Source organism: Actinomycetospora succinea (genome assembly GCF_004363095.1).
In the GTDB taxonomy this organism is placed as follows: domain Bacteria; phylum Actinomycetota; class Actinomycetes; order Mycobacteriales; family Pseudonocardiaceae; genus Actinomycetospora; species Actinomycetospora succinea.
In genome coordinates this window covers 735731-793401 of sequence record NZ_SNYO01000003.1, presented here as the reverse complement: position 1 = coordinate 793401, position 57671 = coordinate 735731, and the positions used below count along the sequence as shown (strand labels likewise).

At 74.4% G+C, this 57671-nt stretch carries 45 protein-coding genes (1 of these 45 cut by a window edge); 25 read left to right on the top strand and 20 right to left on the bottom strand.

Annotated elements, in window-relative coordinates; genetic code table 11:
- The 10 genes from EV188_RS15005 to EV188_RS14960 all read left to right on the top strand — a co-directional run.
- A protein-coding gene (locus EV188_RS15005; protein ID WP_133827029.1) for a dynamin crosses the window boundary here: on the top strand, positions 1-1049 show its 3' portion. Its footprint begins 622 nt before the window's first position; only the last 1049 of its 1671 coding nucleotides appear in the window; its start codon lies off the left edge, out of view; it ends in the stop codon at positions 1047-1049.
- A gap of 10 nt (positions 1050-1059) precedes the next feature.
- Positions 1060-1377: a DUF6802 family protein gene (locus EV188_RS15000; RefSeq protein ID WP_133827028.1), complete on the top strand. Its 318-nt coding sequence runs from the start codon at positions 1060-1062 to the stop codon at positions 1375-1377.
- Positions 1378-1430: 53 nt separating this feature from the next.
- Positions 1431-2936, top strand: coding sequence for a TldD/PmbA family protein (locus tag EV188_RS14995; RefSeq protein ID WP_133827027.1), 1506 nt, complete (start codon positions 1431-1433; stop codon positions 2934-2936).
- The gene (locus EV188_RS14990) at positions 2933-4351 is read left to right on the top strand and encodes a metallopeptidase TldD-related protein (RefSeq protein ID WP_208114192.1); all 1419 of its coding nucleotides are present in this window, start codon (positions 2933-2935) and stop codon (positions 4349-4351) included. Before EV188_RS14995 ends, EV188_RS14990 begins: the two co-directional genes overlap by 4 nt.
- Before the next feature lie 96 nt (positions 4352-4447).
- Positions 4448-5332, top strand: a complete 885-nt coding sequence (locus EV188_RS14985; RefSeq protein ID WP_133827136.1) for an NAD-dependent protein deacetylase — start codon at positions 4448-4450, stop codon at positions 5330-5332.
- A gap of 205 nt (positions 5333-5537) precedes the next feature.
- Positions 5538-7367: a phosphoenolpyruvate carboxykinase (GTP) gene (locus EV188_RS14980; protein WP_133827026.1), complete on the top strand. Its 1830-nt coding sequence runs from the start codon at positions 5538-5540 to the stop codon at positions 7365-7367.
- 252 nt (positions 7368-7619) lie between these two features.
- Complete coding sequence (locus EV188_RS14975; RefSeq protein ID WP_133827025.1) at positions 7620-7895, top strand: DUF3311 domain-containing protein; 276 nt, start codon at positions 7620-7622, stop codon at positions 7893-7895.
- Entirely contained in the window at positions 7892-9550 is a 1659-nt protein-coding gene (gene mctP, locus EV188_RS14970) for a monocarboxylate uptake permease MctP (RefSeq protein WP_424922929.1), read from the top strand. Before EV188_RS14975 ends, mctP begins: the two co-directional genes overlap by 4 nt.
- Positions 9551-9571: 21 nt before the next feature.
- A complete protein-coding gene (locus EV188_RS14965) occupies positions 9572-10732 on the top strand; it encodes an alkaline phosphatase family protein (protein ID WP_243741699.1) in 1161 nt (386 codons plus the stop codon).
- A gap of 11 nt (positions 10733-10743) precedes the next feature.
- Positions 10744-11145: an ankyrin repeat domain-containing protein gene (locus tag EV188_RS14960; protein WP_133827023.1), complete on the top strand. Its 402-nt coding sequence runs from the start codon at positions 10744-10746 to the stop codon at positions 11143-11145.
- Here EV188_RS14960 and pntB read toward each other — a convergent pair.
- Both pntB and EV188_RS14950 read right to left on the bottom strand, forming a co-directional pair.
- Positions 11132-12538 carry a Re/Si-specific NAD(P)(+) transhydrogenase subunit beta gene (pntB, locus tag EV188_RS14955; protein ID WP_133827022.1) on the bottom strand — a complete coding sequence of 469 codons (1407 nt, stop codon included), beginning with the start codon at positions 12536-12538 and terminating at the stop codon, positions 11132-11134. The two genes, EV188_RS14960 and pntB, sit on opposite strands and share 14 nt — an antisense overlap.
- Positions 12535-14070: a Re/Si-specific NAD(P)(+) transhydrogenase subunit alpha gene (locus EV188_RS14950; protein ID WP_133827021.1), complete on the bottom strand. Its 1536-nt coding sequence runs from the start codon at positions 14068-14070 to the stop codon at positions 12535-12537. The genes pntB and EV188_RS14950 overlap by 4 nt, the downstream gene beginning before the upstream one ends.
- A 219-nt stretch (positions 14071-14289) precedes the next feature.
- Here EV188_RS14950 and EV188_RS14945 point away from each other — a divergent pair, with 219 nt between their 5' ends.
- From EV188_RS14945 to EV188_RS14925, 6 genes are read left to right on the top strand one after another with little or no spacing between them, the layout of a single operon-like run.
- Positions 14290-15339: an LLM class flavin-dependent oxidoreductase gene (locus tag EV188_RS14945; RefSeq protein WP_133827020.1), complete on the top strand. Its 1050-nt coding sequence runs from the start codon at positions 14290-14292 to the stop codon at positions 15337-15339.
- Between the two features lie 34 nt (positions 15340-15373).
- Positions 15374-17524 (top strand): molybdopterin oxidoreductase family protein, encoded by a 2151-nt coding sequence (locus tag EV188_RS14940; RefSeq protein WP_166659892.1) that lies wholly within the window; start codon positions 15374-15376, stop codon positions 17522-17524.
- Positions 17524-17868: a molybdopterin oxidoreductase gene (locus EV188_RS31595; protein WP_243741698.1), complete on the top strand. Its 345-nt coding sequence runs from the start codon at positions 17524-17526 to the stop codon at positions 17866-17868. The genes EV188_RS14940 and EV188_RS31595 overlap by 1 nt, the downstream gene beginning before the upstream one ends.
- On the top strand, positions 17868-20402 hold the full coding sequence (gene nirB, locus EV188_RS14935) for a nitrite reductase large subunit NirB (RefSeq protein WP_133827019.1): 2535 nt from the start codon (positions 17868-17870) through the stop codon (positions 20400-20402). The genes EV188_RS31595 and nirB overlap by 1 nt, the downstream gene beginning before the upstream one ends.
- On the top strand, positions 20399-20707 hold the full coding sequence (locus EV188_RS14930; protein ID WP_133827018.1) for a Rieske (2Fe-2S) protein: 309 nt from the start codon (positions 20399-20401) through the stop codon (positions 20705-20707). The genes nirB and EV188_RS14930 overlap by 4 nt, the downstream gene beginning before the upstream one ends.
- Positions 20708-20721: 14 nt before the next feature.
- Positions 20722-21486, top strand: a complete 765-nt coding sequence (locus EV188_RS14925) for a maleylpyruvate isomerase family mycothiol-dependent enzyme (protein ID WP_166659890.1) — start codon at positions 20722-20724, stop codon at positions 21484-21486.
- Here EV188_RS14925 and EV188_RS14920 read toward each other — a convergent pair whose 3' ends face one another.
- The 3 genes from EV188_RS14920 to EV188_RS14910 all read right to left on the bottom strand — a co-directional run bounded on the left by EV188_RS14920 (position 21487) and on the right by EV188_RS14910 (position 24285).
- Positions 21487-22437 carry a hypothetical protein gene (locus EV188_RS14920; RefSeq protein ID WP_133827016.1) on the bottom strand — a complete coding sequence of 317 codons (951 nt, stop codon included), beginning with the start codon at positions 22435-22437 and terminating at the stop codon, positions 21487-21489. It abuts the gene before it with no gap.
- Positions 22438-22526: 89 nt separating this feature from the next.
- A complete protein-coding gene (locus tag EV188_RS14915) occupies positions 22527-22979 on the bottom strand; it encodes a hypothetical protein (RefSeq protein ID WP_133827015.1) in 453 nt (150 codons plus the stop codon).
- A gap of 367 nt (positions 22980-23346) precedes the next feature.
- The gene (locus EV188_RS14910; RefSeq protein ID WP_133827014.1) at positions 23347-24285 is read right to left on the bottom strand and encodes an NADP-dependent oxidoreductase; all 939 of its coding nucleotides are present in this window, start codon (positions 24283-24285) and stop codon (positions 23347-23349) included.
- Positions 24286-24367: 82 nt separating this feature from the next.
- Here EV188_RS14910 and valS point away from each other — a divergent pair, with 82 nt between their 5' ends.
- Both valS and EV188_RS14900 read left to right on the top strand, forming a co-directional pair.
- Complete coding sequence (gene valS / locus EV188_RS14905) at positions 24368-26932, top strand: valine--tRNA ligase (RefSeq protein WP_133827013.1); 2565 nt, start codon at positions 24368-24370, stop codon at positions 26930-26932.
- Between the two features lie 4 nt (positions 26933-26936).
- A complete protein-coding gene (locus EV188_RS14900) occupies positions 26937-27917 on the top strand; it encodes a DUF6925 family protein (RefSeq protein WP_133827012.1) in 981 nt (326 codons plus the stop codon).
- 23 nt (positions 27918-27940) lie between these two features.
- Here the strand turns inward: EV188_RS14900 and EV188_RS14895 are convergent, their stop codons facing one another.
- Positions 27941-28258 (bottom strand): adhesin, encoded by a 318-nt coding sequence (locus tag EV188_RS14895; protein WP_133827011.1) that lies wholly within the window; start codon positions 28256-28258, stop codon positions 27941-27943.
- On the opposite strand from EV188_RS14895, the gene EV188_RS14890 reads away from it, so the two are divergent.
- On the top strand, positions 28224-29570 hold the full coding sequence (locus tag EV188_RS14890; RefSeq protein WP_133827010.1) for a hypothetical protein: 1347 nt from the start codon (positions 28224-28226) through the stop codon (positions 29568-29570). The two genes, EV188_RS14895 and EV188_RS14890, sit on opposite strands and share 35 nt — an antisense overlap.
- A 73-nt stretch (positions 29571-29643) precedes the next feature.
- Complete coding sequence (locus tag EV188_RS14885) at positions 29644-30153, top strand: hemerythrin domain-containing protein (protein ID WP_133827009.1); 510 nt, start codon at positions 29644-29646, stop codon at positions 30151-30153.
- A gap of 9 nt (positions 30154-30162) precedes the next feature.
- On the opposite strand, the gene EV188_RS14880 is transcribed toward EV188_RS14885, so the two are convergent.
- The 4 genes from EV188_RS14880 to EV188_RS14865 all read right to left on the bottom strand — a co-directional run bounded on the left by EV188_RS14880 (position 30163) and on the right by EV188_RS14865 (position 37040).
- On the bottom strand, positions 30163-31308 hold the full coding sequence (locus tag EV188_RS14880) for a hypothetical protein (protein WP_133827008.1): 1146 nt from the start codon (positions 31306-31308) through the stop codon (positions 30163-30165).
- A gap of 234 nt (positions 31309-31542) precedes the next feature.
- Positions 31543-32232: a hypothetical protein gene (locus EV188_RS14875; RefSeq protein ID WP_133827007.1), complete on the bottom strand. Its 690-nt coding sequence runs from the start codon at positions 32230-32232 to the stop codon at positions 31543-31545.
- A complete protein-coding gene (locus EV188_RS14870; protein WP_133827006.1) occupies positions 32233-36459 on the bottom strand; it encodes a putative T7SS-secreted protein in 4227 nt (1408 codons plus the stop codon). It abuts the gene before it with no gap.
- Positions 36456-37040: a hypothetical protein gene (locus EV188_RS14865; protein ID WP_133827005.1), complete on the bottom strand. Its 585-nt coding sequence runs from the start codon at positions 37038-37040 to the stop codon at positions 36456-36458. The genes EV188_RS14870 and EV188_RS14865 overlap by 4 nt, the downstream gene beginning before the upstream one ends.
- A 133-nt stretch (positions 37041-37173) precedes the next feature.
- Here EV188_RS14865 and macS point away from each other — a divergent pair, with 133 nt between their 5' ends.
- Genes macS through EV188_RS14850 form a run of 3 tightly spaced genes read left to right on the top strand, consistent with a single transcriptional unit; the run spans position 37174 to position 39712 of the window.
- Positions 37174-38343, top strand: coding sequence for a MacS family sensor histidine kinase (gene macS, locus EV188_RS14860; protein ID WP_243741697.1), 1170 nt, complete (start codon positions 37174-37176; stop codon positions 38341-38343).
- A complete protein-coding gene (locus EV188_RS14855) occupies positions 38343-38969 on the top strand; it encodes a response regulator (protein ID WP_133827134.1) in 627 nt (208 codons plus the stop codon). Before macS ends, EV188_RS14855 begins: the two co-directional genes overlap by 1 nt.
- 47 nt (positions 38970-39016) lie before the next feature.
- The gene (locus tag EV188_RS14850) at positions 39017-39712 is read left to right on the top strand and encodes a VC0807 family protein (protein WP_133827003.1); all 696 of its coding nucleotides are present in this window, start codon (positions 39017-39019) and stop codon (positions 39710-39712) included.
- Here the strand turns inward: EV188_RS14850 and EV188_RS14845 are convergent.
- A complete protein-coding gene (locus EV188_RS14845; protein WP_133827002.1) occupies positions 39709-40251 on the bottom strand; it encodes a PadR family transcriptional regulator in 543 nt (180 codons plus the stop codon). The two genes, EV188_RS14850 and EV188_RS14845, sit on opposite strands and share 4 nt — an antisense overlap.
- Before the next feature lie 73 nt (positions 40252-40324).
- On the opposite strand from EV188_RS14845, the gene EV188_RS14840 reads away from it, so the two are divergent.
- Positions 40325-41710, top strand: a complete 1386-nt coding sequence (locus EV188_RS14840; protein WP_133827001.1) for a carotenoid oxygenase family protein — start codon at positions 40325-40327, stop codon at positions 41708-41710.
- A 46-nt stretch (positions 41711-41756) separates the two neighbouring features.
- On the opposite strand, the gene EV188_RS14835 is transcribed toward EV188_RS14840, so the two are convergent.
- The 4 genes from EV188_RS14835 to EV188_RS14820 form a co-directional block, all read right to left on the bottom strand.
- Entirely contained in the window at positions 41757-42560 is an 804-nt protein-coding gene (locus tag EV188_RS14835) for a SirB1 family protein (RefSeq protein WP_166659888.1), read from the bottom strand.
- Positions 42561-42610: 50 nt separating this feature from the next.
- Positions 42611-44143, bottom strand: coding sequence for an N-acetylmuramoyl-L-alanine amidase (locus tag EV188_RS14830; protein WP_133826999.1), 1533 nt, complete (start codon positions 44141-44143; stop codon positions 42611-42613).
- A 181-nt stretch (positions 44144-44324) separates the two neighbouring features.
- Positions 44325-44927: a hypothetical protein gene (locus EV188_RS14825; protein ID WP_133826998.1), complete on the bottom strand. Its 603-nt coding sequence runs from the start codon at positions 44925-44927 to the stop codon at positions 44325-44327.
- 34 nt (positions 44928-44961) lie between these two features.
- Positions 44962-45609, bottom strand: a complete 648-nt coding sequence (locus EV188_RS14820; RefSeq protein WP_133826997.1) for a hypothetical protein — start codon at positions 45607-45609, stop codon at positions 44962-44964.
- A gap of 240 nt (positions 45610-45849) precedes the next feature.
- Between EV188_RS14820 and EV188_RS14815 the strand changes: the two genes are divergently transcribed.
- The gene (locus EV188_RS14815) at positions 45850-47361 is read left to right on the top strand and encodes a carboxylesterase/lipase family protein (protein ID WP_133826996.1); all 1512 of its coding nucleotides are present in this window, start codon (positions 45850-45852) and stop codon (positions 47359-47361) included.
- Here EV188_RS14815 and EV188_RS14810 read toward each other — a convergent pair.
- The 5 genes from EV188_RS14810 to recC all read right to left on the bottom strand — a co-directional run bounded on the left by EV188_RS14810 (position 47358) and on the right by recC (position 57506).
- Positions 47358-47615 carry a hypothetical protein gene (locus EV188_RS14810; RefSeq protein ID WP_133826995.1) on the bottom strand — a complete coding sequence of 86 codons (258 nt, stop codon included), beginning with the start codon at positions 47613-47615 and terminating at the stop codon, positions 47358-47360. The two genes, EV188_RS14815 and EV188_RS14810, sit on opposite strands and share 4 nt — an antisense overlap.
- 38 nt (positions 47616-47653) lie before the next feature.
- Positions 47654-48961 (bottom strand): SLC13 family permease, encoded by a 1308-nt coding sequence (locus EV188_RS14805; RefSeq protein WP_133826994.1) that lies wholly within the window; start codon positions 48959-48961, stop codon positions 47654-47656.
- Between the two features lie 87 nt (positions 48962-49048).
- The gene (gene recD / locus EV188_RS14800) at positions 49049-50896 is read right to left on the bottom strand and encodes an exodeoxyribonuclease V subunit alpha (protein WP_166659836.1); all 1848 of its coding nucleotides are present in this window, start codon (positions 50894-50896) and stop codon (positions 49049-49051) included.
- Complete coding sequence (locus EV188_RS14795; RefSeq protein ID WP_166659887.1) at positions 50893-54288, bottom strand: UvrD-helicase domain-containing protein; 3396 nt, start codon at positions 54286-54288, stop codon at positions 50893-50895. Before EV188_RS14795 ends, recD begins: the two co-directional genes overlap by 4 nt.
- The gene (gene recC / locus EV188_RS14790; RefSeq protein WP_133826992.1) at positions 54285-57506 is read right to left on the bottom strand and encodes an exodeoxyribonuclease V subunit gamma; all 3222 of its coding nucleotides are present in this window, start codon (positions 57504-57506) and stop codon (positions 54285-54287) included. The genes EV188_RS14795 and recC overlap by 4 nt, the downstream gene beginning before the upstream one ends.
- Positions 57507-57671 lie beyond the last annotated feature (165 nt).

The window sequence follows — 57671 nt, the reverse complement described above, 5'->3', positions numbered from 1 at the left end:
TGCAGCGCGAGCTGCACCGGCTGGTCGCGCGCCGCCGCCGGATGCTCGGCGAGGCCAACGCGCTGCGCCTGCTCGCCGGCGCGCTCGACGGGGTCGCCGCGCGGGCCGAGGCGACCCGGTCGGCGCTGCGCGCCCCGGCCGGCGGGGACCTCGCCCGCCGGCGCGACGAGCTGCTCGCCGCCCGGTCCTCGCTGCGCCGCGATCACCACACCCGCTGGCGCTCGGACCTCGCCGCCGCCCGGGTCGCGGCGACCGACGACCTCGCCGCCCGCGTGCGCGCGCTCGGCGTGGCGGTGCGCGCCCGGATCGACGATGCCGACCGGGCAGGGCTCGCGGCCGTGCCCCGGGAGCTCGCGGGCGAGGTCGAGGCGCTCGCCGCCGACGTCGTCACCGGGCTCGGCGCGCGGCTGCGGGAGCTGGTGGCGGCGACGCTCGCCGACCTCGTGCCCGCCGGCGAGCTGCCGTCGTTGCGGGTCGCGGAGCTCGGCGAGCCCGCGCTCGTGCCCGCGCCGCGGACCCGCCCGGCCGAGGACCGGCTGCTCGTGGTCGCCGGCGCGTCGGGCGGGCTCGGGCTCTCCCGCCTCGCGCTGCTGCCGTTGCTCGCCGTGCCGATCGCGCCGGCCGCGCTGGGCGCGGCGCTGGTGCCCGTGTCGGTGGGGCTCGGGCTGGGCGCGGCGGGCTGGGTGGCGCGCGCCCGCCGGCTGGCCGCCGACCGCGCGCACCTGCGCCAGTGGTCGGTCGAGGCGCTCGCCGAGGTGCGCGGCGACCTCGAGCGGGTGCTCGCCGACGCGCTGATCACCACCGAGCGGGAGGTCACGCTCGCCCTCGACGCCGCGCTCGAGGACCGGGCGCGCGACCTCGACGACGCGCTCGCCGCCGTGCGCCTCGCAGGCACCGACCGTGCCGAGGCCGACCGGGCCGCCGCGCGCACCGCCGCCGAGGCGCGCGAGGGCCGCGACCGGGCGGAGACGCTGCTGCGCCGGCTCGCCGAGCTGCGGGACAGGGTGGATGTGCCCGAACCGCACCCACGGGCCGCGCCGGCGACCTAGCCTCCGGGGCATGGTCGACGTGCCCGACGTCCACATCGATCCGCTGCCCGGCGAGCTGCTGGTCGGCGCGCCCGACGGTGCCCACGTGCTCGGCGCCGCCACCGTCGACAGCGACGCCGACGGCCGCCCCGACACCACCGTGGTGCCCGAGCCCGACGCGCTGGTGCTGGGCACCGACGTCGACGGTGACGCGCGGGTCGACGTGCTCACCCGCATCGGCGACGACGGCACGGCGACGACGCACGAGGTCCCCGACTGGGACGAGGGCCCGGTCCCGCCGGCGCCGATCATCGATCCGGCCACCGGTGGGTGGGTCCGCGGCGGCTGAATGCGCCGGTCGGGCGGTCGATCCGGGTAGGTTCGGCGCCTGTGCAGAGCCCCGTGACGCATGCGGTGGACGCGGACTTCCTCGCCCTGCCCCGTGCCGCGCTCGCCGACGCCGCCCTCGACGCCGCCCGCCGCGGCGGGGCCCAGCACGCGGACCTGCGCGTGCAGCGGCTGCGCAGCCAGCACCTCGAACTGCGCGACGGCCGGGTGGTGGTCGCCGCCGACCAGGAGAGCGTCGGCCTCGCCGTGCGGGTGCTGCGCGACGGGGTGTGGGGGTTCGCCGCGCACGTCGACCTCACGCCCGAGACGGCCGCGGCCACGGCCCGCCGGGCCCTCGAGGTCTCCGGCACCCTCGCCGCCCTGGCCACCGAGCGGGTGACCCTCGCCGACGAGCCGGTGCACGCCGGTGTCACCTGGGTCTCGCCGTACGACGTCGACCCGTGGGCGGTGGACGTCGCCGACAAGATCGGCCTGCTGACCGCCCGGTCGACGGCGCTGCTCGCCGCGCCCGGCGTCGACCACGTCGCCGCGAGCTGCGTGCAGGTCAAGGAGCAGACCTTCTACGCCGACACCGCCGGCACGACCACCACGCAGCAGCGCGTCCGCGTCGATCCCGACGTCACGATCACCACCGTCGACCGGGCCGCCGGCGGCTTCGAGACGCTGCGGACCCTGGCCCCGCCGACCGGGCGCGGCTGGGAGTACCTCACCGGCACGGGCTGGGACTGGGACGCCGAGCTCGCCGAGCTGCCCGACCTGCTGGCCGAGAAGGTGGCGGCGCCCAGCGTCGAGGCGGGCCCGACCGACCTCGTCATCGACCCGACCAACCTGTGGCTCGTCATCCACGAGTCGATCGGGCACGCCACCGAGTACGACCGCGCGATCGGCTACGAGGCGGCGTACGCCGGGACCAGCTTCGCCACCCCGGACAAGCTCGGGACGCTGCGCTACGGCAGCGACGTCCTCACCGTCACCGGCGACCGGACCGTGCCGCACGGGCTCGCGAGCGTCGGCTGGGACGACGACGGGGTGGCCACCGGCGAGTTCGACCTCGTCCGCGACGGGGTGCTCGTCGGCTACCAGGTCGACCGCTCGTTCGCGCCGCGCCTCGGGCTGGAGCGCTCCAACGGCTGCGCCTACGCCGACTCCGCGGAGCACGTCCCGCTGCAGCGGATGGCGAACGTGTCGCTGCGCGCCGACCCGGACACCGACCGGTCCACCGCGGCGCTCATCGACGGGGTGGAGGACGGCATCTACGTCGTGGGCGACCGCTCCTGGTCGATCGACATGCAGCGCTACAACTTCCAGTTCACCGGCCAGCGGTTCCACCGCATCCGCGGGGGCAAGCTCGTCGGGCAGGTCCGCGACGTCGGCTACCAGGCGACGACCACCGACTTCTGGGGCTCGCTCGAGGCCGTCGGCGGGCGCTCGACGTGGCGCCTGGGCGGGGCGTTCAACTGCGGCAAGGCCCAGCCCGGCCAGGTCGCGCCCGTGAGCCACGGGTGCCCGTCGGCGCTGCTGCGGCAGGTCACCGTCCTCAACACGGGGAGCGGATCGTGAGCGCGCCCGGATCGGCCCTCGTGGAGCGCACGCTCGCGATCGCGGCACGCCAGGCCCCCGACGCCGGCGCGGTCGCCACGGTCCGCGAGGTGTCCGAGGCGGTCGTGCGCTGGGCGAACTCCACGCTCACGACCAACGGGCAGACCGTCGAGCGGCGCCTCTCGGTGATCATGCTGGTGCCGCTGGACGGCGGCACGGGCGCCGGCGTGGCCACCGTGCCCGCGCCCACCGCGCTCGCGGCCGGGCCCGAGGGCGACGCAGTGATCGGCGAGGCGGTCGCCGGCGCGGTGCAGGCCGCCCGCCGGGCCGGACCCGCGCGCGACGCCGCCCCGCTGCCGGCGTCCACGGACGGCGACCCGGGCGACTGGCACGACGGCGCCGGCGAGACCTCGATGGCGGTGTTCGGGCGGCTCGCCGAGGAGCTGGGGGCGTCGTTCCGGCCCGACGAGGCGTCGTTCGGGTTCGCCGACCACCGCGTCACCACCACCTGGCTGGGCACGTCGGCCGGGGTGCGGCGGCGCTGGGTCGAGCCCGGCGGATCCGTCGAGATCAACCTCAAGGACCCCGCGACCGGCACGTCGGTGTGGGGCGGCGAGGGCGCCACCGACGTCGCGGACGTCGACGTCACCGCGCTGGTCGGGCGCCTGCGCGACCGGCTGCCGTGGGGCCGGCGCTGGATCGACCTGCCCGCGGGCCGCTACGAGACGATCCTGCCGCCGTCGGCGGTGTCCGACCTGATGATCTACATGGCCTGGTCGATGGGCGGGCGCCCGGCGCAGGAGGGCCGCTCGGCGTTCTCGCGGGCCGGCGGCACCCGCGTCGGCGAGCGCCTCGGCCCGCTGCCCCTGACGCTCGCCGGCGACCCGGCCGCGCCCGGCTTCCCCGACCTGGCCTACACCCCGGTGCTCGCGACGACGTACTCCGGCGACGAGGTCTCGGTGTTCGACAACGGGGCCACCACCGGACGCGTCGAGTGGGTCCGCGACGGCGAGGTGGCGACGCTGGCCTACCCGCGCGCCGCCGCGACCGAGTACGACGCCCCGTTCGCCGCGCCCACCGACAACCTCGTGCTCACCGGGGGCGAGGACGCGACGCTCGAGGAGATGGTGGCCTCGACCGAGCGCGGCCTGCTGCTGACCTGCCTCTGGTACATCCGCGAGGTCGACCCCTCGACGCTGCTGCTCACGGGGCTGACCCGCGACGGCGTGTACCTCGTCGAGCGCGGCGAGATCGTCGGGGAGGTCAACAACTTCCGCTTCAACGAGTCGCCGCTCGACCTCCTGCGCCGCGCCACCGAGGCGGGCACCACCGAGCGGACGCTGCCACGCGAGTGGAAGGACTGGTTCACCCGCGCCGCCATGCCCCCGCTGCGCGTCCCCGACTACCACATGACCTCGGTGTCCCCGGGCCGCTGAGGGGCTCCGCCCACGTGAGTGTTCCGGGTCGCCCCGACGACCCGGAACACTCACGTGCGCCGGAGGCGCATCATGGACGGCGTGGTCAGGTCGCTGATGCGGTACACCGCGCCGCAGGAGGCGTGGGAGGCCGACGTCCCGGTCCGCGGCGACGTGCCCGAGCTCGCGACGCTGCTCGCCGAGGGCGGCGCGCTGCTGCTCACCGGCGCCGGGATCTCCACCGACTCCGGCATCCCCGACTACCGCGGCCCGACGAGCGCCGCGCGCCGCCACGCCCCGATGACCTACGAGGCGTTCGTCGGCGATCCCGTCGCGCGCCACCGGTACTGGGCGCGCAGCCACGTCGGCTGGGCCCAGATGGCCGGCGCCCGCCCGAACGACGGGCACCGGGCCGTCGCGGCGCTCCAGCGCGCGGGCCTCGTCAACGGCGTGATCACCCAGAACGTCGACGGGCTGCACCAGGCGGCGGGCGCGCGCGACGTCGTCGAGCTGCACGGGGCGCTCGACCGCGTCGTCTGCCTCGGGTGCCGTGCGACGCCGGCCCGCACGGAGATCCAGCGGCGCCTCGAGGCCCTGAACCCCGGCTTCGACGCCCGCGCGGTCGCGATCAACCCCGACGGCGACGCCGAACTGCCCGACGCGGAGCTCGACCGCTTCACGATGACCGCCTGCCCCGGGTGCGGTGACGGACCGTTGAAGCCGGACGTGGTCTTCTTCGGTGAGTCGGTGCCCCGGCCGCGTGTCGACCTCTGTTTCTCGATGGTCGAGCGGGCAAGATCACTGGTGGTCCTCGGATCGTCGCTCACCGTGATGTCGGGCCTGCGCTTCGTGCACGCCGCGACGCGTCGTGGGCTGCCGGTCGCGGTCGTGACCAGCGGTCCGAGCCGTGCCGACGGGGTGGCGGCCGTTCGGCTGACCGGTGCCCTGGGCGAGGTCCTGCCGGCCGCTCTGGACACCCTGCGTTTGCCCGATCGGGCCTGAATCGTTCAGCTTGATCGTGGAAGTGAGGCCCCCGACAGCGCCCGGCGGTGTCGTTCTCACGAAGTCTCGTTAACGTCGAGCACCACCGACGGAGTATTCGACCGGGCACGGCGCCGTGCCCGGCGATGACTCCGTTCCCGAGGCGACCGGGGCCGCTTCGCGGTCCACGGCGTTCCGGCGAGCGAGCCAGCGACCGAGGAGACGCATGACTGCTGTTCCGACCATCCGAGGACTCGACAACCCGCCGATCCGACGCCGTGAGGTGATCGACTGGGTGGCCGAGGTCGCCGAGCTGACCACGCCGGACCAGGTCGTCTGGTGCGACGGGTCCCAGGACGAGTGGGACCGGCTGACCAAGGAGCTCGTCGCGGCCGGCACGTACACGCAGCTCGACCCGGACAAGAAGCCGAACTCGTTCTACGCCGCCTCCGACCCCGACGACGTCGCGCGCGTCGAGGAGCGCACCTTCATCTGCTCGGTCAACGAGGCCGACGCGGGGGTCACCAACAACTGGATGGACCCGGCCGAGATGAAGGCCGTGATGACCGAGCTGTACCGCGGGTGCATGGCCGGTCGCACGATGTACGTGATCCCGTTCTGCATGGGCCCGGTGAACGCCGAGCACCCCAAGCTGGGCGTCGAGATCTCCGACAGCGCCTACGTCGTCACCTCGATGCACATCATGACCCGCATGGGCCCCGAGGTGCAGAAGCGCCTCGACGAGGGCGACACGGAGTGGGTCCCGGCGCTGCACTCGGTCGGCGCGCCGCTCGAGCCCGGCCAGCAGGACGTGAAGTGGCCGTGCAACGACACGAAGTACATCAGCCACTTCCCCGACACCCGTGAGATCTGGAGCTTCGGGTCCGGGTACGGCGGCAACGCGCTGTTGGGCAAGAAGTGCTACTCGCTGCGCATCGCCTCGGCGATGGCGCGCGACGAGGGCTGGCTCGCCGAGCACATGCTCATCCTCAAGCTGATCAGCCCGGAGGAGAAGGCGTACTACATCGCGGCCGCCTTCCCGTCGGCCTGCGGCAAGACGAACCTCGCGATGCTCCAGCCCACGATCCCGGGCTGGCGCGCCGAGACCGTCGGCGACGACATCGCCTGGATGCGCTTCGGCGCCGACGGCCGCCTCTACGCGGTCAACCCCGAGTTCGGCTTCTTCGGCGTGGCGCCCGGGACGAACTGGAAGACCAACCCGAACGCGATGCGCACCATCGAGCACGGCAACGCCCTGTTCACCAACGTCGCGCTCACCGACGACGGCGACGTCTGGTGGGAGGGCCTCGAGGGCGACCCCGAGCACCTCACCGCCTGGACGGGCGACGACTGGACGCCCGGTACGGCGAAGCCGGCCGCGCACCCGAACTCGCGCTACACCGTGCCGATCTCGCAGTGCCCCGTCGTCGCGCCCGAGTGGGACGACCCGCAGGGCGTGCCGATCTCCGCGATCCTGTTCGGCGGCCGCCGCAAGACGACGATCCCGCTGGTCACCGAGTCGTTCGACTGGCAGCACGGCACCTTCATGGGCGCCACGATGTCGAGCGAGATGACGGCCGCGGCCAAGGGCGGCAAGGGCCAGGTCCGGCGCGACCCGATGGCGATGCTGCCCTTCCTCGGCTACAACGTCGGCGACTACTTCCAGCACTGGGTGGACGTGGGCAAGAGCGCGGACGCCACCAAGCTGCCGTCGATCTTCTACGTCAACTGGTTCCGCCGGGGCGAGGACAACCGCTTCCTGTGGCCCGGGTTCGGCGAGAACAGCCGTGTCCTCAAGTGGATCATCGAGCGGCTCGAGGGCAAGGCCGCCGCCACCGAGACGCCGATCGGCCACGTGCCGAGCGCCGACCAGATCGACGTCGAGGGCCTGTCCGAGCCGATGGAGGACATCGAGGCGTCGCTGCACTTCGACGCCGACGAGTGGCGCGAGGAGCTGCCGCTCATCGAGGAGTGGTTCGCCAAGATCGGCGAGAAGCTGCCGACCTCGATGCGCGACGAGCTCGAGGCCCTCAAGCAGCGCCTCGACGCGAGCTAGCCCGCTCCGCGACGAACGAACGGTGCCGTCGCTGCTCCCGAAGCAGCGACGGCGCCGTTCGTTCATCCGGGCTGCGCGCATCCGGCGCAGCGGGTACCGGCGGCCGGGCGCTCCGGGGCGCGGGACACCCGATCGCATGAACACTCGGCGCACGAATGCGCACAGAGCGCAGCATCAGCGCTTCACCTCGGCGTCACATCCGGCTTACCATCGCCCGGCTCTGCGTGAGCACGTCGATGAGGAGGCCTGACGATGACGACGTCCGCCCCACCGCCCGGGGAGTCCTCGAGCACCGCAGAGGAGTCGCCGCCCCGGGGCTGGACGGACGTCCGGTTCCGGTGGATCAACCTGCTGCTGCTGATCCCGCTCGTGTCGATCCTGCCGTTCCTGTTCAACAGCGAGGAGCCGACGCTCGCGGGGCTGCCGTTCTTCTACTGGTTCCAGCTGCTCGTCATCCCGGTCGGCATCCTCTGCACGGTCGCGGTCCACCGCCTGACCCGCCACGTCGACGAGGAGGGCGAGCAGTGAGCGGCACCCAGACCACCGAGCTGGTCATCTTCACGCTGCTCTTCCTCGGTGTCGCCGTCATGGGCTTCATGGCGAGCCGGTGGCGCCGGGCGACCGACCTCCAGCACCTCGACGAGTGGGGCCTCGGCGGGCGCAAGTTCGGCTCGTGGGTGACGTGGTTCCTGCTCGGCGGCGACCTCTACACCGCCTACACGTTCGTCGCGATCCCCGCGCTGCTGTTCTCCTCGGGCGCGCTCGGCTTCTACGCGGTGCCCTACACGATCATCGCGTTCCCGCTGGTCATGCTGCCGCTGCTGCGCCTGTGGTCGGTCTCGCGGGTGCACGGCTACGTCACCCCGGCCGACTTCGTCCGCGGCCGCTACGACTCCCCGGTCCTCGCGCTGCTCATCGCGATCACCGGGATCGTCGCGACGATGCCCTACATCGCCCTGCAGCTCGCCGGGCTCGAGGCCGTGCTGCGCACGATCGGGCTCAACGGCACCGGGTTCTGGGGCCACGCGCCGCTGTTCGTCGCCTTCGTCGTGCTCGCGGCCTACACCTACCAGTCGGGGCTGCGGGCGCCCGCGCTGATCGCGGTGGTCAAGGACATCCTGATCTACATCGTCATCCTCGTCGCGATCATCTACCTGCCGCTCAAGCTCGGCGGCTGGTCGGCGATCTTCGATGCGGGCCAGGCGAAGCTCTCGCAGCCGTCGCCCACCACCGGTCAGCCGGCGGGCTCGATCCTGCTCACGGCGAACAACCAGCTGCAGTACGCCACGCTGGCGCTGGGCAGCGCGCTCGCCCTGTTCCTCTACCCGCACTCGGTGACCGGCGTGCTCTCCAGCCAGAGCCGCGGCACGATCCGGCGGAACATGGCCGCGCTGCCGGCCTACTCGTTCCTGCTGGCCCTGCTCGCCCTGCTCGGGTACGTCGCGATCGCGGCCGGGGTGAAGCCGATCGTCAACGGCTCCACCGGGCGCGCGGACACCAACACGATCGTCCCCGTGCTCTTCGACAACCAGTTCCCGTCGTGGTTCGCCGGCATCGCGTTCGCGGCGATCGGCATCGGCGCGCTGGTGCCCGCCGCGATCATGTCGATCGCCGCGGCGAACCTGTGGACCCGCAACATCTACAAGGAGTTCCTCCACCGCAACGCGACCCCGCGCGAGGAGGCCCGCCAGGCCAAGCTCGCGTCGCTGGTGGTCAAGGTCGGCGCGGTGCTGTTCATCGTCCTCATCGACCCGCAGTTCTCGGTCGACCTCCAGCTCATCGGCGGCGTGATCATCCTGATGACGCTGCCGTCGGTGGCGATCGCGCTCTACACGCGCTGGTTCCACCGCTGGGCGCTCGTGGCCGGGTGGGTCGCCGGCCTGGCGTGGGGCATGTACCTGCTCTACGGCATCACCAACCCGAACACCGGCCGGCACTTCGGCGGCTCGGCGCTCGCGCTGGACAAGCTGTCGTTCTTCGGCTGGGCGCCCTGGGACGGGTCGAAGGTGCAGATCTACGTCGGGTTCGTGGCGCTGATCCTCAACCTCGTCGTGGCCGCCGTCGTGACGCTCGTGCTGCGCGCGGTGGGGACGCCCGAGGGCCGGGACCACACCACCGCCGCGGACTACCACGCGACCCGCGTGCCCGAGGAGACGAAGCCGGAGGCGGTGGCGAGCACGTAGGCCTGGTCCATACTCCGGCCCGTGACGGGAACCCTCGCCGACGTCTCGCCCTCGCTGGTCGCCGCCCTGGGGGTCGAGGGGTTCGACGACGTCCTGGGCGTCGGCGAGGCCCGCGGGGTCGCGCTGCTGCTCGTCGACGGGCTGGGCGCCGAGCTGCTCGACGCGCACGCCGACCGGGCGCCGGCCCTGGCCGAGCTCGCGGCGCGCGGCCGCCGGCTGGTCGCCGGATTCCCGGCGACCACCGCGGTCAGCGTCACGAGCCTCGGCACCGGGCTGTCCTCGGGCGAGCACGGGATCGTCGGCTACAGCATGGGCGTGCCGCCGCTCGACGACCCCGAGGCGCCTGCCGACGTCGTCCTCAACACGCTGCGCTGGTGCGCGCACGGCGCCATCGACCCGGTCGACCTGCGCCGCGAGCTCCCGCCCGAGCAGGTGCAGGCCGCGCCGACGGTGCTGGAGCGTGCGGCGCGGGCGGGCGTCGCCGTCACCACCGTCGCCCCGGAGATCCAGCGTCGCTCCGGGCTGACGCGCGCGGCGCTGCGCGGCGGGCGGTTCCACGGGGTGTCGGCGCTGGGCGACCTCGGCGCGGAGGTGCTCGACGCCCTGGCCACGGACGCCGCCGAGGAACGCACCTTCTGCTACGCCTACCATGGCGACCTCGACATGATCGGGCACACGCACGGCCCGGGGAGCCGGCCCTGGCGCCTCCAGCTCGCGGTCGTCGACCGCCTGGTCGCCGCGATCGCCGAGGATCTGCCGTCGGACACCGTCCTGGCCGTCGTCGCCGACCACGGCATGATCGGCACCGACCCCGGCTGGCGCATCGACATCGACACCACCCCGGCCCTGCTCGGCGGGGTGCGCCGCCTGGCCGGGGAGGCCCGGGTCCGGCACGTGTTCGTCGCCGACGGCGCCCTCGACGACGTGACCGCCGCGTGGCGCGAGGAGCTCGGCGAGGCGGCGTGGGTGCGGACCCGGGACGAGGCGATCGCCGAGGGCTGGTTCGGCCCCGAGGTCGCGGACACCGCGCGCGGGCGCATCGGCGACGTCGTGGCGGCCGCGCAGGGCAACTGGACATTGGTGCGCTCGCGCATCGAGCCGATGGAGACCGGGCTCGTCGGGCACCACGGCTCGCTCACCGACGCCGAGCAGCACGTCCCCTTCCTGCTCGCGCGCTCCTAGACTCGGGCCCGATGAGCGACGAACCGGGCGAGCCCGACGACGCCGTACGGGAGCTCGCGACGCGGGTGTTCGACCTCGCCCGTGCGGGCGATGCGGCATCGCTGGCGTCCTACGTCGACGCCGGCGTCCCCGCGAACCTGACGAACGAGAAGGGCGACACGCTCGTCATGCTCGCCGCGTACCACGGTCACGCCGACGCGGTGACCGCGCTCGTCGCCCGCGGCGCCGACGTCGACCGGCTCAACGACCGCGGGCAGTCGCCGCTCGCCGGGGCCGTGTTCAAGGGCGAGGACGCCGTGGTCCGCGCGCTGGTCGCCGGCGGCGCCGACCCGCAGGCCGGGCACCCGACCGCCATCGAGACGGCGCGGATGTTCGGCCGCGAGGACCTGCTGGAGGTACTCAGATCGCCTTGATGATGTCCTCCACGCGCACCCGCGCGTCGCCGAAGATCATCGAGGTGTTCTCGCGGAAGAACAGCGGGTTCTGCACGCCCGCGTAGCCCACGGCCATCGAGCGCTTGAAGACGACGACGTCCTTCGCCTCCCACACGCGCAGCACCGGCATCCCCGCGATCGGGCTGGCCGGGTCGTCCATCGCCGCCGGGTTGACGGTGTCGTTGGCGCCGATGACGAGGACGACGCTGGTGGACGCCAGGTCGTCGTTGATCTCGTCCATCTCGAGCACGATGTCGTAGGGGACCTTGGCCTCGGCGAGCAGCACGTTCATGTGCCCGGGCAGGCGCCCGGCCACCGGGTGGATGCCGAAGCGGACCTCGACGCCGCGCTCCTGGAGGCGGCGGGTGAGGTCGGCGACCGGGTACTGCGCCTGGGCCACCGCCATGCCGTAGCCGGGCACGATCACGACCGACGACGCGTCGGTGAGCATCGCGGCGACGTCGTCGGCCGAGACCTCGCGGTGCTCGCCCTCGACCGTGCTCGCCGACGTCCCCGACTCGACCCCGAACCCGCCGGCGATGACCGAGAGGAACGAGCGGTTCATCGCCTGGCACATCACGTACGACAGGTAGGCACCGGACGACCCGACGAGCGCGCCGGTGACGATCAGCAGGGTGTTGTCGAGCAGGAAGCCCGACGCGGCCGCCGCCCACCCCGAGTAGCTGTTGAGCATCGAGACGACGACGGGCATGTCGCCGCCGCCGATCGAGGCGACCAGGTGCCAGCCCAGCGCCAGCGCGACCGCGGTGATCGCGATCATCAGGCCGAGCGAGGGGGCCACGGTGAACCCGACGGTCAGCGCGGCGAAGGCCACCAGCGCGCCGAGGTTGAGGGCGTTCTTGCCCGGCAGCGTCAGCGGGCGCGACTTCATGCGCCCGGACAGCTTCCCGTAGGCGACGATCGAGCCGGTGAACGTCACGGCACCGATGAACACCCCGATGCCGACCTCGACGGAGTGGATGCCGAGCAGCTCCGGCGCCACGGTGGTCTGGGCCGGCCCGAGGGCCTCGACCTCGAGGTAGCCGTTCCACCCGACGAGCACCGCGGCGAGGCCGACGAAGCTGTGCAGCAGGGCGATGAGCTCGGGCATGCCGGTCATCTCGACGACGCGGGCACGCCAGAGCCCGATCCCGCCGCCGACCACCATCGCGACGGCGAGCAGCGCGACGGCACCGGCCGGGATCGACTCGGCCACCATCACCACGGTCGCGACCAGGGCGACCGCCATGCCGGCGATGCCGTAGGCGACGCCCGCCCGGGCCGTCTCGTGCTTGGACAGGCCCGCGAGGCTCATCACCGTGAGCAGGGCGGCGACGACGTAGGCCGCGGTCGCGGCGGCTCCGGCGCTCACTGGGCGGATCCCTTCGTGAACATGGCCAGCATCCGCCGCGTCACCGCGAACCCGCCGACGATGTTGATGCTGGCCAGCAGCACCGCGACGAACGCGAGCACCGAGACGACGACGCCGTGCTGGCCGAACTGCAGCAGCGCCCCGACCACGACCACCCCCGAGATCGCGTTGGTCACCGACATCAGCGGCGTGTGCAGGGCGTGGTGGACCTTGCCGATGACGTAGTAGCCGATGACGACGGCCAGCACGAACACCGTGAGGTTGGTGGCGAGCTCCGGGGGCGCGAACGCCGTCGCCACGAAGAGCAGCGCGAACGCCACCGCCACGAGCGCGTAGCGGCGCGCGGGGGACGCCGGGCGCTGCGGCTCGACAACGGGGGTCGAGGCCACCGGCTCGACCGGCACGCTTGGGGCGGCGGAGACCGGGATGGGCGGCGGCGGCCAGAGCACGTCGCCGTGGTGGGTCACGGTCATCGAGCGGATGACCACGTCCTCGAGGTCGAGGACGAGCCGGCCGTCCTTCTCGGGGACGAGCAGCTTGAGGAGGTTGAGCAGGTTGGTGCCGTAGAGCTGCGAGGCCTGGGTGGGCAGGCGGGCGGCGAGGTCGGTGTGCCCGACGATGGTCACGCCGTTCTCGGTGACGACGACCTGGTCGGCCACCGAGCCCTCGACGTTGCCGCCCTGGCTCGCGGCCATGTCGACGATGACGCTGCCGGGCTTCATGCTCGCGACGTCGGCGGCCGTGAGCAGGCGCGGCGCCGCGCGCCCGGGGATGAGGGCGGTGGTGACGACGACGTCGACGTCGGCGGCCTGCTCGCTGTAGATCTCCGCGGCGCGCGCGTCGTAGGCCTCGGAGGTGGCGCGGGCGTACCCGTCGGCGCTGGCCTCCTGCTCGACCTCGACGGCGAGGAACTCGCCACCCAGGGAGCGGACCTGCTCGGCGACCTCGGGGCGCGGGTCGGTGGCCCGCACGACGGCACCGAGGCTCGACGCCGCGCCGATGGCCGCGAGCCCGGCGACGCCGGCGCCCGCGACCAGCACCGTCGCCGGCGGGACCTTGCCCGCGGCGGTGACCTGGCCGGTGAAGAAGCGCCCGAAGCGGTGGGCGGCCTCGACGACCGCGCGGTAGCCCGCGATGTTCGCCATGGAGCTGAGGACGTCGAGCGACTGGGCGCGCGAGATGCGCGGCACCGCGTCGGTGGCCAGCACGGTGAGCCCGCGGGCGGCGAGGTCCTCGAGCACCGCCGGGTTGCGGGCGGGGCCGACCATCGCGACGAGCGTGGTCCCGGCGGCCATGCGGTCGAGGCGCTCGGCGTCGGGCGTGCGGAGCGCGAGCACCACGTCCGCCGTCCACGGGTCACCGAGCTCGGCGCCGGCGGCGACGTAGTCCGCGTCCGGGAAGCTCGCGTGCTCCCCCGCCCCCGGCTCGACGACGACCGTCGCCCCCAGGTTGGTCAGACCCACCACGGTGGCCGGGGTCGCGGCCACCCGGGTCTCGTGCTCCCCGGTCTCCCGGGGCACACCGATGCGCACGGTCGTGCTCCCTACTTCCCACCACCGGCGCCGTCGCCGGATGTTCACCGGATCATCGCCCCCACGACCATCCGTCAGGGGTGACCTTAGTCTCCTCACAGGAAACGACCGGGTGCGGGCTCGCTCACAACCGCGGACCTCCCGTGGTTCATCGCCGACGACCGTCACACCGCAACATCCGGCGGAACACGGCCGCGCCGCCGGGACGTTGCACCGGACATGCGCGATCTCGAGCTCTCGGTCCTGGACCTCTCGCCGGTGCCCTCCGGCTCGTCGACGTCGGCGGCCCTGCACGAGACCATCGAGCTCGGTCGCACCGTCGAACGCGCCGGCTACCGCCGCATGTGGCTGGCCGAGCACCACGGCATCCCGAGCGTCGCGAGCTCCAGCCCGGAGATCCTGATCCAGGCCGTCGCCGGGGCCACGAGCACCCTGCGCGTCGGGTCGGGCGGGATCATGCTGCCGAACCACTCGCCGCTGAAGGTCGCCGAGACGTTCCGGGCCCTCGCGGGCCTGCACCCGGATCGCATCGACCTCGGGATCGGGCGCGCCCCGGGCACCGACCCGCGCACCGCGATCGCGCTGCGCCGCAGCCGCGAGGCCCTCACCGCCGACGACTTCCCCGAGCAGTTCACCGAGCTGCGCGGCTACGTCGACGGCCTCCCCGCCGACCACCCCTTCGCCGGCATCGAGGCGATGCCGAACGACGTGCCGCTGCCGCCGGTGTGGATCCTCGCGTCGAGCTACTACGGCGGGCAGGCCGCGGCCGCGTTCGGCACGGGCTTCGCCTACGCCGGGCACTTCGGCGGCGCCGACCCGGGCGAGGCGACGCGCATCTACCGCCAGCAGTTCCGGCCCAGTGACGCCGCCGGCGCGCAGGACCCGCACGTCATCCTCGCCGCCGCCGTGATGTGCAGCGAGGACGCCGAGCGCGCCCGCGCGATGGGCCGCGCCCACTCGCTGTCGATGGCGCGCCTGCGCACCGGCAACCCGGGCCCGCTGCCCAGCCCCGAGGAGGCCGTCGCCCACGACTGGAGCGCCATCGAGCTCCAGGTCGAGCAGGGCATGGCCTCGAAGATGACCGCCGGCACCCCCGACGAGGTCCGCGCCGACCTCGAGCGACGCGCGCAGGAGGCGGACGCCGACGAGATCATGATCGTCAGCCCGATCCACGACGTCGCCGAGCGCCGCCGCTCCTACGAGCTGATCGCCGACGCCTTCGGCGTGACGGGCGCGACGGCGGATCGGGCAGCCGTAGCGTCCGTGTAACCGCCCGGAAACGCCCCGCCCGCAGCGTAGGGGCATGGCCGGGCCCCACCTGCCGATCTCCGGATCGGCGCCCGAGCAGGGCGTCAGCACCCACTGTCCGTACTGCTCGCTGCAGTGCGCGATGACGTTGACCCCGCGCGAGCACGGGGCGGGCCCAGTCCTCGAGGTGGCGGGCGCGCCCTTCCCGACCAACCGGGGCGGGCTGTGCGAGAAAGGTCAGTCCTCGGCCGAGCTGCTCGCGCACCCCGACCGCCTGACGACCCCGCTGGTCCGCGACGGTTCCGGCGCTCGCGACGAGCCGTTCCGCGCGGCGAGCTGGGACGAGGCCCTGCAGCGGATCGCCGACGCTCTGACCGTGGCCCAGGAGCGGTTCGGGCCGGACGCCGCGGGCCTCTTCGGCGGCGGCGGGATGACGAACGAGAAGGCCTACCAGGCCGGCAAGTTCGTCCGCGTCGCGCTGCGCAGCGCCTCGATCGACTACAACGGCCGGTTCTGCATGTCCTCGGCCGCCGCGGCGGCGACCAAGGCCTTCGGCGTCGACCGCGGGATGCCCTTCCCGCTCTCCGACATCGCGCGCGCCGACACCGTCCTGCTCGTCGGCTCGAACCCCGCCGACGTCATGCCCCCGGCCATGCGCTGGTTCGCCGCCGGACGCGAGCGCGGTGCCCGGCACCTCGTCGTCGACCCCCGCTACACCGCCACCGCCGCCGCGGCCGACGTCCACCTGCAGCCCGTGCCCGGGACGGACCTCGCGCTGGCCAACGGCCTGCTGCACCTCGCCGTGAAGCACCGCCTCGTCGACACGGCCTACATTGCCGAGCGCACCACCGGCTGGCCCGCCGTCAAGCGCGCGGTGCGCCAGTACTGGCCCGACCGCGTCGAGCGGATCACCGGCGTGCCGGTGCGCGTGATGGAGCGCGCGGTGCGGGTGCTCGCCGAGTCCCGCGCCACGATCATCCTGTCCGGCCGCGGCGCCGAGCAGCACGCCAAGGGCTCGGACACCGCGCTGGCCTGGATCAACCTCGCGCTCGCCCTGGGGCTGCCCGGCCGCCCCTTCTCCGGCTGGGCGACGATGACCGGCCAGGGCAACGGGCAGGGCGGGCGCGAGCACGGGCAGAAGGCCGACCAGCTGCCCGGCTACCGGATGCTCGCCGACCCCGCGGCCCGCGAGCACGTCGCGGGCGTCTGGGGCGTCGACCCCGACGAGCTCCCGCAGCCCGGCGTCTCGGCCTACGAGATGCTCGACCGCCTCGGCACCGACGGCGGTGTCCGCGCCCTGGTGGTGATGGCGTCCAACGTCGCCGTGTCCGCGCCGAACGCCGCCCACGTGCGCGAGCGCCTGCGCGCCCTGGACTTCCTCGCCGTCTCCGACATCTTCCTGTCCGAGACCGCCGAGCTCGCCGACGTCGTCCTGCCCACCACCCAGTGGGCCGAGGAGGACGGCACGATGACCAACGTCGAGGGCCGCGTACTGCGCCGCCGGCGCGCGGTGGACGCGCCCGAGGGCGCCCGCAGCGACCTCGCCGTCCTCGCCGACCTGGCCGGCCGCCTCGGACGCGGCGAGTACTTCGACGACGACCCCCGCACCGTCTTCGACGAACTGCGCCGCGCCAGCGCCGGCGGGAAGGCCGACTACGCCGGGATCACCTGGGAGCGGATCGAGGCCGAGCGCGGGGTGTTCTGGCCGTGTCCCTCCGAGGACCACGAGGGCACCCCACGGCTGTTCCGGGACGGCTTCCCGACGCCCGACGGGCGGGCGCGCTTCCACGTCGTGCACCACCGCGACGCCGCCGAGACGCCGGACGACGAGTTCCCGTACCGCCTGACCACCGGGCGCAGCCGCGCGCACTACCAGTCGGGCACGCAGACGCGGCGCACCAAGGCGCTGCTCGACGCCGAGCCGGAGCCCACGGTCGAGGTCCATCCCGACCTCGCCGCGCGTCTCGGCGTGGCCGACGGCGGTGACCTCCTGCTGCGCACCCGCCGCGGCAGCGCGCGCCTGCGGGTGCGCCTGACCAGCACGATCCGTCCCGACACCGTCTTCGCGCCCTTCCACTGGGCGGGCGAGCAGACGATCAACGACCTCACGAATCCCGCCCTGGACCCGGCGTCGCGGATGCCGGAGTTCAAGGTCTGCGCGGTCGAGCTCACGGCCGTCCCCACCACGACCCGGGAGGACGCATGATGACCACGCCACGGTTCCTGCAGGGCGCGTTCGCGTTCGAGGGGCAGGGCCTCGACAAGCCGGCTCCCCTGCACCCCACACTGACCTACACCGTGCCCGAGGGCGTGACCGGCCAGGTGCTCTACGTCCGCGCCGGCAACTCCTCCGACGAGCTGGCCTCGGTCGTCCTCGTGTTCGACGGCGCCCCGGCCCGCTGGTTGCCGGTCGGCGCCAGGGCCGACATGCACGTCTCCCTGCGCGTCGTCGAGGACCTCCTCGCCGGGACCACCGTCGAGGTGCACTACACCGCGCCGGCGGGCACCACCGGCACGCTCGTCGTCGACTGCGGCCTGGTGGAGGTCTGATGACGCAGATCGCGGAGCGTCCGGAGACCGAGCAGACCACCCCACCCCGCAGCCGGCTCGTCGTCGTCGGCAACGGCATGTCGGGAGCCCGCGCCCTCGAGGAGATCCTCGCGCGCGGCGGCGGCGACCGGTTCGCGATCACCGTCTTCGGCGACGAGCCCTACGGCAACTACAACCGCATCCTGCTCTCCGAGGTGCTGGCCAACGCCGCGGGAAGCGTCGTCGACAACGAGGACGCCGACGACGAGATCTACCTGAACCCGCTCGACTGGTACGCCGACAACGGGATCACGTTGCACGCGGGCGTGCGGATCGTGCGCATCGACCGGCACGCCAAGGTCGTCCTCGGCGACGACGGCTCGGTCACGCCCTACGACACGCTCGTGCTCGCCACCGGCAGCCGCTCGTTCTTCCCGCCCATGGAGGGCATGTGGGCGTCGAGGACGGCGCTCACGCGCGGCGTCTTCGGCTTCCGCTCGCTGGACGACGCGACGTCGATGCTGGCCCACGTCAAGGACCACCGGACCGCGGTGGTCATCGGCGGCGGGCTGCTCGGGCTCGAGGCCGCCGCGGGCCTGCAGGCGCACGGCGTCGCGGTGCACGTCGTGCACCCCACCGAGGTGCTGATGAACCAGCAGCTCGAGGCCGAGGCGTCCAAGGTCCTGCGCTCGAAGCTGCAGGACCGGGGCATGCACATGCACCTCGGGGTGAAGACGTCCGAGATCCTGACAGAGAACGGCAGTGTCTCGGGCGTCCGCTTCACCGACGGCTCCGACCTCGCGTGCGACATGGTCGTCGTGACCGCCGGCATCCGCCCCAACATCGGGCTCGCGATGGTCTCGGGCCTCGAGACCCAGCGCGCGATCGTCGTCGACGACAAGATGCGCTCGGTCGACGACGACGACATCTACGTGGTCGGCGAGTGCGCCCAGCACCGCGGCGAGGTCTACGGCGTCGTCGGGCCGCTCTGGGAGCAGGCGGCCGTGCTCGCCGACGTGGTGACGGGCGCGGACCCCGACGCCGAGTACCACGGCTCGCGGCTGGCGACGAAGCTCAAGGTCGCCGGCGTCGACGTCGCGCAGATGGGCGTCAAGACCCCCGAGCGGTCGTCGGACGAGTTCGTGCAGTTCTCCGAGACCGGGCGCGGCGTCTACCAGACCGTGGTCATCCGCGACGGCACGCTGATCGGGGCGACGCTGGTCGGGGACGTCAGCAAGGTCGCGGCGCTGACCCAGGCGTTCGACAGCCGCTCGGCCCTGCCCGAGGAGCGGATCCAGCTGCTCTTCGACCTCGGCAGCGCCGACGACTCCTCCGCGGTCGCCGACCTCCCCGACGACACGCAGATCTGCAACTGCAACGGCGTCTCCAAGGGCGACCTGATCGCGTGCGTCGAGCACGGCGCCGAGTCGGTCTCGGCGTGCACGGCGCAGACGCGCGCCGGCAAGGGGTGCGGGTCGTGCAAGGGCCTCGTGAAGGAGGTCGTCGAGGCGGCACTGGGCGGGGCCGGCGCCGAGGACCCGGCCGACTCGTACTACGTGCCGGGCATCCCGCTCGACAAGCCGACCCTGATGCGAGAGATCCGCGCCCGCGAGCTGAAGAGCGTGTCGGCGGTGTTCGCCGCGCTCGCCCCGGAGGGCCGCGAGCACGTCGGGTCGAAGATGGGGCTGACCGCGCTGCTGCGGATGATGTGGCCGGACGACGTCGTCGACGAGCGCGACGGCCGGTTCATCAACGACCGGGTGCACGCCAACATCCAGCGCGACGGGACGTTCTCCGTCGTCCCGCGGATGTCGGGCGGCGTCACGTCGCCGGAGCAGCTGCGGCGGATCGCCGACGTCGCCGAGAAGCACGAGATCCCCATGGTCAAGCTGACCGGGGGCCAGCGCATCGACCTGCTCGGCGTGCCCAAGGAGAAGCTGCAGGAGGTGTGGGCCGACCTCGACATGCCGTCGGGCTGGGCGTACGGCAAGAGCTTCCGCACCGTGAAGACCTGTGTCGGCACCGACTTCTGCCGCTTCGGTCTCGGCGACTCCACGCAGCTCGGCATCGACCTCGAGGAGCGCTACAAGGGCGTCGAGGGCCCGGCGAAGATGAAGCTCGCGGTCTCCGGCTGCCCGCGCAACTGCGCGGAGTCGATGGTCAAGGACGTGGGGCTGGTCGCCGTCGAAGGCGGCGAGTGGCAGATCTACGTGGGTGGCGCCGCGGGGGCGACGATCCGGAAGGGCGACATCCTCGCCACCGTCGACTCCCACGAGGAGGCCATCCGGCTCACGGGCCGGTTCCTGCAGTACTACCGGGAGCACGCCAACTGGCTGGAGCGCACGTACGACTTCGTGCCGCGGATGGGCCTGGAGTACCTGCAGGCGGTGATCGTCGACGACACCGAGGGCATCGCCGCCGAGCTCGACGCGCGCATGCAGGAGACGGTCGACCGCTACTCCGACCCGTGGGCCGCCGACCAGCAGGAACGCACGCCCGGCCAGTTCCACGACGCGCTGCCGCTCGTGCCGCTGCCGCAGGTGCCCGTGCGATGAGCGTCGAGGCGAAGCTCGGGCCCGTCGGCCAGATCCCCCTCGGTGAGGGGCGCGCGTTCCTCGTCGGCGACGAGCCGGTGGCGGTGTTCCGTCCGCGCTCCGGCGGGCTGTACGCGCTGCGGGCGATCTGCCCGCACCGCGGCGGGCCGCTCGCGGACGGTCTCACCGACGGCGAGGTGGTCATGTGCCCGCTCCACCACCACCAGTTCGCGCTCGCCGACGGGACCTGCCGCACCGGCGCCGACGACGTCGCGGCCTACCGGGCGACCGAGGAGGACGGTGAGCTGGTGGTCCGCCTGGGATGACCGAGAATGCCCGCATGCCCCCGGTGCCCCAGTACCTCGACGAGATCACCCGGCACACCAAGGCGTTCTCGGACGCCGTGCGTGCCGCCGGGCACGCCACGCCCGTGCCGTCCTGCCCGGACTGGACGGTGCGCGACCTCGCCGACCACCTCGGCGGCGTGCACCGCTGGTGCACGGTGACCGTCGGCAACCCGGGGACGAAGCTGAAGCGACGCGGGGCCACGGCCCCGCCGATGCCCGACGACGAGGCCGAGGTCTCGCTCTGGCTCCTCGAGGGCGCCGCCGCGCTGACCCAGGCGATCCGCGACGCCGGCGAGGACACGCTGGTCGGCGGCTTCGGGACCATGGTGCCGGTGTCGTTCTGGGCGCGGCGGCAGTGTCACGAGACGCTGGTGCACCGCGCCGACGCCGAGCGCGCGGCGGGCCGTCCGCTGCTCGCCGACGTCGACCCGGTGATCGCGGCGGACGCCGTCGACGAGCACCTCGCGATGGTCGCCATGGGGGCGTCGCGGCGCGAGGGGCTGCGCGCCGACGGCGCGACGCTGCACCTGCACGCCACCGACGAGGGGCTCGGCGACGCGGGCGAGTGGGTCGTGACGCTCGGCGCGGACGGCCCGACGATCGAGCGCGCGCACCGCAAGAGCGACACCGCCGTGCGCGGTCCCGCCCGGGCCCTGCTCACCGTGCTGACGAACCGCGAGAGCCCCGAGGTCGCCGGTGTCGACGTCCTCGGGGCTCCGGACCTGCTCACGCTGTGGCGCGAGCACGGCGGTGTCTAGCTACAGGTTGCCGGTGAAGACGGCCGGGTCGTGGCTGAACGACGGGGTGACGTCGACCTGGGCCTCGCCGGTGTTCGCGGCCGTGGAGAACGCCAGCTCATAGGTCAGGCTGCGGCCGGGCTGGAGCTGGTTCTGGGGGGGCGTGCCCGTCTCGGCGTCGAAGATCTGGGAGGCCGGCGCGCCGCCCGTCGACATCGCGGCGTGGAGCAGCACCGGGTCGAACGCGGCGCCGGTGTTGTTCGTGACGCGGATGGTGACGCTGTACGCGTAGGGGTTGGTGTTCCCGGCGGCGTAGCTCGAGGGGTCGTAGGAGGTCGGCTCGCTCACCGTGACGGCGAGGCCGTCGGCGTAGGTGAAGGTCTGACCGAAGGCGACGGCGGAGGTCGCCGGGGCCGGCGCGGAGGCGGGCGGGGTGCCGGCGCCGATCGAGGACAGGTCCTCGTTCAGCTGGGTCACGGCGTTCGCGACGATCACCAGGCCGGTGATCCCGAGCGCGATCGCGAGCACGCACGCGATGACGCCGGCGACGGCGGTCCTGATGTTGGTGGCGACGCGCTTGCGGGCCCGGGTGACGCCGACGAGGCCGAGCACGAGCCCGACCAGGCCCAGCAGGATCGCTCCGAAGCCGAGCAGCGGGATCATCCCGACGACCAGGCCGCAGAGGCCGAGCACCAGGCCGGTGATGCCGAGGCCGTTGCGCGGGGCCGGCATCGGGACCATCGGGCCCGCCGGGACCATCGGGGCCTGCGGCGCCATCGTCGCCGGCCGCATCCGGGCGGCGTCGAGCGCGGCCCGCGGGATGGGCGTGGTCGGGGCGTCGACGACCGACGCCTCGGCGGCACGGCGGGACGGGCGCGGAGTGACCGTGATCGGTCCCGACGGGTGCGGCTCGTGGCCGAAGCCCTGCGCTCCGGAGGGAGCGCGGTGGCGGGGCGGCTGGACGACGGTCATGGCTGGTATCCCCCGACGAGATGTGTGGTGACCGCCGTTCGGCGGTCTTGCCGCACATGTCGTCGGGGGACCCCGGCCGTTAGCACCCGTCACCGGAACGAGTGAGGGCCCTCCGCCGTCTCGGCCGTGCACGGCGTCACGAGCGGCCGGCTCCGGAGGCGCCGCGGGGCCGGAGGAGCCGGCTCCGGCTCCGGCTCCTCCAGCACCACCACGCGCAGCCAGCGCCCGGCGATGGGCTCGATCCGCACGCCACGGCCACCCACGGCCTCCGCCACCCGACGGGCCGGCGCGAGCAGGTCCGACGGGACCATGCCCGGCATCAGCTCGACGGTGAAGGTCACCGGCGGACCCATCACCACCCCGCCGATGCGCGGGGTCGTGATCGTGACGCCGGCCGCCACGTGGGTCTTCGTGCGCACGCCCGTGAACTCGGCCGCGGCCCGGAACTCGCGACGCACCTCGGACTCGAACGCCCGGGCGATCGCCTCCTGGCGTCGCGCTGCGGCGCCACCGCGGAAGGACGGCATCAGAGGAATGGACACGGTGCGGAAGATCCAACTCATGGTCGCCCCCTTTCGAGCGCAGAGGATCGACGCGCGAAGAATGGCGTCGACGACGGCAGAGAATTGCCGGGAGAATGGCGCAGACATGCGCGTCCGACCGCGGAGCGGGGACCATGAGCAGCAGGGACGTCCGGAGACGGACGTTCAGAAGCGTGCGCGGAGCGGGCGAGGCCTCAGCAGACCGCGGACACGGGTCGGACCTCGATGACGGTCGCGAAGCGATATCCGTCGGTCGTCGTCAACATCATCAGGTCCTCCTCTCCGTGTACGAGGAGGACATTAGAGCGCGCGAGGTGGCGCTGTCCACGATTTCCGCAGAATTCGCGGGACGATTCTTCGACAGATCTCAGAGCGTGAGCACGAGCTTGCCGAACGTGGATCCCTTCTCCAGTTCGCGGTGGGCCGACGCCGCCTCCTCGAGGGGGAACGTGCCGGCGACGCGCACGCTCAGCGCGCCCTCGGCGAGGAGCCGGGCGATGCCGGTGAGGGCGATGCCGTCGGGCTCGACCAGGAAGTCGGTGACCCGCTTGCCCTCGGCGTGCGCCTGCTCGGTGAGGCCCTCGGGCACGCCGGAGGGCACGCAGACGAGCAGCCCGCCGGGGCGCGTCACGGCGAGCGAGGAGGGGCCGTTGACCTCGGTGAGGTCGACCGCGACGTCGATGTCCCGGGTCGCCCGGGCCACGTCCTGCGTGTGGTGGTCGATCGCCTCGTCCAGACCGAGCGCGGCGAGCTCGGCGTGCTTGGACGCCGAGGCCGTCCCGACGACGTATGCCCCGCGCGTCTTCGCGATCTGCACCGCGAGGTGGCCGACGCCCCCGCCCGCGGCGTGCACGAGGACGCGCTGGTCGCACTGCACGTCGGCGGTGTCGACGACGATCTGCCAGGCGGTCAGCGCGGCGAGCGGGGTGGCCGCGGCGGTGACGTCGTCGACGCCGTCGGGGATGTGCGCGAACTGCCGGGACGGCGCGGTGACGTACTCGCCGTAGCCCCCGGCCTCGCGCGGGAACCACGGCATCCCGAACACCCGGTCGCCGACCGCGAACCGCGTCACGCCCATGCCCACGGCGTCGACCACCCCGGCGACGTCCCAGCCGACCGTGAAGGGCGGCGCGGTCATGTCGTCACCGAGCCCGGCGCCGCCCGCGCGGACCTTGGTGTCGACCGGGTTCACGCCGGCGGCCGTCACGCGCACCCGGATCTCGGTCGGGATCGGCTCCGGGACCGGGGCGTCGGTGACGTGCAGGACCTCGGGTCCGCCTGCCGTGTCCTGGGTGATGCGGCGCATGTCCCCGGCGTGCCCCGGACCCGTCGTGCGCACACCCTGAGCAGGCCGGAAGTCGCGTGAGGTCGATTAGTAAACTGGAGTGATGCAGTCCGACCCCGGCACACGCGTGCCCGAGAAGCCGACCCTCGATGGCCTCGAGGACCGGTGGGCGGACGTATGGGAGAACGAGGGCACCTACGCGTTCGACCGCTCCGCGACGCGCGAGCAGGTGTTCTCCGTCGACACCCCGCCGCCGACGGTGTCCGGGTCCCTGCACGTCGGGCACGTGTTCAGCTACACGCACACCGACATCGTCGCCCGCTTCCAGCGCATGCGCGGCAAGCAAGTCTTCTACCCCATGGGCTGGGACGACAACGGGCTGCCGACCGAGCGCCGCGTGCAGAACTTCTACGGCGTGCGCTGCGAGCCGAGCCTGCCCTACGACCCGGACTTCACCCCGCCCGAGAAGCCCGGCAAGCAGCAGATCCCGGTCTCGCGCAAGAACTTCGTCCAGCTGTGCGAGACGCTGACCGCCGACGACGAGAAGGCCTTCGAGGCGCTCTGGCGGCGCAACGGCCTGTCGGTCGACTGGTCGCACGGCTACCAGACCATCGATGCCCGGGCGCGCGCGATCAGCCAGCGCGCCTTCCTGCGGAACGTCGAGCGCGGCCAGGCGTACGTGTCGATGGCCCCGACGCTGTGGGACGTCACCTTCCGCACGGCGGTCGCGCAGGCCGAGCTCGAGGACCGCGAGCACACCGGCGCGTGGCACCGGATCGCGTACCACGGCGCCGACCAGGACGTCTTCATCGAGACGACGCGCCCTGAGCTGATCCCCGCGTGCGTCGCGCTGATCGCGCACCCCGACGACGAGCGCTATCAGGCGCTGTTCGGCACGACCGTGCGCTCGCCGCTGTTCGACGTCGAGGTCCCGGTGCTCGCGCACCCGGCCGCCGAGATGGACCGCGGCGCCGGCATCGCGATGTGCTGCACGTTCGGCGACCTCACCGACGTCCAGTGGTGGCGCGAGCTCGACCTGCCCAACCGCACGGTGATCAACCGCGACGGCCGCCTGCTGCGCGAGACCCCCGACTGGATCACCTCGGAGCAGGGCCGCGCCCGCTACGAGGAGATCGCGGGCGCCACGGTGTTCTCCGCCAAGGAGCGGATCGTCGCCATGCTCACCGACACCGGCGAGCTCAGCGGCGACGTCCGGCCCGTCACGCGCCCGGTGAAGTTCTACGAGAAGGGCGACAAGCCGCTCGAGATCGTCTCCAGCCGCCAGTGGTACATCCGCAACGGCGGCCGCGAGGACCGTGTCCGCGAGGAGATGCTCGAGCGCGGTCGCGAGCTGCAGTGGCACCCCGAGTACATGCGCCACCGCTACGAGGACTGGGTGCGCGGCCTCAACGGCGACTGGCTCGTCAGCCGCCAGCGCTTCTTCGGGGTGCCGGTGCCGGTCTGGTACCCGCTCGACGGCGAGGGCGAGGTCGTCCCCGACAAGCCGCTCGTCCCGGACGACGAGGCGCTGCCGATCGACCCGACCACCGATGTCCCGCCCGGGTACACCGCCGACCAGCGCGACGTCCCGGGCGGGTTCACCGGCGACCCGGACGTCCTCGACACCTGGGCCACCTCGTCGCTGACCCCGCAGATCGCGGGGCGGTGGAGCGTCGACGACGACCTGTTCGCGCGCGTCTTCCCGATGGACCTGCGCCCGCAGGGCCACGACATCATCCGCACCTGGCTGTTCTCGACGGTGCTGCGCAGCCACCTCGAGCACGACAGCCTGCCGTGGGCGCACGCGGCCCTGTCCGGCTGGATCCTCGACCCGGACCGCAAGAAGATGTCCAAGTCCAAGGGCAACGTCGTGACGCCCATGGACCTGCTCGTCGAGTTCGGCTCGGACGCGGTCCGGTACTGGGCGGCCGGCGGGCGGCCGGGCGTCGACACGGCGTTCGACCGCGGCCAGATGAAGGTCGGCCGACGGCTCGCGATGAAGCTGCTCAACGCCTCGAAGTTCATCCTCGGCGTCGGGGTCCCGGCCGGCGAGCCCGACGTGTCCGCGGTGTCGACACCGATCGACCGCGCGCTGCTGGCCCGCCTCACCGAGGTCGTGGAGAAGGCCACCGCGGCCCTCGAGAACTACGACTACGCGGTCGCCCTCGAGATCACCGAGCAGTTCTTCTGGTTCTTCTGCGACGACTACCTCGAGCTGGTCAAGTCCCGCGCCTACGGCGAGTTCGACGAGGCCGGGCGCGACTCGGCCCGCGCGACGCTCGCGGCCGCGCTGCGGGTGCTGCAGCGGCTGTTCGCGCCGGTGCTGCCGTTCGTGGCCGAGGAGGTCTGGTCGTGGTGGCAGGAGGGCTCGGTCCACCGCGCCGCCTGGCCGGACATCCACGAGCTCGCGACGTCCGCCGAGGTCGACCCGCAGGTCCTGACCATCGCCTCGGACGTCATCGGCGGCATCCGCCGCGCGAAGTCCGAGCAGAAGCTCTCGATCCGCACCGAGGTCGAGAGCCTCTCGGTCCAGGCCGCACCGGCCGCGCTCGAGGCGCTGCGCGAGGCCCTGTCCGACGTGCGCGCGGCGGGCCGGGTGCGTGACGTGGAGCTGGTCGTGTCACCGGACGGCGAGCTCGTCACCACCGTCGGCGGCCCGACGGCCTGAGCCGGTGGACGACCTCCTGGCGTGGGTCACCGACCCCGACGCCGGCTGGAGCGTCGGGACCTTCGGGGCGCTCGCCGAGTTCCTGCGGGATCCCGACGAGCCGGCATCCGTCTCGCGGACGCCCGGGCGGGCGACCGTCGTCACCACGCGCGGCGGCGTCGACGTCCACCCCACCGGCGACGTCGTGCCGCTGGCGTGGGAGCGCCGCGCCGGCGACAGCTGGAGCCAGGCCGTCGCGCTGTGTATGCCCGCGGACGGCGCCGGGCGTTCGGTGATCACCGAGCTGGGCCCGGATGTCGACGCCCTGCGCCCCGAGGACCGCGACGCCGTGCTCGTCGACCTCGGCGTCGGCGCGCCGCACCTGGCGGCCTGCGTGCGGACGAGCGATGCGGCATTGCTGGCATCGCTGCGCGCCGTGGAGGGGCGCCCGCTCGCCGAGGCGGGTGCGGTGGCCGGCCTGCTCGTCGAGGCCGGGCCGCACCGGGTGTTCCGGACGGCGGTCGCGCGGCTCGAGGTGTTCACGCCGATCCCGCCGCCCGACGGGACGAGCCCGGACGGGCCGCACACCCACCTGCTCCCGCGTCTGCTCGCGGCCGGGCGGACCCACGCGGCCACCGACCCGATCCCGGCCGGCCGCGCGCCCGGGGCGACGCTGCACCTGCCCCACCCGACGCGGACCGTCGAAGGCCGGCCGATCCCGCCGCGGCCCGAACATCACCGGCGCGCGCAGGAGACGCTCGTCCGGTACGGCGAGCCGTCGGCGGTCACGGCGAGGGCGGCGGTGGCCGAGGCGCTGGCGACGTCGGCCGAACCGCCACCGTGGGCGCTGTCGCGCGACCACCGGGCGACCGTGGAGCTGGCGCTACGACAGGCGGAGGAGCTGGAGCCCACGCACCCGCACCTCGGGGCGTGGCGAGCCCGGGTGCCGCGGGAGCGCTCGGAGAGCGAGGGTCAGCCGCTCACCCACGACCCGGCGCAGGGATGACGCGCGCCGAGCCGCGTGGCGGGTCAGTCCTGGAGCTCGGACTGCGGCGTGATCGCGAAGCGGAACTCGTCCCCTTCGCCGCGCTCGGCGTCGGGCACCCGCTCGACGTCGAGGACCTTGTCGTCGAGAGCCGACGCGGCCTGGGGCTCGAGGAAGATGACGGCGCCGCCGCCCTCGAGCACCGTGTCGTCCGCGGCGGGCGTCGGGGCCACCGAGAGCTCGAGGCCCTCCTCCGCCATGTTCGGGGTGGCCGCGATGCGCAGACCCGACCCCTCGGGCATCTCGTTGGACTCGAGGATGGACGAGATGGCCTCGGCCGCCGTCTCCGTCAGTGCCAGCATGCCTCGTTACCATACGGGTCACGGATTGGTCACGCACGCGGATGCGCGAGCCGTCACGCGACGGAAATCCCCAGCTCCACGCCCGAACACGGAGGGGAACGACAGGATGGCCCTCCCGGTGAGCCCTGATCCCACCGATCGGCGCGCTGCGGTGCTCCGAATGCTCGAGGAGTCACCAGACGGGCTGACCGACGCCGCCCTCGCCGGGCAACTCGGTGACGGTGTCCGTCCCCAGACCGTCAACCAGCTCTGCCGCCGCCTCGTCGCCGAGGGCGTGCTGGAACGCGTCGGTACCCGCCCGATCCTCAACCGCCTCCCCGCCCCGAAGCCGCGCCGCGGACGTCGTCCGGCGTCGTCGAAGAACGGGACGGCGGCGCCCGCCGTCTCCGAGCCGACGTCCGGAGCGACCGCGACGTCGCCGAAGCGCCGAACGCGCACGAAGACGGAGACGGACCCGGCCCCGGAGGTCGTCCTCTCCCCACCAGATGCTTCGGAAACCGGAGCATCTGCCGAGACCGAGCCGGCACCCGTGGCGGCCGCACCGCCGAAGCGCCGGACCCGCACGAAGACCGAGGCGCCGCCGGCACCCGAGGCTGTCCTCTCTCCGCAAGACGCTTCGGAAACCGAAGCATCCGTCGCCACCGACCCCCCTCCCGGAGCGGCGCCGAAGCGCCGTACGCGCAAGAAGGCCGAGGCGACACCGGACCCGGCACCGGAGGCCGTCCTCTCCCCACAGGACGCTTCGGAAGCCGAAGCATCCGTCGAGACCGGGCCGGCGGCGCCGGTCGAGCCCGTCACCATGCAGGAGGCGGCGCGCAGCGACGGCGGGGTGAGCGCGAACGGTCAGGGCTCGGCGCCGGTCGCGGACGAGCCGGTCGAGGGCTCGGCGTCGTTCGGCCCTCCGCCGTACGACGCGCTGCAGGCGTGGTCGCGGGTGGTCAACGTGCAATCCCTCGTGGCCGACTGGCTCGTGCGGCGGGGCGCGACGCTGCGGTGGGCGTCGGCCGACGGCAACGGCCCGGCGCGGGACCTCATCGCGTCACTCGACGGCGACGACGTCCACGTCGAGGTCACGGGCTGGCCGTCGGACGGGGCACGGACGCACCCGACGACCATCGCCGGCGACTGGTTCTCCGCCGCCGAGCACGCCGCCACCGAGCGGCGGCGAGCCCACCCGCGGGCGCGGATCGTCATCGCGCTGCCCGACACCCGGCGCTACCGCAGCCTCACCGAGCAGCGCGCGGCATCGCTGGACGGCGCGCGGGCCGAGGTCTGGTTCGTCGACCCGGCGGGGGCCGTGCACGCGAGGTGAGGCTTGCCTGCCGGTTGTCCCGGGCGAGGTCCGGGTACGACCGAGCACGCCACCATGCGAACGAGAGGTATCCATGTCCGCCGACATCACCGAGATGATCCTCGACGACCACGACTGGTTCCGGCGCCAGTTCCTGCACCTCGCCGACCTGCGGGAGCAGACCGAGGAGGCCGAGAAGGTCTGGAACTCGCTGGCCGTCCAGCTCGAGATCCACGCCTCCGCCGAGGAGCAGCACTTCTACCCGTCCATGGCCCGCCGCATCGACGACGAGGACGCGTCGGCCACCGAGGACGCGATCGGCGACCACGACGAGATCCGCGAGGGCACCGAGAAGGCGCGCAACGCCGAGGTCGGCAGCCAGGAGTGGTGGGACGCCATCGACGAGACCGACAAGGCGAACAACCACCACATGGCCGAGGAGGAGCGCGACGACCTCGCGCCCTTCCGTAAGGAGACGACGCTGGCGTTCCGCCAGGAGCTCGGGGCGAAGTTCGAGCAGTTCAAGGTCGAGCACGCCGAGGGCCGCGGGCTGTCGTTCGAGGAGAAGGACCCCGAGAAGTACGTGGAGGCCGTCACCTCCTGAGCACGGAGCTCAGCGGCCGCCCTCCCCGCCGAGCCGGTCGAAGCCGACCGGCACCACGGGCGAGAGCGTGCCCGCGTCCGCGGCCGGCACGACGGCGGGGTCGGGGGCGGTGGCCAGCACGGTCCCCGCCCCCGCCAGGCTCAGCAGGAGGAGGCCCGCGAGCGCCGGCACGGCCCAGATCGGCGTGCGGTCGCGCCCCGACGTCGCGCGCGGGACGGGGACCACCGCCGACTCGCGCGGCGGGACGGCCTCGCGGCCGGGGACGCGGATGCCGTCGGTCGGCGTCGGGTCGTCGACGAAGTGCGGGCGCGGCAGGACCAGCGCCGCCGCCCCCTCCAGCGAGGACGTCCCGACGGGTGCCGTGACGACCGAGCCGGCCGGGGTCGCGGCGAGCTGCTGCGCGATCGGCGTGACCTCGGGGGCGATCACGAGGATGTGGGCCGCGTCCTCGGCAGCGGTGCCCTCGACGGTGTCGCGCAGGGCGTGCCCGACGAGGCCGGTGAACTCGTCGCGGGTCACGTAGACCTCGGCGTCGCCCGCGGTGACGACGAGCTCCTCGCCGTCGGTCGCACACATCAGCCGGCGGGCCTCGTGCAGCTCGTGGCTGAGGTGGGCGGCGTCGCGCCGGCCGACGTCGTCGGTGCGCGTGCGCAGGGCTTCGGCGATCCCGGGCGCCACGACGGCGAGCTTCGCGTGGACGACCCCGGTGAGCAGGGCGTCGAGCCGACCGCCGAGGTCCCGCGGCGCGCCCTCGCCGATCTCGACCCCGTCGTCCGAGGTCCGGATCGGCCACACGGCAAGGTCGTCGCCGCGGGCGTCGACAACGGTCACGGGCGTCCCGGAGCCCCACCGCGCGAGGTGTCCGCCGACCCACGACACGGCGTCCGGCAACCACGACGGCTCGGGGAACCGCGCGAGCCGGACCGCCTCGGAGAGCGCGGTGAAGCGGTCCTCGTCGAGGTCGCCGGGGACGACGAGCACGAGGTGGTCCGGGCGGCCGTCCTCGGCCTCGACCAGCTTGAGGAGCGACGCGCTCAGCGTCCCGGCGTCGCCGTCGACGAGCTCGACGTCGATCGGGCGGTGGTCATCGTCGTCGACGCGGACGGCCCGCAGCGATCCCGGCACCGCTTCCAGCACCATCGTCCACCGGTCCACGTCTCCCCCTTCGGTGCGCGCCCGTCACCCGAACAAGTGTGTCGACACTCGTCTGTTCGGCGCAGCGTCGCGCCACGTTAGCCCTTCCCGGGATCTTGATCCACGATCGATACCTCGCGGTAGTCCGTTCGCCGATCAGTAGTGACGAGAAGATGCCGGCGCGCTGACGCGGAGGGGCGGGACGGCGGCGGTGTCGATCCGCCGGCGACCGCTCCGTGCGGGTTCTCCGCAGCGTCAGCCCGTCTGACGCCAGGGACCGGCGAACACGACGGTGAGCTCCGGGCCCGCCATCGTCGCGACGTCGTCCGGCAGGAGCTCCATGGTCAGGAGCACCGTGGCCGCCAAGTGGGTGTCGCGCTGCCAGAGCGTGTCCAGGCCCTGGACGACGGCGAGCACCGGGCCGCGAGCGATGCCGCCTGACCGTTCCGGGGAGACCCGCGGCCCAGGTGGCAACGAGACCTCCTCCTCGATGCGCCGCAGGAGGTCTGCATCGTCGAGGACGTCACCGACCTCCAGACGGGTCGCCGTCGCGCCGACCCCGAGGTAGAACTCGATCACCGTGCCGATCGATGCGTCCCCCACGAACCACGGTCGACCGTCGCGGACGGCGTACTCCGCGGGGAAGTCGATGGACACGGGGGACTCCACGCCCGTCGGGGGGTCGAGGAGCTCACCCCGCGAGCTGACGCGGACCTGGGCCGGATCCTCGGGATAGAACGCGGACCGGTCGAGAACGCGACCGGTGCCCTCGAGATCCTCGCTCTCCAGACCGACGGTCTCCCCGCCGTCGTCGACGCTGTAGTACCAGCGCCCGTCCTCCTCGGCCCGACCGATCACCGCGCTGACGCGACGAGCCACGCCGAGACGTCGGGTCCTCGGGTTGTCCTTGATCAGGACGACCTCGTAGAACTTCAGCGGCTCCATCTAGTGCGTGATCCTTCCTCGCAGCGACACGTTCAGGTGCCTCCCGTCGGGCGACAGGTGTCCGAAGTGTTCCCTGCCGATCGCGCTCAGCTGGACATCCCATTCGAAGGGTTCGCCCGCGGTGCGGGACGGGCCGGGCACCCACTCGTTGCCGTGTCTGTCGATGTACCCGTTGCTCGGCCCTCGCCGGAACGGCTGATCGCTCGTCCATCCCCGGTGCGGCACGAAGCGGAGCCCCTCGTCCGGCAACCCGACCTCCGTCCCGGGTCCCGCCTCTCGATATCGACCCCGGTAGGTGTGCTTCTTCCCCTCGCATCCCTGCAGCCCCAGCGGGTCGATCTCCGCGGTCGGGTTGGGGACGTAGTTGTACGGGTGCGGCGACGGGGCGAGGCCCAGCGGGTCCGGTGACGCGTACTGACCCGTGTCGGGGTCGTAGTAGCGGTGCAGGTTGTAGGCGAGACCGGACTCGTCGTCGTGGTACTGGCCCGGGAAGCGCAGCGGCGTCGACGCGCCCGTCCACACCGTGCGGCCCCACAGCGAGGCCCGGGCGGCACCGACGACCTCGCCGTCGGGCGCGACGAGCTCGGTGGGCGTGCCGACGATGTCGGTGACGATCGCGTGGAAGCGCTCGTCGACCTCGTCGTCGGTGAGGGTCCGGGTGAGCTGGGCGAGCGGCCGGTGCGTGCCGGGCTCCCACTCCCACACCGTGGTCCCCGCGGCGCCGGCGACCTCGGCGACGACGGTCCCGTCCCACGCGACGTGGACCTGCTCGAGCACCTGCCCGTCGTCGCCGAGCCGCTCCTTGGCCACGCGGCGCCCGAGCACGTCGTAGCGGTAGCGCCAGCGGGCGCCGTCGGGCGTGGTCACGCCGATCAGGCGGTCGAGGGCGTCCCACGTGAAGTGCCAGGTCAGCGGCCGTGCGCCGAGGCGGCGACGCTGGCGCAGGACCACGCGGCCGTCGGCGTCGCGGCGCACGACCAGCGAGCCGGCGCGACGGACCCGCGTGCCGTCGAGGACGTGCGGTTCGCCGATCCCGGACGCGACGAGGGTGCCGGCGGGGTCGTAGCGGTAGCGCTCGTCGCCCACGGCCGTCACGCGGCCGGCCGGGTCGAGCTCGTAGCGCCGGGAGCCGTCGGGGTCGTCGACGCCGACGAGGTGGTCGTCGGCGCGGTAGGTCCACGTGCGCCGGGGCCCGCCGCCGAGGCGCTGGTCGACGAGGCGACCGCGCTCGTCGAAGCTCCGGGTGATCGACGCCGCGCCGACGGCCCGCGCGGTCTCCCGGCCAGCGGCGTCGACGGCGAAGGTCATGCGCTGCCCGCCGATCTCCAGCGCGGCGGGCCGGCCGACGGCGTCGAGGGTCCACCGGCTCGCCGCCCCCGACGGCACCCGGCGTCCGACCACCCGACCCGCGGCGTCGCGCTCCAGACCGACCGTCCGGCCGTCGACGCTCTCCGCGACCACGCGCCCCGCGGCGTCCCGGTCGATCCGCAACGAGGCCCCGGGTGACGACGCCGAGACCAGGCGCCCGGCCGCGTCCCAGCCGAACCGCTCGGGCTCGCCGTCGAGCCACCGTGTCGTCACCCGCCCGCAGGCGTCGTACTCGTAGCGCACCTCCTGCCCGGACGCGTTGCGCCGGCGGACCACGCGGCCGAGGGCGTCGCGGTCGAGGGTGACCGCGCGCCCCTCGTAGTCGGTCTCGGCGACGACCCGGCCGGCCGGGTCGTACGTCGTGCGCCACGTCCGGCCGCCGGCGTCGCGGACCCCGACGACGCGGCGCAGCGGGTCCCGGACGATCTCGGTGCGCGCACCGTCGGCGGCGACCACGGCCGTGACCACGTCGAACGCGCCGTACTCGCGCCGGGTCTCGGCGCCCACCGGGTCGCGGACGGACACCTCGTTGCCCTCGCCGTCGTGCTCGTGGGCCCACGTCGCGCCGTCCGGGGCCGTCCGGCCGGCGCGCAGGCCCTCGACGGTCCAGGCGTAGGACGTGCGGGCGCCGAGCGGGTCGGTGCGCCCGACGACGCGCCCGAACACGTCGCGCTCGACGCGGGTCACCGCACCGGTCGGGTCGGTGACCGCGAGCGGGCGGCCCGCCGCGTCGTTCTCGACGACGGTCCGCGCCCCGAGCGGGTCGACGACCGCGACGACGTGCCCGGCGCCGTCGCGCTCCCAGCGCGTGGTGGCCCCGGTGGGGTCGGTGACGGCGACGAGCCGGGCGGCGTCGTCCCGCTCCCACCGGGTCGTCGCGCCGGCCCCGTCCACGACGGCGAGGACGTTGCCCACCGTGTCGCGCTCGACGTGCTCGGCCGACCCGTCCGGGTGCTGGACGCGCACCACCCGCCCGGTGTCGTCGTGGACCCACCGGGTGGTGCCGCCGAGCGCGTCGGTGCGCGCGAGGAGACGGTCGCCGTCGCCCCACACCGAGCGGGTCACGGCGCCGAGCTGGTCGACGGTGCGCACGATGCGGCCGCGCGCGTCGTGCTCGAAGCGCTCGGTGTGCCCGAGCGCGTCGGTCGACGCGGTGACGCCGCGGCCGTAGCGGAACGTCCAGGCCATCTCGCCACCGTCGGCCGACCCGGCGACGCAGCGCCCGCGCTCGTCGTAGCGCGAGCGGAAGACGACGCCGTTGCGGTCGGTCCACGACGTCATGCGCCCGCTCGCGTCGTAGCCGAAGCGCAGCGGGAGGCCCGAGGAGTTGACGACCTCGGCGAGCTGCCCGTCGACGTGGGCGAAGGTGACGACCGGGGAGCCCACGCGGAACGCCGTGACCAGGCCCGCCGGGTCGGTGGCGACCTCGACGTGGTGCCCGCCCGAGTGGCGCACGGCGGTCGGGCGCCCGGCGTCGTCGCGGTCGACGGCGACGTGGTCGCCGCCGGGCACCGACCACCCGGTGAGCGCCCCGCTCGCCGCGAACGTGTGCTCCAGGCCGGACGCGGGGTCGGTCAGCACCCAGCCCGGGCCGTCGCGGGCCAGGGCCCACCGCGGCGCGTGGTCGGGCGCGGCGGGGAGCACGGCCTCCTCCGCTGCGGGCGCGGGGTACACGACGACCACCGCGTCCTCGCGGACGAACCACACCGCGCCGCCCACGAACTCCAGGCGCTGGTCGAGCGTCGAGGCCCAGCGCGGCCCGAAGTGGCGGCCGAGTTCCCAGCTCGACACGTGGGTGCGCGTCAGCACGAGGGGCAGCGGCGCGTCGATCGCCAGGTCGACCTGGGTGAGGATCTGCGCGCCGCTGACCACGTCGACCGGATCGGCGCGCGTCGCGAGCCGTTCCAGCGGGCGGTTCTCGCTGCGCCCCGCCGCCCGGGCCAGCTTCCCCAGCCGTCCGGCGGCCCCGCCGCCGCCCGTTGCGGCGGTCAGCGCGGCGTTCGGGACGAGCTCGCCGAGCGCGCCCGCCGGGTCGCTGCCCCAGCCCGTGCCGACGGCGCCCTTGACCAGCTCGGTGGGGTGCGCGACGGCCCGGACCAGCCCGGCCCCGGTCGACGACAGGTTCGCGCCGGCCTGGGCGGGGTGGGTGAGGTTGTAGGGGTCGAGCGGGTTGATCGTGCGCCCGAACTGGACGAGCCCCTCTGCGCCGCGGCCGACCCCGGCGAGGAAGCGGTCCTCGACGGTGCCCGCGACGCCGAGCGTGTCGGCGACGTTCGCGCCCAGCTGGGCCACCGTCGACGGCGGGGGTGCGGTGAGCTCGCCGGCCCCACGCACCTCGCCCGCGACCCGCGCGGCGGCGTCGTCGCGGCCGCGGCGGGCGTCGGCGAGGAGCTGCTCGGCACGCGCGAGGTCGCCGGTGGCCGGGTCGGCGAACGGCTCCATCGCGGGCGGCGCCTGACCACCGGCGACGGCCACGTTGTGGACGTCGACGCGACGGCTGTAGTCGGCGCGGGCCGCCTCGGACGCCGCGAGGGCGCGGGCGTGCACGTCGATCGCCTCGCCCGCCCGCTGCTGGGCGAGGGTGACGGCGCCGGCGAAGTCGCCGAGGGCGCGCGAGGCCCGGTCGAACGCCGTGGCCGCGTCGCGCCAGCCCCGCGGGGTCTCCCCGAACCGCGCCCGGAACTGCTCGGCCGCCTGCCCCGTCCACTGGCGGAGGTCGATGCGCTCGAGGCCGTCGGCGGCCGCCCCGAGGTGGTCGGCGAACCGGCGCAACCGCCCGGCGCGCTCGGTCAGCGCCGCGGGATCGCCGCCGACCAGCTCCCGCGGGTCGGTGGTGGCGCCGAGCGCGGCCTCGGTCACTCCACGATCTCCCCGAGGCCCTCGAGGTCCGCCAGGTCGCCCGCGAACGGGTTCTCCCCGTCGAGCGCGCGGCCGATGCGCCCCGGCGCCGACTGCTCCCAGAGGTCCCGGCCGACCTCGCCCCACTGGTCGGCGGAGCCCTCGGCGGCCGCCTGCGCCGACTCGCCGGAGAAGTCGGGCGCCAGGTCGGCGCCGACCTCGCCCCAGGTGGCGTCCTGGGCCTCGTCGAGATCGGTCGCGGGGTTGCCGGCGGCCAGCGCGACCAGGCGCCGCAGCTCCCCCGACACCGAGGTGTCGACGCCGTCGTACTCGATGCCGGCCGCGTCGAGCGCGCCGGCGACCGCCTGCCCGTCCTGCACGAGCGTCCGCAGGCCCCACCCCCAGCGCTCGAGGAAGCCGTCGAAGGACTCGCCCACCAGGGGGTGCCCCGACTCCTCGCCGCCGAGGGCGAGGAACGACAGTCCGCGCCCCGACTCGGCGAGGTAGCCGTGGCCCACCTCGCCGAGGGTGTCGACGACGCCGCGGATGCCCTGCGCGGTCCGCGCGAGCATCGCCGGGTCGACCCCGAATCCCTCGGTCACGCCGGCGATGCTGCCCCGTCAGCGATTGCCGTGGGTGCCGTTCTGCGTAGTTCCCCGCATCCACCGACGGGCGACCCGCACCAGGCTGTCCGGTGTGCCGGATACGCTCGCGCCTCGCGCCCGGGGAGGTGACGTGACGACCGCCGACGTCTCCCTGCGCGCGCGGGCGCACCCCCACCTCGTCCCGCTCTGGCGTGGCCTCGTGGTCTACCGGGTGGTCGCGCTGGTCGCGGTGCTCGTGAACGCGGTGCGCTTCGGCGGCGCGTGGGCGCACCCGGCGCTCGGCATCGCGGTCGTCGTCGCGATGGCCGTCTGGACCGCGGTCTCCTCGGCGCGCTACCTGCGCGTCGGCGATCCGCTCACCGCGTGCCTCGACCTCGTGCTGACGGTCCTGGCCACCGCCTCGACGCTGCTCGTCGACACCCCGGAACGGGTCGCCGCCGGCGGATCGGTGATCACCACCGTCTGGTCGGCGGGGCCGGTGCTGGCGCTGGCGATCGCGCTCGGCTGGCGCGGCGGGCTCGGCGGCGCGCTCGTGACGATCACGGTCCTCTTCGGCGTGCGGCGGGCCCTCGACGCCGACCTGCTGTTCGACGCGCAGCTGCTCCTGGTCGCCGGGCTCGCCGTCGGGCTGGCCGCGGACACGATGCGCCGCTCGGTCGAGAAGCTGCGCGCCGCCACCGCGCTCGAGGCGGCCACCGCGGAGCGCGAGCGCCTCGCCCGCGACATCCACGACGGCGTGCTGCAGGTCCTCGCCCTCGTGCGCCGCCGGGGCGCCGAACTGGCGCGGGTCGACCAGGAAGCGCCCGCCCTCGAGCTCGCCCGCCTCGCCGGCGAGCAGGAGGTGGCGCTGCGTCGCCTGATCACCTCCGCGCCCGTCGCCGGCCCCGACGGCACCGTCGACCTCTCCTCACGCCTCGCCGGCGTCGTCCCGGCGCACGCGTCGCTCGCCGTCCCCGCGGAGCCGGTGATGCTGCCCGTCGCGGTGGTGGACGAGCTCGCGGCCGTCGTGCGCGAGGCCGCCACCAACGCCGCCGCGCACGCCGGGCCCGACGCCGGGCTGTGGGTGCTCGTCGAGGACGACCCCGCGCAGGTCACGGTGAGCCTGCGCGACGACGGCGTCGGCATCCCCGAGGGCCGCCTGGAGCAGGCGGCGGCCGAGGGCCACCTGGGGGTCGCCGGGTCGATGCGCGGACGCGTGCAGGGCCTCGGCGGCACCATCGACCTGCACACCGCGCCCGGTGAGGGCACCGAGTGGGAGATCGTCGTCCCCCGGAGGAGGAGATCGTCGTGGTCCGCGTGATGGTCGTCGACGACCACCCGATCTGGCGCGAGGGCGTCGCCCGCGATCTCGAGGAGCGCGGGGTGGAGGTCGTCGCGACGGCCCCCGACGGCGCCGCGGCCGTGCGGATCGCGCGGGCGGTGCGCCCCGACGTCGTCCTCATGGACCTGCAGCTCCCGGAGCTCTCCGGCGCCGAGGCGACCGCGCAGGTCCGCGAGGCGCTCCCGGACACCCAGGTGCTCGTGCTGTCGGCCAGCGCCGAGCAGGGCGACGTGCTGGGCGCGGTACGGGCCGGCGCGACGGGCTACCTGACCAAGTCGGCGGCGATGGAGGAGCTGGTCGACGCGATCGGGCGCACCGCCGAGGGGCAGGCGGTGTTCTCGCCCGGGCTGGCCGGGCTGGTGCTCGGCGAGTACCGGCGCCGCGAGACCGAGGCCCCCGACGAGCCGCAGCTGACCCCGCGCGAGACCGAGGTGCTGCGCCTCGTCGCCAAGGGACTGACGGCCCGGGCGATCGCGGCACGGCTGACGCTGTCGCACCGCACGGTGGAGAACCACGTCCAGAACTCCCTGCGCAAGCTGCAGCTCACCAACCGCGTGGAGCTGACGCGATATGCCATCGAGCGCGGTCTGGACGTCGACGAGTGACATGTCCTGATTGACATGTCGCATCGGACAGGTGGATGCTCTCGGGCATGGACCGAGAGACCGACACCGGTGAGCAGGAGGGGCGCGGCGGCGTCCTGCGGCACTTCTCCGGCCTCCTGTGGGACGTCGGCCTCCCGCTCGTCGGCTACTACGGGCTGCACGTCCTCGGCGCGTCCGACTGGGTCGCCCTGCTCGTCGCCACCCTCGCGGCCGGCGTCCGCCTGGTCTGGGTCGCGGTCCGCGCCCGGCAGGTGACGTGGTTCGCCGCGGTGATGCTCGGCGTGTTCGGCCTCGGCCTCGCGCTGGCGTTCGTCGGCGGCGACCCGCGGTTCCTGCTGCTCAAGGACTCGTTCGGCACGGCATTCGTCGGCATCGTGTTCCTCGCGAGCCTGTTCGCCGGCAAGCCCCTGACGCTCTCGGCGTTCCAGACGTGGCAGCCGCGCGGCGCCGCGGAGATGGAGGAGCTCTACCGGACCCTCCCGCCCATCCGGACGATGTTCCGCCGCAGCGCCGTGGTCTGGGGCGTCGGGCTGCTACTCGAGGCCACGCTGCGCATCCCGCTGATCTACCTGCTCCCGATCGACGTCATGGTCGGGCTGTCCACGGGGATGATGGTCGCGACGATCGTCGGGCTCTCGATCTGGAACGCCTGGTACGGCCGGCGCGCCGGCGCGAAGGCCAGGGCGTGGGCGGCCGAGCACCTGGACGAGTCGGAGGACGGCGAGCGTCCCGCCGTCGCCTAGGTGCCCGCGGGCGCCGCGGCCCCGAGCCGCTCCAGACTCCAGAGCGCCCAGCCGTGCACGGCCTCGTACTGGCGCAGCCCGTACTCGCCGGCCAGCCGGCCGAAGGGCAGCGGGTCGCCGGGGACGTGCTCGGCGTCGTCGGCCTCCATGATCGGGCGCAGGTTCTCGATCTCGGCGAGGCAGTGTGCGGCGATGCCCTCGAGCAGGCGGCGGGCGTCTTCGGCGTCGAGCGACTGCACGAGGAACATCCGCAGGACCGTCTCGTCGCGGACGTTCGCCTGCTCGGGCCAGTGCAGCATCCAGCGCCGCAGCTCGGTGCGGCCGTCGTCGGTGAGCGCGTAGGTCTTGCGCCCGCGCGGCCCCGTCTCGTCGACGACGACCTGCCCGGCCTCCGACATCTTCGCGAGCTCCGGGTAGATGCGGCTGTGGCCGGCCTGCCAGGCGTAGCGACCGATGCTGCCGTCGAAGGCGCGGGTGAGGTCGTAGCCGCTGGCCGGACCGTGGGCGAGCAGACCCAGGAGGGCGTGGCGCAGCGACATGGTCCGGACGCTACCAGTCCACCTGGACATGTCCAGGTTGACAGGTCGCTCGTCGGCGGGCGACGCTGGCGCGATGACCACCACGCCCTCGTCGCTCGGCCGCCGTCCGGAGCTGGGCGGGCGGTTCACGCCGGTGCCCGACGAGATCGACGCCGTCGACCTCCCCGTCGAGGGCACGTTGCCCCCGGAGCTGACCGGACGGTACGTGCGCAACGGTCCGAACCCGCTGCCGGGCGAGGAGTCGACGCACCTGTTCACCGGCCACGGGATGCTGCACGGCGTGCGGCTGCGCGACGGGCGCGCGGAGTGGTACCGCAACCGCTGGGTGCGCACCGGCGCGCTCGAGGGCCGCCCGTTCCTCTCCGAGGCCGGCGTCGACCTCACCGCCGTCCCCGCGAACACCCACGTGATCGAGCACGGCGGACGCCTGTTCGCGCTGGTCGAGAACGGTCTGCCCTACGAGGTCGACGGCGAGCTCGCCACGGTCGGGCCCTGCGACTTCGGCGGACGGCTCACGACGGCCATGACGGCGCACCCCAAGACCGACCCGGTCTCGGGCGATCTGCACTTCTTCGGCTACTCGCCCTTCCCGCCGTACCTGACCTACCACCGGCTCTCCGCCGCCGGGCAGGACCTCGTGAGCCGCGAGGTCGCCGTCGCCGGGCCGACGATGATGCACGACTTCGCGATCACCGCCGAGCACGTCGTGTGGCTGGACCTGCCGCTGACGTTCCAGTGGGAGCGGATGGCGACGGGCATGCCGTTCGGGTGGGACGACGCCTACGGCGCGCGGCTCGGCGTGATGCGCCAGGACGCCCCGGCGTGCGCGGTGACGTGGTTCGACGTCGACCCCTGCTACGTGTTCCACGTCGGCGGCGCGTGCACCGACGCCGACGGGCGGGTGGTGGTCGACGGGGCGCGCTACGCCCCGGCGGACGTCGCGCTCATGTGGGGCACGCCGGTGCCCGGCGACCCGGCCGCGCTCGCCGCGGCCACGGGCACCGCGCGGATGCACCGCTGGACGCTCGACCCGCGCGACGGCTCGGTCGCCGAGACCGCGCTGGAGGACCGGGGCGTCGAGTTCCCGACGATCGACGAGTCGCTGGTCGGGCGGCCCTCGCGCTGGCGCTACGCGATCGCCGACCGGGGCGTGCGGGGCGAGCGGGCCGGCGCGGTGGTCAAGGTCGACGCCGACGGGACGCTCGCGGCGCACGAGCTGGGGCCGGACGTCGTGGCCGGCGAGGCGGTGTTCGTGCCGTCCGCAGACGCCGGCCGGGCCGAGGACGACGGCTGGCTGATCACGATCACGACGACGCGCGACGGCGCCGCCTCGCAGCTGCTGGTGCTCGACGCGACCGAGGTCGCGGGCGCCCCGGTCGCCGCCGTCACCCTGCCCCGCGGCGTCCCCTCGGGCTTCCACGGGTCCTGGTTCCCGGATGGCCTGCGGCCACGTGAGTGATCTGGGTCGTCCTGACGACCCATATCACTCACGTGGGCGGAGCCCATCAGTTCAGGTGGGCCCGCCAGCCGCGGGCGTGGCGGCGCAGGGCGGCGGCGTCGTCGGGCAGCACCTCTGCCCACTCCTCGAGCAGCTCGCCGGCCTCGCGGAACGCCGCACGACGGCCACGGACCTCCGCCAGCTCGGCCACCTCGACCGCGCTGACCCCGGGCAGGCCGAGGCGCATGCGCAGCACCCAGCCCAGCTCGGCGAGGTCCCCGCGCGAGCGGTGGATGCCGCGCAGGTTGGTCAGCATGCGCACGAGCACCGCCTCGGCGCCGATCGGGGCGAGCAGGGCGTCGTCGAACGGCACCTCGGGCCCGAGCCCCGTCGACTCGCGGAAGCGCCGGATGCACTGCTCGCGGTCGAGCATCTCGCCGGTGAACGGGTCGAGGTGCTGGAGCGCGCCCGTCGGGTGCACGAGGAAGTGGCCCGGCATGCCGACCGGCTCGAGCCCCAGACCGGCGCGCCGCCCGACCTCGATGCACACCACCGCGAGGGTGATCGGGATGCCGGCGCGGCGGGCGAGGACCTGGGTCAGCGAGGAGTTGCGCGGGTCGTAGTAGTCCTCGCGGTCGCCGTGGAAGCCCTCCTCGACGTACAGGCGGCGCACCAGGTCGTCGTAGTCGCCCACCCCGGAGGCCAGCCGGTCGAGCTCGGCGCGGGCGCCGTCGACGTCGGCGTCCGGGTCGGCCGCGCGGGCGATCTCCAGGACGCCCTCGAGCAGGTCGGGGCGGCCGGTCCCCACCAGCGTCAGGAACCGCTTCACGGCGCCGTCGACGGCCGCGCGCCGGGCCGCGTCGTCGTCCACCCCGCGCATCCTGCCGTGCACGGCGGCAGAACGCCGGGGGAACGAGCTGCTCAGACCCCGTCACGCACCGTGTTGGCCGCCCGGTCCCAGGTCAGCGCGCCGTGCTGGAACGCCTGCGCGCGCCCGCCCGGGACGTCGTGCTCGGCGCCCGTGGGGTAGCCGAGCGCCGAGCCCTCGGCACCGGCCTGCCGCCAGTGCTCGGCGATCGCGCCGGTGAGCGGCCACGCGCCGGTGCTCGGCGACCAGATCACGGTGCCGTGCTCGAAGGTCGTGACGCGCCCCGCCCCGTCGGACGTCGGCGACTCGACGCGGGTCGGCTCGCCGAGCGACGCGCGCTGCGCCGACCAGGCCGTCCGCACGTCGCTCGCCGACTCGGTGATCAGCCGTTGGACCTGGTCGCGCAGCGGGTCCATCTGGGCGTAGCCCGCGTCCCCGGGGCAGGAGGTGTTCCCGACGTCGCGGTGGGCGAAGAGCGCGGGCACCGTCGTCGACTTGCCCTTCGGGAACCGCGACGTGCCGCCGCCCGCCGAGGTGAGCTGGACCTGCTCGCGCGGGTCGCGGTAGAGCCCGCCGAGCTTCCACGCCGCGATCGCCGCGACCGAGTTCAGGGCGGCCGGCGTCGGGGGCTCGGTCATGTAGTTGCCCATCATCGCGATGCCCCACGTCTCGCGGTTGAACCCGCCCGCGTGGGCCGCCACGACGGCCTTGTCCATCCCGCCGGCACGACCCTCGAAGATCGTTCCGTACTTGTCGACGAGGGCGTTGTAGCCGATGTCGCCCCAGCCCTGCTTCTGCGTGTGGTACGCGAAGATCGCGCGGACGATCGCCGGCGAGTCGGCCGGGCTGTAGTCGTTCGACTCGCTGGTGTGGTGGATGGTCACCGCGCGCACGGTCGGCGTGGTCTCGGGGCCCCACGTCGCCTTGGTCTCGTCGGCGCCCCACTGCGAGCGGCTGACGTACTGCGGCGCCGCCGGCCCGCGCGCGGACCCCAGGGCGCCGATCGCCCGGTCGTTGCTGCCGACCCCCGGGTCGATGCGCACGACCTGCACCTCGTCGGTGACCGGCGCACCGGCCCGCAGCGCGCGCACCTGCACCGCGGTGCGCTCGCCCACCCAGATCGGGTCGGTGCCGCCGGCCTGCGGCGCGCCCTCGGGCGGCGCGTCCTTCTCGCTGCCGGCCGGGTCGAGACCGGTCCAGGTGCCCCACTGCCCGGCGGCGTCGGTGGAGCGCACCTCCACCGAGTCGGGCGCGGGGCCGGTCCACGTCACGGCGACGAGGCGCAGCGGCTGGTCCCCGCGGACCTCGCGCGCCCCCGTCGCGTCCCGGGCGCCCGGCGTGAAGCCCATCGACGACACGCCCGACGCCACCGGGGCCGCGGGCGGCAGCGCGGCGGGGGGCATGACGGCGTGCGCGGGGTCGAGCTGGCGCACGCCCGCCGGCGCGGCCATGTCGATGCCGGCCGGGACCGCGGGGGCCCCGGGGTCCGGTGGCGCCGGCTGGGCCGTCGCCGGGGCGGGCAGCAGGAGCACCGCGGCCGCGGTCAGCGCGACCGTGCCCATCCGCGCCCGCGCCGCACGACGCACACGCCTCCTCGGAGCCCCGGACCCGGCCATCACGCACACACCCCCGCTCACTCGGCGGTATCCCCGTGATCCGCCGGGGCCCACCATGACCCCCACACGAGCACCATCCATCACACCACGCGCCAAAGGCGCCCAGTCGGGTGACTTTGCGTGACAATCTAGGTGCGGTGCGTCATACGGGTCACAGGTGCGCCTGGGCGAACATCGCCACCGTGCGCATCGCCATCGCGTCCGCCCCGGCGCCGATCGGCCCGGCGACGACGGGGATGAGCTTGGTGACGTTGAGGGCGCCGCGCCGCGTGAACCGCGAGGTGAGCCGGAAGCCGATCCGCGTGTCGAGCTGCGCGCGGACCTCCGGCGGCAGGCCGCGCAGCCCGTGGAGCAGCGAGGCGTTGACCAGGTCGATCCGGGTGCGCTCCGCGAGCTCGACACCGTCGCCGCCGAGCACGCAGATCAGCGCGGCGGTGCGTACGACCGGGTCGTCGAGGTCGCGGCCGCGCAGGTGGGCCACGGCCGCCGACAGCCGCGTACCGAGCAGGTAGAGCCCCGTGGTGCCGGCCGGGGCGGTGACGACGAGCGTCGCCGCGCCCCCGAGGCTCGTCAGCAGGCCCGAGCTCGCCGCCAGCCGCACGTGCGAGCCGACGACCCGGCGCACCGCGGCCTCGACGTCGTCGTCCACGGCCGCGAGCGCGTCGCCGGCCACCGACGCCGCCCCGGCGAACGGGCCGATCCCGCCGACCGCGCGCCGCCAGAGCTCGTCGACCAGGGTGTCGGGGAGAGGCACGCTCCCAGTGTCGCGCCTCCCGTGATCTCTCAGCTCACCCGGCGAGGTCGCACGCGGCGGTGAGGGTGCCGACCCAGGCCTGGCCGCGGTCGCGGTCCCGGGCGCGCTCGAGCCGGGCGCGCTGCACGTCCTCCCGCGTCCAGGTGAGGACCCGGGCATCGATGCGAGCGCCGTAGAAGGCGTCGACGACGAGCTCGGCGAGGTGGTGGTCCGCGCTCGCGATCTCCTTGTACTCCCAGATCGCGAGCAGCCGGTCCGGCGGCTCCCCGAGCGCGCCGATGCTGTCGAGCATCGCGACCGCCGTCGCGCCCTCCGGGTCGTCGGGGTGGGTGTCGAGCAGCGCCGACCAGACCGCGTCGACGACGTCGCGGACCGCGTCGCGCTCGAGGTCGCTCCAGCCCTCCCAGTTCTCGGCGATCCGGGTGAGGACGGTGCGCAGGTCCACGCGGTCGTCCGTGAGCGCCCGGCGCAGGAGCCACGGGGTGAGCGCCCGCAGGTCGTCGGCGGTGCCGAGGGTGTTGCCGAGGGCGAGCGCGAGCGTCAGCGGGTCGGCGTTCGCCACCCACACCTCGCCGTGGCAGTGGGGGCACCCGGCCAGCACGTCCGGGGGTGGGGTCGCCACGAAGGCGGCCTCCACTCCCCACAGCGCGGCGTCCACCCCCGCGTCGGTCTGCACGTCCATCGAGACAGATCCTCGGCACTCGCAACGCGACACGCTGGGCCGTTAGGGCGAATATCCATCTGTTGTGTGACCCTGCGTGGCACGACGTACCGCCGAGCGTGGCAGCACGCCCACTCGTCTTGTCGTCGAGGGCCTCCGCCAGCGGCCGCGACACGCCCGGGACGGGTGACGATCGGCCCCTTTCCGCTCCATCGATCACATCGGGCAGCGCGCCGGCCACCCGTCCCACAGACTCGGAGTATGCGTTCGCGGCACCAGATCACCGTCCCGGGTCCGGAGGTCAAGACCACCGGCGGCGTCGTCCGCGGCATCACCACCCACGGCGTGCACACCTGGCGCGGCGTCCCGTACGCGGCGCCGCCGGTCGAGGAGCTCCGGTTCCGCGCGCCGCAGCCGGTGGTGCCCTGGGAGGGCGTGCGCGACGGCTCGCGCTACGGGCCCGTGCCGGTCCAGGAGCGCATCGGCGAGTTCATCGGCGCCGGCAAGGAGACGCCGATGGGCGAGGACTGCCTGACGCTCAACGTCACCGCGCCGACCACCGTGTCCGACGAGCCGCGCCCGGTGATGGTGTGGTTCTACGGCGGGGCCTTCGTCGTCGGCGCGTCCTCCGCGCCGACCTACCGCGGCTACGACTTCGCCCGCCGCGGCGACGTCGTCTACGTCAGCGTGAACTACCGCCTCGGCGCCCTCGGGTACCTCGACTTCTCCGCCTACGGGACGCCGGAGCGGCCGATCGAGTCGAACCTCGGGCTGCGCGACCAGATCGCCGCGCTCGAGTGGGTCCGCGACAACATCGCGGCCTTCGGCGGCGACCCCGACCAGGTCACGATCTTCGGCGAGTCGGCCGGAGCGATCTCGGTGACGACGCTGATGGCCACGCCGTCCGCGCACGGGCTGTTCCACCGCGCGATCGCCGAGAGCTCCGCGCCGGGCATGGTGTTCGGCCAGCGGCGGGCCCGGGCCTGGGCCGCCGGCTTCGTCACCGCGCTCGGGGCGGACGACGACCCGCTCGCCGGGCTGACCGGCGCGACCCCGCGCCAGTTGCTGGGCGCCGCGCAGGTCCTGCGCGACCACCTCGGCGACCAGCCCGGCACCATCCCGACCGCGCCCGTCGTCGACGGCGACCTGCTGCCCGAGTCACCGCTCGACGCGTTCGAGGGCGGCCGCGCCGCGGACGTGCCGCTGATCATCGGCACGAACGACACCGAGGGTCGCCTGTTCGAGCTGCCCCGCATGCGCCTCGACGTGCTCGTCAGCGAGGAGCGGGCGCACACGATGTTCGCGCTGACTCAACCGGAGCTGCGCGACCAGGTGCTCGCCGCCTACGAGGACCAGCCGTTCCGCAAGGACCTCGGCGGCGACTACATGTTCTGGTACCCGTCGGTGCGGATCATGCAGGCGCACCGCGGGCCGGTGTGGGCCTACCGCTACGACCTCACCACGCCGGTCCTGAACCTCATGGGCGTGCGGGCCACCCACGGCATGGAGCTCTACCCCGTCTTCGGGCTCGCGGACTCGAGCGCCGGGAAGTGGCTCACCGCCCTCGGCGGGCGCCGGTCGCTGCGCGCGATGCAGGAGCGGGTGCAGGCCGACTGGATCCGCTTCGCGCGCGAGGGCGCCCCGGCGTCGCACTGGCCGCAGTACGACCCGGAGACCCGGCTGACGAAGATCCTCGACCGCACCGACCGCATCGAGTCCGACCCCCGCCGCGAGCGCCGCCTCGCGTGGGAGGGGTTCCGCGGGTACGACTAGGTCGAGCGCGCCTTCCGCTTGCGCTGCGCCGCGTAGAGCGTGATCGCCGCGGCGACGACCGCGACGACGACGAAGACGATCCCGAACAGGACGTCGTCGAGCACCAGGAAGAAGATCAGGGCGACGCCGATCGAGAGGATCGTCCCGATCGTGCCGATCCCGACGTTGAGCTTGAGCTCGCTCTGCTTCTCCGGCGTGTGGTCCGGGTCGGCGGCGGGGTTGCGGGCCCGGCGGGCAGCGCTGTCCTCGGTCATGGGACCGGACTACCCGGCTCCCCGCGCCGGTCGAACCCCTACAGCCAGCCGGGCAGGACGAGCAGCGCCCACGCCAGCAGCGGCCCCGTCGCGACGACGATCCCGCTGTAGACGAGCATCCGGCGGTAGAAGGCCTCCCGGTCGATGTCCTCCGGGGTCGACGCCAGCACGAGCGCGCCGTTGGTGGAGAACGGGCTGACGTCGACGATCGTGCTCGCCACGGCCAGCGCCGCGACCATCCCGATCGCGCTCACCGACCCCTGCTGCAGGAACGGCAGCGCCAGCGGGATCGCGACGCCGAGGATGCCCGCCGACGACGCGAACGCCGACAGCACGCCGCCGAGGTAGCAGAGCAGCAGCGCGGCGATCAGGGGCACGCCGAGCGCCACGATCCCGTTGCCGACGACGTCCACCGTGCCGGCCTCCTGGAGCACGCCGACGTACGTGATCACGCCGCAGACCAGTAGGACCGTCGACCAGGCGATGCCCTTGGCCGCCTCGCGGTGCCCGGCCGGGCAGAGGATCCCGAGGGTCACGGCGATCGCCAGCGACAGCACGCCGACGTCGAGGCCGAACGCGACCGTGCCGACGGCGAGGGTGAGGATGCCGATGAGCGTCAGGATCTGCGCCTTGCCGACGACCGGCGCCTGGTCCGCGTCCTGGTCCTCGTCCTCGGACTCGACCGCCGCGTCACCCCCTGCCGACGGCCGGCCCGCGCCCGTCGGCGCCGCGTGGACGACCTTCACGCCCGTCAGCGACCGGCCGCCGAGCACCACGAAGATCACGCCGGCGATCACCACGTTGATCACGAGCGGAGCGAGGAACAGCGTCGTCGCGCTGAACGGGATGCCGGTCGGCACGACGACGCCGGCCACGAAGGTCCCGTAGACGCTGATCGGCGAGAACGCCCCCGCCAGCGACCCGTGGATCACCATCATGCCCATGAGCAGCATGTTCACGCCGTAGCGGCGGGCGAACGGCATCGCCAGCGGCGCCACGATCGCCACCGCGAACAGCGCCCCGATCGCCGAGAACACCGCGGACAGCGTGAAGAAGATCCAGGGTGCGGCGACGAGGTGCCCGCGCACGAGCCGCATCGACCAGCGCACGAGCAGGTCGACCGTGCCGTTCTGGTGCGCGACGGCGAAGAGGTAGGTCAGCCCGACGAGGATGAGGAACAGGTCGCCCGGGAACTCGGCGAGGACGTCGTCGAGGCTCATCCCGGCGAGCAGCACGCCCACACCGGCGGCGGCGACGAAGCCGAGCGCGCCGAGGTTCACCGGCAGCACCGTCGCGATGACGAACATCGCCACCAGCACGACGATCGACACGATCACGGGCGTCATGCGCGCACCTCCCGCCGGCGGGCGTCCCCGCCCGCGAGGGGGACGATTCGCCCATACGGGTGGCGCTACGTCAAACCGGCGTGAACGTCACAGACCGCGCCGCAGCCCCGAGGCGCGACCGATCGGCCGGGCGATCGCCGCGCGGACGGCCTCCTCGCTGCCGACGAGCCGGACGCGGACCCGCGCGCGGGTGACCGCGGTGTAGAGCAGCTCGCGGGTCAGCAGCGGTGACTCGGCGGGCGGCAGGACCACCGACACCCGCGCGAACTGGCTGCCCTGCGCCCGGTGGACGGTCATCGCGTACACGGTGGCGATCCCGTCCAGCAGGCTCGGCGCGATCTCCACCGGCGCCCCGCCGCGCGCGAACGCCGCCCGTGGGCCGCGCGGCGTCCCGATGACCACGCCGGTGTCGCCGTTGTAGATGCCGCGGTCGTGGTCGTTGGCGGTGACGAGCAGCGGGCGGCCGGGGTACCACTCCTCGTCGCGGTCGGCGACGGGCCCGGCCTCGAGGAGCCAGCGCTCGACGTCGGCGGCCCACCGGGTCACGCCGTACGGCCCGCGCCGGTGCGCGCACAGCAGGCGGTGCTCGTCGAGGCGCGCCAGCGCGAGGGCCGCGTCGCCGTCGAGGGCGGCGAGCTCGGTCTCCGCGGCGCTGCCGACGACCTCCTCGCGCAGCTCCGCCAGCCCGCCGGGGTCGCGGGTGGTCAGGTCGCTGTCCTCGACGAACACGACGTCGTGCTCGCCGGCGCGCAGCGCCGCGACGGCCTCGTCGGCGTCGCCCTCGCGGATCGCGCCCGCCAGCCGGGCGATCGTGCCGTGGAAGCGCCAGGTCCGGTCGAGCACCGTGACCCCGCCGCGCACCGGCGGCCCGGGTGCAGCCACGCGCTCGAGGGCCCGGTCCAGCCCCGGCTCGGGGTCGGCCGGGGCGGCGACCAGGTCGCCGAGGACGGCGCCGGCCTCGACCGACGCGAGCTGGTCCGGGTCGCCGACGAGCACGAGGCGCGCGTCGGGCCGGACCGCCTCGAGCAGCCGCGCCATGAGCGTCAGCGACACCATCGAGGTCTCGTCGACGACGACCACGTCGAAGGGCAGGTGCCGGTGCCGGTCGTGGCGGAACCGCGAGGAGCCGCGGATCGGCCCGAGCAGCCGGTGGATGGTGGAGGCCGAGAGCCCGGCGATGCGCGCGCGGTCGGCGTCGGGCAGGTCGACCTCGGCGAGCGCCTCCTGCATCCGGGCCGCCGCCTTGCCGGTGGGCGCGGCGAGGGCGATCCGCAGGCTCGGGTCCTGGTCGCGCAGCACCGCGAGCAGCGTCGCGACGGTGGTGGTCTTGCCGGTGCCCGGGCCGCCCGCGAGCACGCTGGTCCAGCGCAGCGTGCAAACCGCGACCGCGCGGCGCTGGGCGTCGTCGGGCGCGTCGGGGTGCGCGGGGTAGAGCCGGTCGAGCGCGCCGCGCAGGCGGTCGGTGTCGACCGACGGCGAGGGCGCGGCGGCGCGCCGGGCGAGCGTGTCGCGGACCTGCTGCTCCTGGCGCCAGTAGCGGTCGAGGTAGAGCAGGCCGTCGACGAGGCGCAGCGGGCGCCCGGTCCCCGCCTGGTCGTCGCCGCCGACGAGCGGGGACGCCGCGCACGCCGCGGTCCACGGCGCCGGATCGGGCCAGGGCAGGTCGGAGGTGTCGACGACCTCGTCGCCCTCGGCCAGCACGGTGCGGTCGACGGCGGCGAGGTCGAGGCACACCGACCCGGCACGCAGGGCCCGGACGACCAGCGCGGCGGCCAGCAGGACCTGCTCGTCGCCCTCGCCGCCGAGCAGACCGAGACGGCGGGCGACGTGCACGTCGGTGGCGGCCAGGACGCCGCGCTCGTTGAACGCCGCGAGCAGCCCGGTGGCACGGGTGGCGAACCGGATGCCGTCCTCGGCGAGCAGGTCGGCCGTCACCGGGTGCTCCCGTCGAGCAGCGCGGACAGCTCGACGACCAGCGCCGGCGGCGGGTCCCACGCGAACACGCCGCACGTCGTGCCGTCGACGACCGGGGTCTCGGCGCCGCACATGCCGCGCAGGAACAGGTAGAGCACGCCGCCGAGGTGGGTCCGCGGGTCGTAGCCGCGCAGCCGCCAGCGCAGGAAGCGGTGCAGCGCGACCGCGTAGAGGATCGCCTGCAGGGGATAGTGCGCGGCGATCATCGCGGTGGCCATCGCCGTCGGCCCGTAGTGCGCGGCGGTGAGCGGGGACCGTCCCGTCGGCCCGATCGGCCCGAGCCAGTTGGTCTTGTAGTCGACGACGACGAAGCGGCCGTCGGGCCCGCGCAGCACGCCGTCGATGCTGCCCGTGAGGTAGCCGCGCAGGACCTGCTCGCCCAGCCCGTGGGCGCCGGGGTGGTCGAGGGCGTCGGGGTAGCCGACGAGCGGGTCGTCGGCGGCCAGGTGGCGGCGCAGCAGCGCGGCCACGTCGGCGAGCGTCACCGCCGCGGCGCCGGGGCGGGTGCGGTCGCCCCCGGCCAGGGGAAGCTCGAAGTCGAGCTCGGCGAGCCGGTCGCGCGGGGCGACGGCGGCGAGCGTGGCGGGCCCGCCGGCCGGCAGCGGCGTCGTCATGACCGGGAGCAGCGCGTCGGCGAGCGTCACGGCGTCGACCTCGGCGTGCGGCCGGTGGGCGAGCTCGGCTCCGGCGGCCTCGAGCAGCGCACGGTGGACGTCGCCGCTCCCGGTGTCGACGGTCTCGAGCACGGAGTGCACGAGCGTGCCGAACGCCGCGCCGACCGGGAGGTCCGCCATCGGCGAGGGCAGCGGGGCCACGTCGTCGGCGGGGGGCGGCGGCGCGTCGTCCTCGGGGTCGGCCTCGTCGGCGAGCCGGCGCTCCTCGGGCTCGCTGCCGACCGGCCCCGGCCCGTGGGCGCCGGCGGTGAGCGAGGAGTACGAGGAGCGGCGCCACGCGAGGTCGAGGGGGCGGTCGAACGGAGCGGCGGCGAGAGCGTGGGCGGCGGCCGCGGCCGGGACGAACGGGACGGGTCTGCGGGGCTCGACCCGCTCGACGGCGATGTCCCCGTCGGCGCTGTCCGCGAGCGCCTCGAGGTGGGCGAGGACCCGCACGTCCTCCCACACCGGGTAGGACCCGTCGGGGCTGGTGCCGGGCGCGGGCCGGCCGACGAACAGGCGGTGCACCGCAGAGGGCCGGGTGTTGGTCGACGGCGCCCACCAGCACACGACCTGCCCCTGCGCGCGGGTCAGCGCGACGTAGAGCAGCCGCAGGTCCTCGCCGTCGTCCTCCTCGCGGGCGGCCGCGACGTGGTCGCGCCAGGCGGGGTCGGTGTCGCCGCCGACCGCGCGCACCCGCTTCCCGGCCTGGTCGTGGTGGGTGACGACCTTCGGCTCGTCGGAGACCCACCGGTCCCACCCGAACGGCACGTAGACCACCGGGTACTCGAGGCCCTTGCACTTGTGGATCGTGAGCACCTGGACCGCGCTGGCGTCGGATTCGAGGCGCCTGCTGCGCTCGGGCCGCAGCTCGCCGGTGCCCGCGGCGGCCTCGGCCATGCGGGCCCGCAGCCACTCGACGAGCGCGACGACACCGAGCCGGGACTCGACCGCCGCGGCGTGCAGGACCTGGCCGATGTGGCGGACGTCGGTGATGCGGCGCTCGCCGTCGACGCGCGCGAGGACCCGCGCGGCGAGCCCCGTCTCCGCCGCGACCGCCTCGAGGAACGCCGCCACCCCGCGGTCGTGCAGCACCGCGCCCCAGCGCCGCAGCGACGCGCCGACCTCGGGCAGCACCGCGTCGGCGTGCGCGTCGAGGTCGGCGGCGGCGTGCCCGAGGAACACGGTGAGCGCGGCCGCCCGCACGCGCGCCGTGCGCCCGGGCTGCTCGACGGCCTCGAGCAGCGTCAGCCACTCCTCGGCGCTCTCGGTGGTGAACACGCTGGTGGCGCCCGCGAGGACGGACGGGACGCCGACCGCGGTGAGGGCCTCGCGGACGAGGTTGGCGTTGGCGTTGGTGCGCACGAGCACGGCGATGTCGCCAGGCCCGAGGGTCGGGTCGGCGCGCCCGGCCTCCTCCCAGCGCGAGTCGGCGGCGACCAGCTCGGCGATGTCGGCGGCGAGGTCGGTGGCGACCTTCTCGCGCACGCCGCCGACGATCGGCAGGCTGTTGCTGAACCGGCTCCGCAGCCCCTCGCGGGGCATGACCCGCAGCCGGAACGGCGCCGGCCGCGGCGCCCCCACCAGGCGGCGCTCCCGGTGGGCGGATGCCACCGGCGGCACGACGATCTTCTCATCGCCCAGCGCGGCGCCGTTGAAGATCGTGTCGAGGGCGCGGACCAGGGCCTCGTCACTGCGCCAGTTGGTCCCGAGCCCGGCCTTGGTGCCCGCCGAGTCGACGGCCTGGAGGTAGCTGACGACGTCGGCGCCGCGGAAGGCGTAGATCGCCTGCTTGGGGTCGCCGATGAAGGTCAGCGCGCTGTGCCCGTGGAACGCGACGCGCAGGATCTCCCACTGGATGGGGTCGGTGTCCTGGAACTCGTCGACCAGCACCACCGAGAAGCGCTCGCGCAGCCGCGCGCACGCCGCCTCGCCGAGCCGGGCGTTGGTGAGCGCGTTGCGCAGCCGCGTGAGCATGTCGTCGAACGTGAACAGCCGCCGCCGGCGCTTGCGCTTCTCGACCTCGGCGCGGACCGCGCGGGCGAACGACGCGCGCGCCCCGGCGGGCCCCGGGATGTCGTTCTCCGGCGCGATCCCGGCCGACGGGTCGTTGACGACGGAGCGCCCGATCTCGAGCGCGACGGCCCGGTCGAAGTCGGGCGCGGGCGCGCCGGGCACGGCGTACTTGCGCAGGTAGAAGTCGTCGACGACCTCGGTGACCACGTCGTCGATGCGCTCGACGAACGTGCCGTCGGGATCGGTGTCGCCGACGATGCCGAGCCCGGTGAGCATGTCCTGGCAGAACTGGTGGGTCGTCGCGATCGTCGCGGCGTCGAACCCGGCGAGCGCCGCGGTCAGGCGGGCGCGGCGGAGGGCGACCACGTCGTCGTCGGCGTCGGCGAGGAGCTGCGTGACGGGGTCGCCGTCGTCACGCCGCGCCGTCGCCGGGTCGGCCAGCCCCCGCTCGGTGCGGACGAAGCGCTCGCGGACGCGTTCGCGCAGCTCACGGGTGGCCTCGCGGCCGAAGGTCACGAGCATGACCTGGGGCAGCGTCGCGTGGCCCTCGGCGACGTAGCGGGCCGCGAGCGCGGCGATCGTGAACGTCTTGCCGGTGCCGGCGCTGGCCTCGAGCACCGTGGTGCCGGTGGGCAGCGGGCCGCAGAGGTCGAACGACGTGGGGGCGTCGACGGTCGCGGTCACCGGAAGCCCTCCGCGTCCCGGACCGGCGTCCACAGCCGCGTCGCGAGGCCCGCGAAACGGCTCGGGGCGTCGCCGGTCGCGGCGCCGACGAGGTCGTCGAGGGCACGCCGGCGCCCCCAGACCAGCACATGCGCGGGGTCGTCCTGCTCGGCGCCGAAGCGGTCGGTCCACTTGTCGCGGGCGCGGTTCATGGCGGCGATCTCGCCCTTCGTGGCGCGCGTCTGCGCGTAGACCTCCGACGTCCTGCACATCAGCGGCAGCGGTTCGACCATCCCGTCGGCGTGCAGGGCGAGCAGATCGGCGAGGACCTTCTGCGCGACCTCGGGCTCGATCGGCCCGAGCGTGGACACGAGCGCCGGGTCGTCCCGGCCGCCACGCCCGACGGTGACCGCGCGCCACGGCCGGTCGGGGTGCGCGGCGGTGAGCGCGAGCAGGCCGACCCACGCCCGGAGCCGGTGCTTCGGCGCGAGCCGCGAGTACGTCACCGCCACCAGCGTCGTGTCGTGCACCCCGCCGACCGAGCCGACGAGGGCGTCGGTGGTGATGTCGACGTCGACGGCGGCGACCTGCCGGAGCTCGGCCACGGCCTTCGCCAGCGGGTCGACCTGCCGGCCGATGTCGCGGACGAGCTTGTCGCCCAGCGGACCCGGCGGGAGGTCGCCCCGGCGACGCTCGCCCGCGATGCAGGCGGCGACGTCGCGGCCGGCCAGGCGGTCGCGCAGGACGCGCTCGCCGATCGCCCAGCGCGCCAGCCCGTCGGGCTCGACCGGCACCGCCTCGACGACCTGCTCCTCCTCGCCGCGCGCGAACACCCCGAGGCGCTGGCGCAGGAACGCGCGCACCGGGTGCTCGACGAACCGCGTCAGGTCCTCGAGGTCGAGCAGCCCGCGCGGGTGGGCGGGCAGCGGGCCGGGCAGGAACGGGTCGAGCGCGGTCCGCTCGCGACGCAGGGCGCGCGTGCCCGCCAGCGCCGCGCCGTCGAAGGAGAACGGCGCGGCGGCGTCGAAGTCGTCCTCGTCGAACGGCTGCAGCGGGTTGCGCCGGGTGAGGTGGTCGCGGGCGCGCAACTCGTCGCCGAAGTCGAAGCTGGCGTCGAGGGTGTCGAGCAGCTCGCCGATCGGGACCGCGGGCGGCCGGTCGGCCCCGGTGCGCTCGTCGGCGCCGGAGTGGACGACGACGAGGTGGTCGGTGGCGGCGACGATCGCGTCGAGCAGCAGCTGACGGTCCTCGGCGGCGGGGTCGCGCTCGCCGACGCGCGGGTCGCGGGCGAGGACGTCGTCGCCGTCCGCGCGGGTCTCGCGGGGGAAGACCTGGTCGTCCATGCCGAGCAGGCACACCACGCGGTGGGGCACCGAGCGCATCGGCATGAGCGTCGCGACGGTGAGCGTGCCGGTGCGGAAGTTGGCGCGCGTCGGGCGCCCGGCGAGGCGGTCGGCGAGCACCGCGCGGACGTCGTGCAGCGTCATGACGGGGTCGTGCGGGGCGCTCTCGAGCACCGCGGAGAGCTCGCCGCGGGCCTGCGCGAGCTGCCAGGCGTCGGCGGGAACCGTCGCCGTCAGGCCGTCGAGGCCCAGGCGGAGCGCGTCGATCCACGCGGTGAGGGGCTTCTCGCCGCGCAGGCCCTCGATCACCGCGCCGACCCTGTCGGCCAGCTCGCCGAGGCGCCCGACCCGCTCGACGTCGCCGGAGTCGACCTCGTCCAGCGGCAGCGCGTCGCCCAGCCAGTCGCCGCCGTCGGCGGACATGGCAACGCCGACCAGGAGCCGGTCGAGCCCCTGTGACCAGGTGTTCTCGGGGAAGCGGCCGAGGGAGAACGCGGCGCGGTGCGGCGCGTCGAGCCCCCAGCGAACCCCGGAGCTCTCCGCGAGCTCGCGCAGGCGCGGCAGGTCCTCGTCGTCGAAGCGGAAGCGCCGGCGCACCGGGTCGGACTCGGCGAGGTCGAGCAGCTGGGACGCGGTGACGCGCGCGTCGGCGAGGTCGAGCAGCGTCGCGAGCGTGCCGAAGAGCGGGTTGACCTCGCGCAGCGAGCGGTCGGCGAGCCGGACCCGCAGCCGGTGGCCGGGGTGCGCGCCCTCCTCGCCGTCGCCGGGCCCGAAGCTCGCCGTGACGAGCGGCGCGAACGTCTCGATGTCCGGGCACAGGACGATGACGTCGCGCGGCTCGAGCGTCGGGTCGGCGCGCAACAGACCGAGGATGGTCTCGCGCAGCACCTCGACCTGGCGGTCCGGCCCGTGGCAGCGGTGGACGCGGATGCTGCCGTCGTCGGTGGCCTGCTGCGCGGTCGGCGCGCGGTCGTGGCGGAGGTCGTCCTGGAGGCGGGCGAGCAGGGTCTTTCCGGGCGCGTCGAGCGCGTGGTGGTGGTCGGTGTGCGCGAGGCGGGAGAGGCGCAGCTGCAGCTCGCGCACGTCGCGGCCGAGGCTCGCGAGCAGGGGGTGGGCCACGGCCTGGGCGCTCGTGTCGTCGCCGCGCCGGTCGGCGGTACGCCCGTCGAGCTGCGTCCACAGCGTCGGCGAGGGGTGCGGCAGCCAGAGGTGGACCTCGTGGTCGGCGGCGAGGGCGTCGAGGACGCTGAGCTCGGTGTCGGAGAGGCGGGTGGCACCGAAGAGGCTCAGGCGCATCGGGAACCCCGTCGGCGGCGCGATGTCCGCGACGGTCTCGGCGGGGCTGCTCGCGCCGAGGCGTGTCCGCAGCCTGCGCCACAGCTCGGGCTGCCAGCGGAGGTCGTCGGGCGTGCCGGCGTCGTCGCCCGCCGCCCAGGCCCGGACGAGGGCGGGCCGGTGGTCGGCGTAGCGGGTGAAGAGGCGCGCGAGGTGCCGGGCCGCCGCGAACCGTCGCCCGCGACGCGTACCGGTCGTGTCGCCGACGACGCCGAGGAACGTGCCGAGCGGGGCGCACCAGGGCTCCTCGGCGCACTCGTCGATGGTCTCGAGCAGCGGCCACACCAGCCGCTCGGGGCGCCAGGGATCGTCGTCGGGGATCGCGAGCACCCGGGCCACGACCTCGGCGGGCGAGGGGAAGACGACGTTGGCGCACACGCCGTCGTCGCCGCCCGTGACACCCAGCCGGTGGGCGAGGCGCTGGGCCAGCCAGCGCTCGATGCCGCGCGTGGGCACGGCGACCAGCTCGGGCTCGAAAGGATCGTCCAGCGGGTCCGCGAGCACGTCGGCCAGGGCCTCGACGAGCCGGTCGGCCCGCTCGGCCCGGTGCACGTGGAGCACGCCCGCACCTCCCCCTCTGCCGGTGCCGCCGACGCTAGACGAGGAGTCCGACGACGCTGCTCGCCGGGCACCCGTGTCGCTTGACCTCGACCGTTGTTCAGCGTCGAGCCTCGAGGTCATGGATGTCGTGCGAGTGGAGAGATTCGGCGGGCCGGAGGTTATGCG

Bases quoted from the DNA above. Each gene is read 5' to 3' on its own strand.
- EV188_RS14925 (WP_166659890.1), top strand. From the start codon at position 20,722: ATGCCCCCGGTGCCCCAGTACCTCGACGAGATCACCCGGCACACCAAG.
- EV188_RS14945 (WP_133827020.1), top strand. From the start codon at position 14,290: ATGCGCGATCTCGAGCTCTCGGTCCTGGACCTCTCGCCGGTGCCCTCC.
- EV188_RS14855 (WP_133827134.1), top strand. From the start codon at position 38,343: ATGGTCGTCGACGACCACCCGATCTGGCGCGAGGGCGTCGCCCGCGAT.
- EV188_RS31595 (WP_243741698.1), top strand. From the start codon at position 17,524: ATGACCACGCCACGGTTCCTGCAGGGCGCGTTCGCGTTCGAGGGGCAG.
- EV188_RS14895 (WP_133827011.1), bottom strand. From the start codon at position 28,258: ATGCTGGCACTGACGGAGACGGCGGCCGAGGCCATCTCGTCCATCCTC.
- EV188_RS14930 (WP_133827018.1), top strand. From the start codon at position 20,399: ATGAGCGTCGAGGCGAAGCTCGGGCCCGTCGGCCAGATCCCCCTCGGT.
- nirB (WP_133827019.1), top strand. From the start codon at position 17,868: ATGACGCAGATCGCGGAGCGTCCGGAGACCGAGCAGACCACCCCACCC.
- EV188_RS14975 (WP_133827025.1), top strand. From the start codon at position 7,620: ATGACGACGTCCGCCCCACCGCCCGGGGAGTCCTCGAGCACCGCAGAG.
- EV188_RS14940 (WP_166659892.1), top strand. From the start codon at position 15,374: ATGGCCGGGCCCCACCTGCCGATCTCCGGATCGGCGCCCGAGCAGGGC.
- EV188_RS14840 (WP_133827001.1), top strand. From the start codon at position 40,325: ATGACCACCACGCCCTCGTCGCTCGGCCGCCGTCCGGAGCTGGGCGGG.
- EV188_RS14845 (WP_133827002.1), bottom strand. From the start codon at position 40,251: ATGTCGCTGCGCCACGCCCTCCTGGGTCTGCTCGCCCACGGTCCGGCC.
- EV188_RS14810 (WP_133826995.1), bottom strand. From the start codon at position 47,615: ATGACCGAGGACAGCGCTGCCCGCCGGGCCCGCAACCCCGCCGCCGAC.
- EV188_RS14815 (WP_133826996.1), top strand. From the start codon at position 45,850: ATGCGTTCGCGGCACCAGATCACCGTCCCGGGTCCGGAGGTCAAGACC.
- EV188_RS14910 (WP_133827014.1), bottom strand. From the start codon at position 24,285: ATGCGCCGCATCACCCAGGACACGGCAGGCGGACCCGAGGTCCTGCAC.
- EV188_RS14805 (WP_133826994.1), bottom strand. From the start codon at position 48,961: ATGACGCCCGTGATCGTGTCGATCGTCGTGCTGGTGGCGATGTTCGTC.
- EV188_RS14980 (WP_133827026.1), top strand. From the start codon at position 5,538: ATGACTGCTGTTCCGACCATCCGAGGACTCGACAACCCGCCGATCCGA.
- EV188_RS15000 (WP_133827028.1), top strand. From the start codon at position 1,060: ATGGTCGACGTGCCCGACGTCCACATCGATCCGCTGCCCGGCGAGCTG.
- EV188_RS14890 (WP_133827010.1), top strand. From the start codon at position 28,224: ATGGCCTCGGCCGCCGTCTCCGTCAGTGCCAGCATGCCTCGTTACCAT.
- valS (WP_133827013.1), top strand. From the start codon at position 24,368: ATGCAGTCCGACCCCGGCACACGCGTGCCCGAGAAGCCGACCCTCGAT.
- EV188_RS14920 (WP_133827016.1), bottom strand. From the start codon at position 22,437: ATGACCGTCGTCCAGCCGCCCCGCCACCGCGCTCCCTCCGGAGCGCAG.
- EV188_RS14820 (WP_133826997.1), bottom strand. From the start codon at position 45,609: ATGGACGTGCAGACCGACGCGGGGGTGGACGCCGCGCTGTGGGGAGTG.
- EV188_RS14875 (WP_133827007.1), bottom strand. From the start codon at position 32,232: ATGGAGCCGCTGAAGTTCTACGAGGTCGTCCTGATCAAGGACAACCCG.
- EV188_RS14850 (WP_133827003.1), top strand. From the start codon at position 39,017: ATGGACCGAGAGACCGACACCGGTGAGCAGGAGGGGCGCGGCGGCGTC.
- EV188_RS14985 (WP_133827136.1), top strand. From the start codon at position 4,448: ATGCGGTACACCGCGCCGCAGGAGGCGTGGGAGGCCGACGTCCCGGTC.
- EV188_RS14960 (WP_133827023.1), top strand. From the start codon at position 10,744: ATGAGCGACGAACCGGGCGAGCCCGACGACGCCGTACGGGAGCTCGCG.
- EV188_RS14885 (WP_133827009.1), top strand. From the start codon at position 29,644: ATGTCCGCCGACATCACCGAGATGATCCTCGACGACCACGACTGGTTC.